General features: G+C 40.4%; 50 protein-coding genes (1 of these 50 running past the window's edge). 26 read left to right on the top strand and 24 right to left on the bottom strand.

The window, feature by feature from the left end:
* Window positions 1-278, top strand: partial view of a 30S ribosomal protein S12 methylthiotransferase accessory factor YcaO gene (gene ycaO, locus PSF31_RS17135; RefSeq protein ID WP_096864175.1) — the 3' portion only. 1477 nt of this gene lie to the left of the window's left edge; only the last 278 of its 1755 coding nucleotides appear in the window; its start codon lies off the left edge, out of view; the stop codon is at window positions 276-278.
* 67 nt (window positions 279-345) lie between these two features.
* Here ycaO and PSF31_RS17130 read toward each other — a convergent pair whose 3' ends face one another.
* The 3 genes from PSF31_RS17130 to PSF31_RS17120 are packed head-to-tail and all read right to left on the bottom strand — an operon-like array spanning window position 346 to window position 4224.
* Complete coding sequence (locus PSF31_RS17130; RefSeq protein ID WP_096864174.1) at window positions 346-1941, bottom strand: UxaA family hydrolase; 1596 nt, start codon at window positions 1939-1941, stop codon at window positions 346-348.
* Window positions 1942-1965: 24 nt separating this feature from the next.
* Window positions 1966-3279 (bottom strand): MFS transporter, encoded by a 1314-nt coding sequence (locus PSF31_RS17125; protein ID WP_004256294.1) that lies wholly within the window; start codon window positions 3277-3279, stop codon window positions 1966-1968.
* A 51-nt stretch (window positions 3280-3330) separates the two neighbouring features.
* Window positions 3331-4224: a dihydrodipicolinate synthase family protein gene (locus tag PSF31_RS17120; protein ID WP_096864173.1), complete on the bottom strand. Its 894-nt coding sequence runs from the start codon at window positions 4222-4224 to the stop codon at window positions 3331-3333.
* Window positions 4225-4569: 345 nt separating this feature from the next.
* On the opposite strand from PSF31_RS17120, the gene PSF31_RS17115 reads away from it, so the two are divergent.
* The 4 genes from PSF31_RS17115 (at window position 4570) to pflA (ending at window position 10095) form a co-directional block, all read left to right on the top strand.
* Window positions 4570-5343, top strand: a complete 774-nt coding sequence (locus PSF31_RS17115) for an IclR family transcriptional regulator (protein WP_164560966.1) — start codon at window positions 4570-4572, stop codon at window positions 5341-5343.
* Window positions 5344-5805: 462 nt separating this feature from the next.
* On the top strand, window positions 5806-6663 hold the full coding sequence (gene focA / locus PSF31_RS17110; protein WP_004256299.1) for a formate transporter FocA: 858 nt from the start codon (window positions 5806-5808) through the stop codon (window positions 6661-6663).
* Between the two features lie 70 nt (window positions 6664-6733).
* Window positions 6734-9016 (top strand): formate C-acetyltransferase, encoded by a 2283-nt coding sequence (gene pflB, locus PSF31_RS17105; RefSeq protein WP_096864172.1) that lies wholly within the window; start codon window positions 6734-6736, stop codon window positions 9014-9016.
* A gap of 281 nt (window positions 9017-9297) precedes the next feature.
* The gene (gene pflA / locus PSF31_RS17100; RefSeq protein ID WP_004256303.1) at window positions 9298-10095 is read left to right on the top strand and encodes a pyruvate formate lyase 1-activating protein; all 798 of its coding nucleotides are present in this window, start codon (window positions 9298-9300) and stop codon (window positions 10093-10095) included.
* A 47-nt stretch (window positions 10096-10142) separates the two neighbouring features.
* On the opposite strand, the gene PSF31_RS17095 is transcribed toward pflA, so the two are convergent.
* Window positions 10143-10565, bottom strand: a complete 423-nt coding sequence (locus PSF31_RS17095; protein ID WP_004256305.1) for a DUF2000 domain-containing protein — start codon at window positions 10563-10565, stop codon at window positions 10143-10145.
* 149 nt (window positions 10566-10714) lie between these two features.
* On the opposite strand from PSF31_RS17095, the gene PSF31_RS17090 reads away from it, so the two are divergent.
* The 3 genes from PSF31_RS17090 to PSF31_RS17080 all read left to right on the top strand — a co-directional run bounded on the left by PSF31_RS17090 (window position 10715) and on the right by PSF31_RS17080 (window position 13380).
* A complete protein-coding gene (locus PSF31_RS17090; RefSeq protein ID WP_004256307.1) occupies window positions 10715-11182 on the top strand; it encodes an Lrp/AsnC family transcriptional regulator in 468 nt (155 codons plus the stop codon).
* 346 nt (window positions 11183-11528) lie between these two features.
* Window positions 11529-12335, top strand: coding sequence for a BPSS1780 family membrane protein (locus tag PSF31_RS17085; RefSeq protein ID WP_004256309.1), 807 nt, complete (start codon window positions 11529-11531; stop codon window positions 12333-12335).
* Window positions 12336-12486: 151 nt separating this feature from the next.
* Window positions 12487-13380, top strand: a complete 894-nt coding sequence (locus PSF31_RS17080) for a LysR substrate-binding domain-containing protein (RefSeq protein ID WP_096864170.1) — start codon at window positions 12487-12489, stop codon at window positions 13378-13380.
* On the opposite strand, the gene PSF31_RS17075 is transcribed toward PSF31_RS17080, so the two are convergent.
* The 6 genes from PSF31_RS17075 to lrp form a co-directional block, all read right to left on the bottom strand.
* Window positions 13366-14094 carry a sulfite exporter TauE/SafE family protein gene (locus PSF31_RS17075; protein ID WP_096864169.1) on the bottom strand — a complete coding sequence of 243 codons (729 nt, stop codon included), beginning with the start codon at window positions 14092-14094 and terminating at the stop codon, window positions 13366-13368. The genes PSF31_RS17080 and PSF31_RS17075 overlap by 15 nt on opposite strands.
* Window positions 14095-14278: 184 nt before the next feature.
* On the bottom strand, window positions 14279-15571 hold the full coding sequence (gene serS / locus PSF31_RS17070) for a serine--tRNA ligase (RefSeq protein WP_004256329.1): 1293 nt from the start codon (window positions 15569-15571) through the stop codon (window positions 14279-14281).
* 108 nt (window positions 15572-15679) lie between these two features.
* Window positions 15680-17023 (bottom strand): replication-associated recombination protein A, encoded by a 1344-nt coding sequence (locus tag PSF31_RS17065; RefSeq protein WP_004256330.1) that lies wholly within the window; start codon window positions 17021-17023, stop codon window positions 15680-15682.
* An 84-nt stretch (window positions 17024-17107) separates the two neighbouring features.
* Window positions 17108-17728: an outer membrane lipoprotein chaperone LolA gene (gene lolA, locus PSF31_RS17060; RefSeq protein ID WP_096864168.1), complete on the bottom strand. Its 621-nt coding sequence runs from the start codon at window positions 17726-17728 to the stop codon at window positions 17108-17110.
* 88 nt (window positions 17729-17816) lie between these two features.
* Entirely contained in the window at window positions 17817-21428 is a 3612-nt protein-coding gene (locus PSF31_RS17055) for a DNA translocase FtsK 4TM domain-containing protein (RefSeq protein ID WP_219144501.1), read from the bottom strand.
* Between the two features lie 424 nt (window positions 21429-21852).
* A complete protein-coding gene (lrp, locus tag PSF31_RS17050; protein ID WP_004256338.1) occupies window positions 21853-22347 on the bottom strand; it encodes a leucine-responsive transcriptional regulator Lrp in 495 nt (164 codons plus the stop codon).
* A gap of 535 nt (window positions 22348-22882) precedes the next feature.
* On the opposite strand from lrp, the gene trxB reads away from it, so the two are divergent.
* The 6 genes from trxB to infA all read left to right on the top strand — a co-directional run bounded on the left by trxB (window position 22883) and on the right by infA (window position 30698).
* Entirely contained in the window at window positions 22883-23842 is a 960-nt protein-coding gene (gene trxB, locus PSF31_RS17045; protein WP_096864166.1) for a thioredoxin-disulfide reductase, read from the top strand.
* Between the two features lie 182 nt (window positions 23843-24024).
* On the top strand, window positions 24025-25704 hold the full coding sequence (locus tag PSF31_RS17040) for a DUF7057 domain-containing protein (RefSeq protein WP_096864165.1): 1680 nt from the start codon (window positions 24025-24027) through the stop codon (window positions 25702-25704).
* 413 nt (window positions 25705-26117) lie between these two features.
* Window positions 26118-27884 carry a heme ABC transporter permease/ATP-binding protein CydD gene (cydD, locus tag PSF31_RS17035; RefSeq protein ID WP_096864164.1) on the top strand — a complete coding sequence of 589 codons (1767 nt, stop codon included), beginning with the start codon at window positions 26118-26120 and terminating at the stop codon, window positions 27882-27884.
* A 2-nt stretch (window positions 27885-27886) separates the two neighbouring features.
* Entirely contained in the window at window positions 27887-29629 is a 1743-nt protein-coding gene (cydC, locus tag PSF31_RS17030; protein ID WP_004256352.1) for a heme ABC transporter ATP-binding protein/permease CydC, read from the top strand.
* Between the two features lie 7 nt (window positions 29630-29636).
* The gene (aat, locus tag PSF31_RS17025) at window positions 29637-30338 is read left to right on the top strand and encodes a leucyl/phenylalanyl-tRNA--protein transferase (protein WP_004256353.1); all 702 of its coding nucleotides are present in this window, start codon (window positions 29637-29639) and stop codon (window positions 30336-30338) included.
* Between the two features lie 141 nt (window positions 30339-30479).
* Window positions 30480-30698, top strand: a complete 219-nt coding sequence (gene infA, locus PSF31_RS17020) for a translation initiation factor IF-1 (protein WP_004244560.1) — start codon at window positions 30480-30482, stop codon at window positions 30696-30698.
* 60 nt (window positions 30699-30758) lie between these two features.
* Here the strand turns inward: infA and clpA are convergent, their stop codons facing one another.
* Together clpA and clpS are read right to left on the bottom strand one after the other, a co-directional pair.
* Entirely contained in the window at window positions 30759-33041 is a 2283-nt protein-coding gene (gene clpA / locus PSF31_RS17015) for an ATP-dependent Clp protease ATP-binding subunit ClpA (RefSeq protein ID WP_004256354.1), read from the bottom strand.
* 31 nt (window positions 33042-33072) lie between these two features.
* Window positions 33073-33393, bottom strand: a complete 321-nt coding sequence (clpS, locus tag PSF31_RS17010; protein ID WP_004256357.1) for an ATP-dependent Clp protease adapter ClpS — start codon at window positions 33391-33393, stop codon at window positions 33073-33075.
* 394 nt (window positions 33394-33787) lie between these two features.
* On the opposite strand from clpS, the gene cspD reads away from it, so the two are divergent.
* Window positions 33788-34033: a cold shock domain-containing protein CspD gene (gene cspD / locus PSF31_RS17005; protein WP_096864163.1), complete on the top strand. Its 246-nt coding sequence runs from the start codon at window positions 33788-33790 to the stop codon at window positions 34031-34033.
* A 73-nt stretch (window positions 34034-34106) separates the two neighbouring features.
* Here cspD and PSF31_RS17000 read toward each other — a convergent pair whose 3' ends face one another.
* The 5 genes from PSF31_RS17000 to PSF31_RS16980 form a co-directional block, all read right to left on the bottom strand.
* Window positions 34107-35057 carry a DUF1177 domain-containing protein gene (locus tag PSF31_RS17000; protein WP_094960668.1) on the bottom strand — a complete coding sequence of 317 codons (951 nt, stop codon included), beginning with the start codon at window positions 35055-35057 and terminating at the stop codon, window positions 34107-34109.
* Window positions 35058-35308: 251 nt separating this feature from the next.
* Window positions 35309-36061, bottom strand: a complete 753-nt coding sequence (locus PSF31_RS16995; RefSeq protein ID WP_004256362.1) for an IclR family transcriptional regulator — start codon at window positions 36059-36061, stop codon at window positions 35309-35311.
* The gene (locus tag PSF31_RS16990) at window positions 36058-36891 is read right to left on the bottom strand and encodes a nitrilase-related carbon-nitrogen hydrolase (protein WP_004256366.1); all 834 of its coding nucleotides are present in this window, start codon (window positions 36889-36891) and stop codon (window positions 36058-36060) included. The genes PSF31_RS16995 and PSF31_RS16990 overlap by 4 nt, the downstream gene beginning before the upstream one ends.
* A gap of 10 nt (window positions 36892-36901) precedes the next feature.
* Window positions 36902-38248 (bottom strand): purine-cytosine permease family protein, encoded by a 1347-nt coding sequence (locus PSF31_RS16985; RefSeq protein WP_004256368.1) that lies wholly within the window; start codon window positions 38246-38248, stop codon window positions 36902-36904.
* A gap of 436 nt (window positions 38249-38684) precedes the next feature.
* Window positions 38685-39380, bottom strand: coding sequence for a FadR/GntR family transcriptional regulator (locus PSF31_RS16980; RefSeq protein WP_036957917.1), 696 nt, complete (start codon window positions 39378-39380; stop codon window positions 38685-38687).
* 201 nt (window positions 39381-39581) lie between these two features.
* On the opposite strand from PSF31_RS16980, the gene PSF31_RS16975 reads away from it, so the two are divergent.
* The 3 genes from PSF31_RS16975 to PSF31_RS16965 all read left to right on the top strand — a co-directional run bounded on the left by PSF31_RS16975 (window position 39582) and on the right by PSF31_RS16965 (window position 42687).
* Complete coding sequence (locus PSF31_RS16975) at window positions 39582-40265, top strand: RraA family protein (RefSeq protein ID WP_094960666.1); 684 nt, start codon at window positions 39582-39584, stop codon at window positions 40263-40265.
* A gap of 65 nt (window positions 40266-40330) precedes the next feature.
* On the top strand, window positions 40331-41593 hold the full coding sequence (locus PSF31_RS16970; RefSeq protein ID WP_164560964.1) for an MFS transporter: 1263 nt from the start codon (window positions 40331-40333) through the stop codon (window positions 41591-41593).
* A gap of 29 nt (window positions 41594-41622) precedes the next feature.
* Window positions 41623-42687 (top strand): mannonate dehydratase, encoded by a 1065-nt coding sequence (locus tag PSF31_RS16965; RefSeq protein ID WP_004256393.1) that lies wholly within the window; start codon window positions 41623-41625, stop codon window positions 42685-42687.
* 63 nt (window positions 42688-42750) lie between these two features.
* Here PSF31_RS16965 and macB read toward each other — a convergent pair whose 3' ends face one another.
* The 3 genes from macB to PSF31_RS16950 form a co-directional block, all read right to left on the bottom strand.
* On the bottom strand, window positions 42751-44694 hold the full coding sequence (gene macB / locus PSF31_RS16960) for a macrolide ABC transporter ATP-binding protein/permease MacB (RefSeq protein WP_096864160.1): 1944 nt from the start codon (window positions 44692-44694) through the stop codon (window positions 42751-42753).
* 2 nt (window positions 44695-44696) lie between these two features.
* Window positions 44697-45803 carry a macrolide transporter subunit MacA gene (gene macA, locus PSF31_RS16955; RefSeq protein WP_094960663.1) on the bottom strand — a complete coding sequence of 369 codons (1107 nt, stop codon included), beginning with the start codon at window positions 45801-45803 and terminating at the stop codon, window positions 44697-44699.
* Between the two features lie 214 nt (window positions 45804-46017).
* A complete protein-coding gene (locus tag PSF31_RS16950) occupies window positions 46018-47682 on the bottom strand; it encodes a DUF2813 domain-containing protein (protein ID WP_094960662.1) in 1665 nt (554 codons plus the stop codon).
* Window positions 47683-48084: 402 nt separating this feature from the next.
* On the opposite strand from PSF31_RS16950, the gene PSF31_RS16945 reads away from it, so the two are divergent.
* From PSF31_RS16945 to artM, 6 genes are all read left to right on the top strand, one after another.
* Window positions 48085-48984, top strand: a complete 900-nt coding sequence (locus tag PSF31_RS16945) for a lysine exporter LysO family protein (protein WP_004256402.1) — start codon at window positions 48085-48087, stop codon at window positions 48982-48984.
* Window positions 48985-49035: 51 nt separating this feature from the next.
* A complete protein-coding gene (locus PSF31_RS16940) occupies window positions 49036-50517 on the top strand; it encodes a DUF2867 domain-containing protein (RefSeq protein ID WP_004256403.1) in 1482 nt (493 codons plus the stop codon).
* 98 nt (window positions 50518-50615) lie between these two features.
* Window positions 50616-51344: an arginine ABC transporter ATP-binding protein ArtP gene (gene artP / locus PSF31_RS16935; RefSeq protein ID WP_004256404.1), complete on the top strand. Its 729-nt coding sequence runs from the start codon at window positions 50616-50618 to the stop codon at window positions 51342-51344.
* 18 nt (window positions 51345-51362) lie between these two features.
* Window positions 51363-52106, top strand: coding sequence for an arginine ABC transporter substrate-binding protein (gene artJ / locus PSF31_RS16930; RefSeq protein ID WP_004256405.1), 744 nt, complete (start codon window positions 51363-51365; stop codon window positions 52104-52106).
* 12 nt (window positions 52107-52118) lie between these two features.
* Window positions 52119-52859, top strand: coding sequence for an arginine ABC transporter permease ArtQ (gene artQ, locus PSF31_RS16925; RefSeq protein WP_004256406.1), 741 nt, complete (start codon window positions 52119-52121; stop codon window positions 52857-52859).
* Complete coding sequence (gene artM / locus PSF31_RS16920) at window positions 52856-53524, top strand: arginine ABC transporter permease ArtM (RefSeq protein ID WP_096864159.1); 669 nt, start codon at window positions 52856-52858, stop codon at window positions 53522-53524. The genes artQ and artM overlap by 4 nt, the downstream gene beginning before the upstream one ends.
* Before the next feature lie 59 nt (window positions 53525-53583).
* On the opposite strand, the gene rlmC is transcribed toward artM, so the two are convergent.
* The 3 genes from rlmC to PSF31_RS16905 all read right to left on the bottom strand — a co-directional run bounded on the left by rlmC (window position 53584) and on the right by PSF31_RS16905 (window position 55708).
* Entirely contained in the window at window positions 53584-54717 is a 1134-nt protein-coding gene (gene rlmC, locus PSF31_RS16915) for a 23S rRNA (uracil(747)-C(5))-methyltransferase RlmC (protein WP_096864158.1), read from the bottom strand.
* A gap of 9 nt (window positions 54718-54726) precedes the next feature.
* On the bottom strand, window positions 54727-55242 hold the full coding sequence (locus PSF31_RS16910) for a YbjN domain-containing protein (RefSeq protein WP_096864157.1): 516 nt from the start codon (window positions 55240-55242) through the stop codon (window positions 54727-54729).
* Window positions 55243-55381: 139 nt separating this feature from the next.
* Window positions 55382-55708, bottom strand: a complete 327-nt coding sequence (locus tag PSF31_RS16905; RefSeq protein ID WP_004256421.1) for a YbjC family protein — start codon at window positions 55706-55708, stop codon at window positions 55382-55384.
* Window positions 55709-55868: 160 nt separating this feature from the next.
* On the opposite strand from PSF31_RS16905, the gene PSF31_RS16900 reads away from it, so the two are divergent.
* Window positions 55869-56132 (top strand): GrxA family glutaredoxin, encoded by a 264-nt coding sequence (locus tag PSF31_RS16900; RefSeq protein ID WP_004256424.1) that lies wholly within the window; start codon window positions 55869-55871, stop codon window positions 56130-56132.
* A 247-nt stretch (window positions 56133-56379) separates the two neighbouring features.
* Here the strand turns inward: PSF31_RS16900 and PSF31_RS16895 are convergent, their stop codons facing one another.
* The gene (locus PSF31_RS16895; protein ID WP_004256427.1) at window positions 56380-56808 is read right to left on the bottom strand and encodes a secondary thiamine-phosphate synthase enzyme YjbQ; all 429 of its coding nucleotides are present in this window, start codon (window positions 56806-56808) and stop codon (window positions 56380-56382) included.
* A 197-nt stretch (window positions 56809-57005) separates the two neighbouring features.
* On the opposite strand from PSF31_RS16895, the gene ybjG reads away from it, so the two are divergent.
* Window positions 57006-57614 (top strand): undecaprenyl-diphosphate phosphatase, encoded by a 609-nt coding sequence (gene ybjG, locus PSF31_RS16890; RefSeq protein WP_096864156.1) that lies wholly within the window; start codon window positions 57006-57008, stop codon window positions 57612-57614.
* The last annotated feature ends 57 nt before the right edge of the window (window positions 57615-57671 follow it).

Genomic DNA, 57671 nt, shown 5'->3' with positions numbered 1-57671 from the left:
GCTCAGTATTTACTGCCGAGCGCGCAAATTATTATCGTTGCTTGCAAACCCTGTTGTTGTTATCTCAAGAAGAAGAACGTGACCCTGCGCAATACTACAACGCCTTTGTGCGTATGTATGGTCAAGAGGCAGTAGATGCTGCATCAGCCGCTATCGCTGGGGAATCATGCTTCTATGGTTTGTGGTCGATTGACGAAGAACTGAAAGCACTTCCTGCGCACCAAGCCTTGCTGGCAGCTTATGAAAAGCTGCAAAAAGCAAAGCGTGATAATGCATAATGTGAATTGAATCGTTGACGGGGAGATTACCCCGTCAACATTTTCACAATTTATTGGTTTATATTAATTATAAATCCAATGAACGTTTCCATAATAAGAAATCAAACTGTTCTAATCGGTCCGCTTGAACCTGATAGTCACCGCTTGCCGTTTCAATCACCCGTTCAAATAACCCTTTACTAATTGTTGGTAGTGGAACCCCATCAATAATTGGCCCGCAATCATAATCAATTATGTCTGACAGACGCTCTGCAATGGCACTATTAGTCGATATTTTTAAAACTGGCACAATCGGGTTCCCTGTAGGAGTTCCAAGTCCTGTTGAAAAAATAACCACATTACACCCCGCAGCAACAAGGCCGGTAACCGCATCAACATCGTTACCCGGCGTGCAAACTAATGATAACCCGCTGTCAGGCATAGGCTCCGCATAATCACACACCGCACTAATCGGCGACGTTCCGCCTTTTTTAGCCGCCCCAGTCGATTTAATTGCATCTGTTATTAGTCCATCTGCAATATTACCGGGGCTCGGGTTATCGGCAATCGTAGTATTAAAGAAATTCGCTGTCTTTTCATAACGCTCCATCAAGTCCAAAAATTTTTTCTTATCCTCAAAAGACACGCACCGTTTCACCATATCCCCTTCTGCGCCACACAACTCAGGGAATTCAGCTAAACCTGATGCGCCCCCTAAGGTCACTAACCAATCAGAAACTAGCCCCATCGCAGGGTTACCCGAAATACCAGAAAAACCGTCAGAAGCGCCACATTTCACACCGAGTTTTAAATGAGACAACGGAACATCCACACGGGGCTGCGGTTTAACAGCCTTCATGCACTCATAAGTTTGCTTCAATGCTGTTTGCATCATTTCTTCTTCGCTACTCCACTCTTGCTGGCGAAAGTAAAGTGCAGGTTTAGCAAAATTAGGGTTACGAGCAACAAGTGACTCTTTAAACATTTTACGCTGTGCTTTTTCGCAGCCCAAACTAAACACCGTAATACCAATCACATTAGGGTGATCTGCATAGGCAGCAAGCACATCACACATTGTCTTACTGTCAGAAGTCGCCCCACCACAACCACTCGTGACCGTAATGCAACGCACGCCTTCTATATGTGGGAATAATTTAGGCTTTGCGGCTTCCCTTTGCTCGCCTGCGGTTAAATCTAACGCAAAGTTTTTCAAACTATTATTGGTATAACCTAATGCTTCATTTAAGGCATCAGTGAGCTTTGTTACATTGCGGTTTTCACAAAATACTAATGGAAAGATTAACCAATAGTTTGCAGTTCCCACTCGCCCATCTTCACGTATATAGCCTTTAAATGTACGTCCTTGATATACCGATACATCTGGCGCATTCCACTCATATGGCGCATCTTGCTCTAAAGAAACCGGAGCTGCATAGTGGCGAATATTATCGACTGTGATAACTTCACCTTTTGCGATTGGCTTTGTGGCTTTTCCTACTGCAGTACCATACATCGAAACACTGCCATCAACGGGTATCGCTTCCATGGCGAACTTGTGTTTTGCTTTCACATCGGTCACTAGGGTCACTTCTTCACTTCCCCAGTGGTAGATATCTCCTGCTTGCAGGTCTTTCAAAGCAACAATTAGGTTGTCGCTCTCATCAATTTTGAGAATTTTTTGCATGTCACACCTTCCTAAAAATTGTCATTAGTTAGATGACAATGCTTTGAGGTTGTTGTTATGAGTGTTTTTTTTAAGTAATGCGATTAAAACGGCACAACCGACGGTGATCACCGCTAATGTCACGATACCTGCGGTATTGCTATTCATCATTTTATCGACTTCCACGCGAATGATTGGTGCGAGGAATGAACAGAATGCCCCCATGGTGGTACAGAAACCAATTCCTGCTGCTAATGCAGGGCCACTTAATAACTGAGGTGGAAACGTCCAAAATACTGGTTGAACGGATAAAAAACCAACAGCGCTTAAACATAATGCTGCAATAGCAAAAACAGGGCTCGCAAATGCTGACAGTGCCAAACCTAATGCTGCGGCTAACATACACAGCACTGAGATTTCGATGCGACGAGTTGGATGGCGGTCAGCAAAACGAGGAATGTAATACACCCCGAATGCAGAACAAGCCCAAGGTATGGCAGCAACTAAGGATTGTTTAAAGCCTAAACTTTCCCCCATTAAGGACGCCACTTGGGAAGGCAGAAAGAACATCAAACCGTATACTGAAATTTGGATCGTGCCGTAAATCAGTGCAAGGTGCCAAACTTTGATATTTTTTAGTGCAGATAATACTGATGTGGTTTCAGTTTTTGCATTTTCTTTAGCTAATTGTTCAGTTAGGGCTTTTTTCTCTTCTTCGGTTAAAAAACGGGCTTTTTCAGGGCTATCATCCAAATAAAAGAAGGCAAAAATACCAATCACAACAGCGGGAAGGCCTTCAATGACAAACATCCAGAACCAGCCCGGCCGACCTAACCAACCATGCAATTCCAGTAACGCGCCAGATAATGGCGAGCCCAGAGTCAACGCCAAAGGTACGCCTAAAACAAAGATTCCAATTACAGACCCGCGTACATTATTGGGGAAATAAATGGAAGCTAATAATAGAATTCCTGGATAGAAACCCGCCTCTCCTAACCCAAGTAAGAAACGTAAAATAATAAATTGCGTCTCATTGGTGACAAAACCTGTCATTGCAGACAGAACGCCCCAGATAACTGTCGTAATACTTAGCCATTTTTGCGCCCCTATTTTGTTTAAAATTAAGTTAGCGGGAATACCAAATAACGCATATGCCGCAAAGAAAATACCTGCACCAAAAGCAAAAGCAGAATCGGATAAACCAATGTCGACTTGCATCGCATCTTTAGCAAAACCGACATTCACACGGTCAATAAATGCAACAAAATACAAAATAAACATCAGAGGTACTAAACGTTTCCACGATTTGGCTATCGCAGAATTTAAAACAGGATTGTTATAAGCTTTCGTTGTCGCCATGATATTTTTCCCTGTTGGTAAGATGTTCTATTGTGTTTGATTCAGGAAAGGTCAGAGCGGTAAATCAGCAAGGGTTAATAACTGCTGAAGTTGCTCAATCTGTATATTGTTCAAGCCAATAAATGGCGCTGTACAATAGTCTGAATTAACCACACCTTTTAGCTGCAATGCTTTTTTAAAGGTTGGGATAAATGGTGCATTGACACCATATATAGCCATCAATTGGTCTACTCGTTGTTGGTGTTTTGCCACTAATGCTAAATCACCCTGGATAAACGCCTGCATCCACGATGCAAAAAACTGTGGAACAATATTTGAAAGCCCACCAATGCAACCATTTCCCCCCGATAAAACCACATGAGCAAAGTTATTATCGTAACCTGCATATACCTCAAAATGAGGTAAGCGGGTTTTCACCGTTTCAATCACTTGGGCGGTATGAGTCGTGTCAGGAATGGTATCTTTCAACCCGATGATATTGGGATATTTATCCGCTAAACGTAGGCAAACATCTGGAGAGACAGAATAACCTGTTCGTTCAGGGAAGTTATAAATGAAAATGTTAGCAGATGTTTTGGCTGCTATCGTGCTGTAAAAACGGAAAACACCTTCATCATCCAGCGGAAAATAATATGGGCTAATGATCATCACCCCATCGATTCCTTTTTCATATGCATAGTTAGCCAATTCAACCGACTCTTGCACATCAAGGCGGCTTGCTCCTGCATAAACACGCATTTCCTCCTTTGGGTAACGACTACATAGGTCGATTAGTGTTTTTGAGCTCTGCATATTAAGCGCAAAAAATTCCCCCGTGCTTCCCATTGTGACAAAACCGGAGACTTTGCCTTTCAATGAATCATAAACACGTATGTTTTGTTCTATATCCACTCGACCTTTGTCATCAAAGATGGTCACTACTGGAGTGATATAACGACTTTCCATACCGGTAATCTCCTTACCTATTATTATTCATATATACAAACTGCATTCATAAATAAAAACAATAAACAAGAAATCATGAATTATGGATTGAGTCAAATTCATCCAATTTATATATAAATCTCACATAATCATTTGATTAAAAAGAATTTAAAGAAAAGAAATAGCAATTAGACTGGCTAAAAAATGATTTTTTTATTACTAAATTTTGAACAGAGTCACGTCTTTATTGCGACTTGAGCCATTAACAGGTATGACCAATTTGAGATTAAACGTATTCCTGAGATGATTTACATAGTGGTATTTTAAACCTAGAATAGCGACAAAATTAATCAGTGAGGTGGTTTAATGTCTACGGGGCACATGCCGACAATTCGGGTATTAGAAATACTGCAAGTTTTATCGGCTGAAAATACTGGGCTTTCTTTGACACAACTTTCTGATAAAACACAAATCTTAAAGGGGACTATTTATCCTATCTTAAAAACGTTGGTTGAACATCGATATATTAATTATGATGACAATAGCCAGCTGTATTATTTAGGTATCGCCTGCTCACTCCTTTCCCGCTCATTTTTCGAAAAATCCTATTGGCTAAAAATGGTTCATCGGGAAATGGTACATATTGTTGATGAATGCAATGAAGTGTGCCAAATGGGGATTTTAGACGGTGCCGATGTACTATACATTGATAAAGTCCAATCAGCCCAAAAGGTCCAATTAATCTCTAATATTGGTACTCGTTTGCCTGCTATTTACTCGGCACTTGGTAAGGCCATGATTTTTAACTACAGTGACCAACAAATTTCCGAGCTTTATCCTTCAGGTTTTACCCCGTTAACCCAATACAGTGTGCAAACTTTGGCTGAACTGCGCCTACAGCTTAACGCAGTTCGTGAAAATAATTATGCCATTGATAATAAAGAAATAAATGAAGAAACGACCTGCTATGCTGTTGCATTGCGTCAGCGAGATAAAATCATAGCTGCAATTAGTGTGTCTATCCCAACTTTCCGCATTGATGAATCCAAAGTGAACCAAGTCATCAAAACACTTTTAGCAAGTCGTGAACGTATTGAGCAAGAATTGAATACACTCGAAGATATTGAGTTTTATACCTAGCCATAACATTAAAAGCTGTTTGATTAGTTAACATATATCACTTTCATTTGTAGATTCATTTATACGAATCTTTTATTATTTACATTATTGTTAGATAAATATTGCAGAAATAAGGTTTGGTTAAGGAATATATATCGGAATCCCCCCGAATTAAATAGGGTATTATGCAAACATAAGTTAAATTATATGCCAAAAGGATCATATTCATCTTAAATAGTTAACATTTACGCGTATATTTTTACTTATTTTAATGCTCAAAACTGACTTTATAAAAATTTTTAATAAATTTTAAAAAATATTTATACCTTATATATCAACAAGATAGATTCAAATTTAACAATTTACTAACCATTTTCACCGCTCTCTCTAGAGAGTTCATGATCCATATCAAATTTATCAATTCACCCCTTTGTTACTATTATTGCGTGCTATAATTAATCAACTTTGTAAGAGAGTGTTGGTATGAAAGCTGACAACCCTTTTAATTTATTGCCACCTGCTGTAATGGCGCAAGTCGCAGATGATGCCTCTTTTTATAAGGCAAATAAACATCCTGCAATTACTTACTTGTCAGCATTCACTGCCGGTATTTTTATCTCTATCGCGTTTGTATTCTATATCACAGCAACAACCGGGGCAGCTGAAGCGCCTTATGGTTTCACTAAACTTATTGGCGGGATTTGTTTCTCCTTAGGTCTGATGTTAGTGGTTGTATGTGGCGCAGATCTTTTCACCTCCACCGTACTCACTATCGTCTCAAAAGCCACAGGAAGAATTACTTGGGGGCAAATGTTCCGTAACTGGTTTAATGTCTATATTGGTAACTTAATTGGTGCGTTATTCTTTGTTGCACTGATTTGGTTTGCAGGACAATACACCGCAGCCAATGGTCAATGGGGGTTAAATGTATTACAAACCACCAGCCATAAATTACACCATACCTTTATTGAAGCGGTTACATTAGGAATTTTAGCAAACTTAATGGTTTGCCTTGCGGTTTGGATGAGTTACTCCGGCCGTAGTTTAACTGATAAACTGGTCGTTCTAGTGTTACCTGTCGCGATGTTCGTAGCGAGCGGTTTTGAGCATAGTATCGCAAACATGTTCATGATCCCGTTAGGCATTATGATTAAAGAGTTCGCCCCCGCTGAATATTGGTCTCAAATAAATATGTCTCCTGACCAATTTTCACACCTAACGGTTGGTAACTTTATTACAGATAACTTAATTCCAGTCACTATCGGAAATATTATTGGCGGTGCGATTTTAGTCGGCCTCATTTATTGGTTTATGCATTTACGTAGTGGCCAAAAACATTAATAGCCACTGACACACACGAAAAGATTTATTAAGATCCCTAAAAGATCCATTGTTAAAAGGTAAAAGTATCATGTCCGAGTTAAATGAAAAATTCGCTTTAGCATGGCAAGGTTTTAACCAAGGTGACTGGCAGAATAACGTCAACGTACGTGACTTCATCCAGAAAAACTACACTCCATATGAAGGTGATGAATCTTTCTTAGCAGGCTCTACTCCAGCAACTGACACGTTGTGGGATAAAGTCATGGAAGGGATCAAAATCGAAAACCGCACTCATGCGCCAGTTGATTTTGACACTGATGTCGCTTCAACCATCACTTCTCATGATGCAGGTTACATTACTAAAGAATTAGAAAAAGTCGTTGGCTTGCAAACTGACGCACCTCTGAAACGTGGTCTTATCCCGTTCGGTGGTATCAAAATGGTTGAAGGCTCATGCAAAGCTTACGACCGTACTTTAGACCCAGAAATCAAAAAAATCTTCACTGAATACCGTAAAACTCACAACCAAGGTGTTTTCGACGTTTACACGCCAGACATCTTAAAATGCCGTAAATCAGGTATCTTGACTGGTCTACCTGATGCATATGGTCGTGGTCGTATCATCGGTGACTACCGTCGTGTTGCACTGTACGGTATTGATTTCCTGATGAAAGACAAATTTAACCAATTCACCTCTTTGCAAGAAAGATTAGAAAAAGGTGAAGACCTACAAATGACTATCCAACTGCGCGAAGAAATTGCTGAACAGCACCGTGCATTGGGTCAAATGAAAGAAATGGCTGCAAAATACGGTTACGATATTTCTGCACCAGCAACAAACGCACAAGAAGCAGTACAGTGGACTTACTTCGGTTACTTAGCCGCTGTTAAATCACAAAACGGTGCTGCAATGTCATTTGGTCGTGTTTCTACCTTCTTAGACGTGTATATCCAACGTGACTTAGAAGCAGGTAAAATCACCGAACAACAAGCGCAAGAATTGATTGACCACTTAGTCATGAAACTGCGTATGGTACGTTTCTTACGTACTCCTGAATACGATGAGCTGTTCTCTGGTGACCCAATCTGGGCAACTGAATCATTAGCAGGTATGGGCCTTGATGGCCGTACTCTGGTAACGAAAAGCACATTCCGTTTCCTGAACACACTGTATACCATGGGCCCATCTCCTGAGCCAAACATGACTATCCTGTGGTCAGAAAAACTGCCAATGAATTTCAAAAAATTCGCAGCTAAAGTGTCTATCGATACCTCATCAGTTCAGTATGAAAATGATGACCTGATGCGTCCAGACTTCAATAACGATGACTACGCAATTGCATGTTGCGTCAGCCCAATGATTGTTGGTAAACAAATGCAGTTCTTCGGTGCTCGCGCAAACTTAGCGAAAACCATGCTGTATACCATCAACGGTGGTGTTGATGAAAAACTGAAAATGCAAGTTGGTCCTAAACATGCACCAATCATGGACGAGATCTTAGATTTCGATACTGTGATGAACCAAATGGACCACTTCATGGATTGGTTAGCAACTCAGTACGTCACTGCACTGAACTGCATCCACTTCATGCACGATAAATACAGCTATGAAGCTTCGCTGATGGCGTTACATGACCGTGATGTTTATCGCACCATGGCTTGTGGTATTGCGGGTCTATCTGTTGCTGCTGACTCACTGTCTGCAATCAAATATGCGAAAGTTAAACCAATTCGTGATGAAGACGGTATCGCTATCGACTTCGAAATCGAAGGTGAATATCCACAATTTGGTAACAACGACTCTCGTGTAGATGATATCGCGTGTGACTTAGTTGAACGTTTCATGAAGAAAATTCAGAAACTGCCTACTTACCGTAACGCGGTACCAACTCAGTCAATCCTGACCATCACCTCTAACGTAGTGTATGGTAAGAAAACAGGTAATACACCAGATGGCCGTCGTGCAGGTGCACCATTCGGACCAGGTGCAAACCCAATGCACGGTCGTGACCAAAAAGGTGCGGTAGCTTCACTGACTTCTGTTGCTAAACTGCCATTTGCTTACGCGAAAGATGGTATTTCTTATACTTTCTCTATCGTACCAAATGCGTTAGGTAAAGATGATGATGTTCGTAAAACGAACTTAGCGGGTCTGATGGATGGTTACTTCCACCACGAAGCGTCTATCGAAGGCGGCCAGCATCTGAACGTTAACGTTATGAACCGTGAAATGCTGTTAGATGCAATGGAAAACCCAGAGAAGTACCCACAACTGACTATCCGTGTATCTGGTTATGCTGTACGTTTCAACTCACTGACTAAAGAACAACAGCAAGACGTTATTACTCGTACTTTCACCAGTACAATGTAATAATTAGCTCATTAAAATAAAGTAAATTAAAGACCCCGCTTTACGGGGTCTGAGGTTGTTGACAAAGCGGGATAAAAACGTGGTTTTTCCCGCTTTGTGTTATCAGCCGAAAATCAATAAATTGATTTTCCTAGTTTATTTTCAAAACCTATTAAACTTGCCGCCAAACATAATATGTTTGTCAGCAGTCTGAGCCCCCTCACGGGGGCTTTTTATCTATACCAGCAACGATATTTTTGCTCTAAAGTTTGCGGTATGAAGGATATTTTGGAGTGCCTGCTATGTCTATCGATGATACTAAAACCAAAACAATAGCGACGACTAATGTGACAGAAACCCCAACCACACTCGGCCGTATTCATTCGTTTGAATCATGCGGAACCGTTGATGGTCCTGGGATCCGTTTTATTGTATTTTTCCAAGGCTGCTTAATGCGCTGCTTGTATTGCCATAACCGCGATACTTGGGATACCCACGGTGGCAACATTGTTACCGTTGAAGAATTAATGAAAGAAGCCGTAACCTATCGCCACTTTATGAATGCGACTGGCGGAGGTGTTACCGCCTCAGGCGGAGAAGCTATCTTACAAGCTGAATTTGTACGTGACTGGTTCCGTGCCTGTAAAAAAGAAAATATTCATACTTGCCTTGATACCAATGGATTCGTGCGCCGCTACGACCCAGTGATTGATGAACTGATGGATGTCACTGACTTAGTGATGTTAGATTTAAAGCAAATCGATGATGAAATTCATCAAAAATTAGTGGGTGTTTCTAACCATCGTACTTTGGAATTTGCTCGTTACCTTGCCAAACGCAACCAGAAAACTTGGGTACGCTATGTTGTCGTGCCGGGTTGGAGTGATGATGACCATTCAGTACATTTACTGGGCGAGTTTACCAAAGATATGAGCAATATCGAAAAAATCGAATTACTGCCCTACCACGAACTCGGTAAACACAAATGGGAAACCATGGGTGAAGAATACAAACTAGATGGCGTTAGACCACCATCAAAAGAAGTGATGGAACGAGTTAAAAGTATTCTAGAAAGTTATGGTCACAAAGTAATGTACTAACCAATTTGAGGCTCTTTATAGAGCCTCTGCTTTATCTGCCATTATTCCTATCTAAACAAAGGTAAGTGGCCAATAAGCTGCGTCACCGCCTTTTTATTTCCTACCAACCCAATACCAGCTAACTGAATATTTTTATATTCGTGTTCTAATAATTTTTGCTGATACTCATCATAAGTCCGGCACGATTGTGCCAATAAGCTAAAAGGAATAATGTATATTTCATTTACCTTTAATGCAGCCACTTCAATCTCTTTAATATACTGCTCCGGTGATTTTAAAATCGGTAATGGCGCATAAATCACACCGGGATAATTGATATTATCCGCACTGTTCAAATCTTCCCCTACTATATTGTTAACTTTATTTCCTAAACTCACGCCAATCACACTAGCGGCATTCATTGCCAACCCGTTAGATAAATCCTGATTAACGACGATAGCGCAACGATGCTCAGCTGGATTAAATATCATTCCTGTCCCCTATGATTTTATGTGTATTCAATTTCCCAATAATTATGGCATTTAAAGAAAGAAATAGGCTTTCTAACTCAGTCATTACACGCTAAGATTTAGGTAAATTTATCCCATTTAAAGCATTTTTAAGGTAGAGATTTTCATTTATGGCAATAGATAAGACAGAAATAAAAATACTAAAATTACTACAAGATGACGCTCGAATAACTAACCAAGTGCTTGCCGAAAAAGTAGGCATGTCAGCCTCTCCCTGTTGGCGAAGGGTTAAAAAATTAGAAGAAGAAAATATTATTCAAGGATATCGCGCCATTCTCAATCGTAAAAAGATTGGCTTAGGTGTGATGGTTTTTGTTCGCGTCATTATTGATAGTGATAGCGAGGCTGAAGCACAAAAATTTGAACAAGAAGTGACTGAGCTAGAAAATGTCGTCGCTTGCTACAGTATTGGTGGTGATACTGACTTTTTATTACAGGTTGTATCCCATGATTTAGACTCCTATGCCGACTTTGCTATGACGGTTATTCGCCGGTTACCGGGTATCAAAGAAATGCAAAGTATGTTTGTACTTAAAGAAATTAAGCCGCTGGATGCTTACCCAATATCACTTATTTAGCTTTTAAATTAAATAAAATCTTACTTAATTATTATGAATCGTGATTATTTAATTGACGATTTAACCTTGTTGATAGAACCAAAAAATAGTTTTTTTCACTAAATATACTAAATATTCGTATTTTATTCAGTACATTAAGGAATAGATAACCTTCTTATTTTGATAGAAAATATTTTATACAAGAAAATTTTAATCAAAAATATCTTACCAGAATAGTCTGCTTTATAATAAGCTAACTTAGCTGCATACTACTGCCGATAAGTTACAAGAATGAGTATAAGCTCAAAAAACTTATTAATAATAATATATCGCTAATTCACTACGACTAACAGGTTCCTTTTTTATCATGAATAATGAAAACTTCAGTGCAGATAACAATCCTGCACCTACAATTAACGCACAAACTCAAGCCGATACATTCGTTTTTCACGCAGAACCTCGCGCAGTAGATGCAGGTGAAGGTGTTAACTGGATCAGCCAATCATGGTCTCTCGTTAAAGAAAAACTGGGAATGTGGATCCTAATTAACATCGTTCTGTTTGCGGTGATCTTTATCATTTCAATGATCCCATTCTTGAACTTACTGATTACTTTTATTACACCTATTTTTATCGGTGGTATTATTGCTATCAGTGAAAATCAACGTAAAACAGGCCAAGCAGAAATCGGCTTATTATTTGCAGGCTTCCAAAATAAATTTGGTACCCTATTTGCCGTTGGAGCCATCAACTTTGCTGCTAACTTAGTAGGAATGATCATCGCATTTATTATCGGTGGTTCTGCAATGTTCGGTTTACTGATGGAAAGCAACCAATACGGTTCGCCATCTGACGCGGCTATCCTTGCGTCTTCAGGTACATTCTTCTTTGCAATCATCATAATGGCCATTGCAGCATTAGTGGGTACAGCCTTAACTTGGTTTGCTCCTGCATTAGTGATGAACCATGACTTCACTGTTGGCGCTGCAATCTCAGCAAGCTTACAAGCTGTTAAGAAAAACCTCCTACCAGGTATCCTGTTCTTTATCGTTTTATCAATCTTAATGATAATTTCAGTTATCCCATTAGGTTTAGGTTTATTAGTTTCTATGCCAATTATGTATGTTTGCTATTACAGCAGCTATCGCAGCCTGTTTTTCTCACAAGTAAAATAAACCAAAATCTAATGATTTGACGACTTTGTTAAATCATTAAATCTAAAAAAAGGAAAGCAATTGCTTTCCTTTTTGCTATTCCGAAAAAATTCACATATATTCCTTTAAATGATAATTTCCCTCTTCTTTTCATAATTTGGAGTTGTTTTCCATGTATTTCGATACCACTGATTTAAAACTGTGTGTTAATGTCGCCAATGCAGGAAGCATCACCCAAGGAGCGAAACTAACTTATCTTACACTGCAATCTGCAAGTGAACGAATACGTGGGTTAGAAAATGAATTAAACATCGATATATTTATTCGTTCAGTGAAAGGGGTTTCATTATCGAATGCAGGTCATGCATTTATTGAGCATGCGAAAACAATTTTGCAGCAAATTGAATTAATGCAAGATGAACTGCGAAAATATAGTCGACACCTGCGTGGGCATATTAATATTCTTTGTAATACTTCAGCTCAAATGGAATTTTTACCCGCCCGTGTTAGCGCTTATTTACGACAACAACCCACTATGTCTGTATCTGTGAAAGAAATGCCAAGTGCTAATATCGTCACTGCCATCAAAAATAAAATTGCAGATATTGGTATTATCACAGATTCTACTGACCTCACTGGTCTGGATATTCGGCCATTCAGCTCAGATGAATTAGTCGTTTTTGCCCATAAAGATAGCCTTTGGGTAAGCCAAAAAAGCGTTCTATTTTCTGATATTATTGATGCTGAATTTATTGGTTTAATGGAAGATAACCCATTACAAAAGCATATTGATAATAACGCCAAACAGCAAGGCAAGCGGCTCAACTACCGGGTACGCATGCCAACACTAGATGCGGTAATGCAAGGGGTTAACGATGGAATTGGCATTGCTATTATTCCCAAACAAGCGGCACAGCGTAGTCAATTTTCTACTAGTAAAATACTGCAATTGACCGAAGATTGGGCATGCCGAAAATTAGTTATCTGCGCACGAGATTTCAGCCAATTACCTGATTATACCAACGAGTTTATTCATTTTTTAATTAACTGGTCATCTGAAAGCTAGTTTTGCCGTCATGTAAATACCTAATCCGATTAACCCAATAAAAAAGCAACGACGGAATAATTTCTCGCTAATAATCTTGCGTAAATATTGACCAAGGTACATTCCACCAATAGCAGGTATTAAGGCAAAGGCAGATAAACTCCAATTAATATCATATTGTTGATGGTCAATGGATAACTTGATGGCTAATGCAACTGTTGATGCGGTAAATGCTAACCCTAGAGCCTGAATAAGCTCATCTTTATTTAATTTTAAGGTTTGCAAATAAGGAACTGCTGGAATAACAAATACTCCTGTAGCTGCTGTAATTACACCTGTAATATAACCCACTGTTGGCGAAAGCCATGTTTCATGTTTCTCGAAAGATGGCGTTTTTTTAGCAATTAAGCCCCAAATTCCATAGATAATAAGCACGATACCCAGTGTAGGTAGTGTCCAACGAGATGCCGAGGTTAAAGAAGGTAAAAAACTGAATAATGTGCCAAGCATGACCCCAATAATAAAACCACTGAGCCGTTTGATTAGTGCCATAAATTGTGGGCCAATCAATAATTGCCATATATTAGTAATTAACGATGGAATAATTAATAAGCTCGCAGCTGCAGCAGGCTCCATTGATGTGCTTAATAACCCCATCGCGATTGTTGGTAGGCCTAGCCCGATCACCCCTTTTACAATACCTGCTAATAAGAAAACACCAATAATTACACCCATCAATATCACTCCGATAAATTTATTTTACCGTAGATTAATGTCATACATTGAATGCTGCTATTTGGAAAATATTGAGGGGGGATCAGGTTTAACCTGAGGATGCTTTTTCCAGAACACTTTAAATTTACACAAAAAAAACGCGACTGTCGTCAGTCGCGCTTTATGTTTGAAAGAGTAACGGAAATTAACCGATGAACTCTAGCCCTTTCATATATGGGCGCAATACTTCTGGAACTTCAATACGACCATCAGCTAATTGGTAGTTTTCTAAAATCGCCACCAATGTACGACCAACAGCTAAACCAGAACCATTCAGGGTATGAACAAGTTGTGTTTTCTTATCACTCTTACCGCGGAAACGCGCTTGCATACGACGCGCTTGGAAGTCCCACATGTTTGAACAAGATGAAATTTCACGATAAGTATTTTGCGCTGGTAACCACACTTCTAAGTCATAGGTTTTACGTGAACCAAAACCAATATCACCGGTGCACAAAATCACTTTACGATAAGGCAAGTTCAGTAATTGTAATACTTTTTCTGCATGACCAGTCAGCTCTTCCAATGCATCCATAGATTTTTCTGGATGAACGATTTGTACTAACTCAACTTTGTCGAACTGATGCATACGGATCAAACCGCGTGTATCACGGCCATAAGACCCTGCTTCAGAACGGAAACAAGGCGTATGTGCCGTCATTTTCAGAGGAAGTGAGTCTTCATCTAAAATTTCATCACGAACCAAGTTAGTCACTGGAACTTCTGCGGTTGGGATCAACGCATAAGTACTGCTGTCTGCTTCTTCTTCCAGTGGTTTAGTATGGAACAAATCTTCACCAAACTTTGGTAATTGGCCAGTTCCGTACAGTGTGTCATGGTTGACTAAATATGGAACATACAACTCTTGGTAACCATGTTGTTCAGTATGTAAGTCAAGCATAAATTGAGCCAAGGCACGATGCATGCGAGCAATTTGCCCTTTCATGACAACAAAACGTGCTCCTGTCAGTTTTACCGCAGCAGGGAAGTCTAAGCCACCAGATAACTCACCAAGGCTAACATGGTCTTTAACTTCGAAGTCATACTGGCGAGGTTCACCCCAACGAGCAACTTCAACGTTGTCAGAATCATCTTTACCATCAGGTACTTGGTCATCAGGGATGTTCGGGATACTCAAGGCAATATCACGGATCTCTTGTTGCAGCTTATCTAGCTCTGCTTTTGCAGAATCCAATTTTTCGCCTAATTGGTTAACTTCCAGACGTAATGGTTCGATATCTTCACCACGTGCCTTCGCCGCACCAATAGTTTTCGATCGCGAATTACGGTCTGCTTGCAGGGTTTCAGTTTCAACTTGTAAAACTTTGCGGCGTTCTTCTAATTCACGCAGCTTTTCCACATCAAGGGTAAAACCCCTGCGAGCCAGTTTTTCAGCAACCGCGTCTAGCTCCGTACGCAGTAAATTGGGATCGAGCATGCTTATCCTGTGATTATTGTTAGTAATTAATGATACTTTTTGAGGTGCATTCCAGCACAACAAATAAAGTAAAGTATTTCGCTATATAACCTTACCGCATTGCCTAGTTTAGCGATAGCGTTTTGTGGTGCTAATTTGATCCTGTTGGGCTAACCAGTCTAATTTTTCAGCAAACTTGCCTTCTTGGCCCCGTTTCGTAGGGTAGTAATAACGTGTTGTTTGCATAGGTTCAGGAAAATAATTTTCCCCCGCAGCATATGCGTTAGGTTCATCATGTGCATAACGATATTCTTTCCCTGCACCCATTTCTTTTAATAGTTTAGTTGGGGCATTTCGAAGATGTTCTGGCACATCGTAGTCTGGTTGCATTTGTGCATCTTTAATCGCTGCTTTATAGGCGGTATAAACCGCGTTACTTTTCGGCGCACAAGCTAAATAAACAATAGCTTGGGCAATTGCACGCTCGCCTTCGGCTGGCCCCACTCGCGTGAAGCAATCCCAAGCTGAAATGGCGACTTGCATCGCACGAGGATCCGCATTACCCACATCTTCTGATGCAATTGCAAGTAGCCGACGGGCAACATACAGAGGGTCACCACCCGCAGTAATAATCCTTGCAAACCAATACAGTGCAGCATCTGGTGCTGAGCCTCTAATCGACTTATGCAGAGCAGAGATTAAGTCGTAATAACGGTCGCCTTTGTTATCAAACCGTGCAGTACGTTCACCGCTAACTTCTTTTAACAGATCAGCGGTTAAAATACGCTGCCCTTGGCTATCAGCCTCTGCCATATCTGCCATCATTTCCAGGAGATTTAATGAACGCCTAGCATCCCCATTAACCAACTGAGCGACCATTTTGCGCGTGTTATCAGGCAGAACAATATTTTGCCCACCAAGGCCACGAGATGAATCTGCCAGTGCTTGTAACAAGACCTGTTCAATATCATTTTCTTCAAGGGATTTAAGCAAATACACCCTAGCACGTGATAACAACGCGGAATTTAATTCAAATGATGGGTTTTCAGTTGTTGCACCAATAAATGTAATCGTGCCATCTTCTATATGCGGTAAAAATGCATCTTGCTGGCTTTTATTAAAACGATGAACCTCATCGACAAATAAAATGGTTCTCCGCCCCGCGCTGCGATTTTGCCGGGCTTTTTCGATGGATTCTCGAATTTCCTTAATACCAGAAGTAACTGCTGAAATACGTTCAATATCGGCTTGTGCATAATTACCAATAATTTCGGCAAGGGTTGTTTTACCTGTTCCAGGGGGCCCCCATAAAATCATGGAGTGCAGATGACCCGCTTTAATCGCACGTGGCAACGGTTTCCCCTCAGCCAATAAATGCTTTTGGCCAATATACTGTTCAAGGGTTTCAGGCCGCATTCTTGCTGCTAAAGGTTGAAATTCATTCTGCGAAAAATCAAGAGACAGGTTACCCACTATATCCTCTTTTTTACTTCTTAAAATATCTTATATTAACCAGCAAGTATGAATACTGCTGGCTCATATTTTCTCTAATCAAGCTTATTTAGCATTTGAACGCTGGTCATCTAAAGTGACGCCTTTTGGTACTGTAAACTTGAATTTACTCGCATCAACGCGACCATTTTTTTGCTCTTTTAATTTATAAGCACTGGTTTGGCCATCTTGTTCAACCGCTGAAAACTGCTCAATCGTCCCTTCGGGAGAAACCGTAATGGAGAAACGTTTTAGAGTCCCATTAGTTTGTTTTGGTTTTAAATCAAACGTATTTCCCTGCTGAATGATTGAGTACTGTTTCCAATCTTTCGGGTCGTTACGTGTAATTAGTAGAAATGGCGTATCCTGCGTAGCATCCGCTAAATTAGTCACCGTCACTTGTTCTACGAACGGGTTATAAAACCACAAATCTTTACCATCTGACACCAATACGCTTTCATCAGGTGATGTCATGTTCCAATTAAATAAATTTGGGCGCTCAAGCCATAAATCCCCAACACCTTCTTGAACCAAATCCCCTTCAGGACTCGTCACCTTTTGCGAGAAGCTAGCTTGGAAGCTATTGACCTTATTCAAACGTTCTTGAAGGTCTTGGCTCGCGTCCGCCAATACTTGGCCAATATGTAAACTCAGGGCTAACGCACCCAATAACATCATTTTTTTCATCGATGAGAGACCTTAAAATTATTACCATAAGAGGTGTTACGTCTTTATACACCCCTTAAATTAAACCAGCAATTAGCACACTAAATTATTAATGTCCCATTGACGGAGGAGCAAGAACTTCACGGTTACCATTGTGCCCTTGCTCACTGACAATACCTTGGAGCTCCATTTGCTCAACAATCCTTGCAGCACGGTTATAACCTATCCTAAATTGGCGTTGAACCCCAGAAATGGAAACGCGTTGTTTCTCAACAACAAACTCAACTGCCTGGTCAAACAGTGGGTCAAGCTCTTCACCTCCGCTATCATAACCACCACCTTCGCTATCGTCACTACAGGTCGTGATGCTATCAATATATTGTGGTTTACCGCGAGCTTTCCAATCATTCACAACTGCATGAACCTCTTGGTCACGAACAAAAGCACCGTGTACACGCACAGGAATTGAAGAGTTTGGTGGTAAATACAGCATATCCCCCATGCCTAGTAAAGATTCCGCGCCGCCTTGGTCAAGGATCGTGCGCGAGTCAATTTTACTGGATACCGTAAATGCAATCCGCGTTGGAATATTTGCTTTGATTAGTCCAGTAATGATATCAACCGATGGCCGTTGAGTTGCCAATACTAAATGAATGCCCGCGGCACGTGCTTTTTGTGCCAACCGTGCAATTAACTCTTCCACTTTTTTACCTGCTGTCATCATTAAATCGGCAAATTCATCAACCATGACAACAATGTAAGGTTCTTTTTTCAGCATTGGGTGTTCTACATCCATGCTATCACCGGGTTTCCAATGTGGATCAGGAATTGGCCGCCCCATTTCTTCTGCTGCTTTAATGCGGTCGTTATAACCCGCTAGGTTACGTACCCCTAATGCAGACATGAGTTTATAACGGCGTTCCATTTCATTCACGCACCAGCGCAAGGCATTCGCCGCATCTTTCATGTCAGTAACCACTTCAGTCAATAGATGCGGAATACCTTCATAAATGGATAACTCCAGCATTTTCGGGTCAATCATGATAAAGCGAACATCTTCGGGTTTGGCTTTATACAAGATACTGAGGATCATTGCATTCACCCCAACCGACTTACCAGAGCCGGTTGTCCCCGCAACGAGTAAATGAGGCATTTTCGCTAAATCCGCAACAACAGGGTCACCTTCAATATCTTTACCCAGTACAATAGTGAGGGGAGATGGATTTTTGCGGAAATCATCGCAGTCTAAGACTTCACTTAGGTAAACGGTTTGCCGTTTCTCATTAGGGAGTTCGAGGCCTACATAAGGTTTACCCGGTATCACTTCTACAACACGTACGGCTACGGTTGATAACGAACGAGCAAGGTCACGTGACAATGTGGATATCCGTGCAGCTTTTACTCCCGGTGCGAGGTCAAGTTCAAACCGAGTAATGACAGGGCCTGGAGAAAAACCAACCACTTCAGCTTTAACGCGGTAATCATTAAGCCTTGCTTCAATCAACCTTGCTGTTTGTTCTAGTTTGAACATATCCACTGGCTCTTCTTGTGCTGGCGGACTTGCCAGCAAATCAAGAGACGGCATTGGCGTTGTTGGTTTTGGTAATGGTTGGTCATTACGCACTAAGAACGGGTGGAATAAGCTATCTTGCTGTGGCTGCTGTGGCTGCTGTGGCTGCTGTGGCTGCTGTGGCTGCTGTGGCTGCTGTGGCTGCTGTGGCTGCTGTGGCTGCTGTGGCTGCGCAAAAGCTTGTGTTACTGATGGTGAGCTAGCAAGCCCTTCAGCGATATTATTTTGTTGGGTACCTGCTGTAACAGAAGTTGCGCTAAATGACGGCATAAATAATGGGTCAGCTGGCTCGTTGTCAACCAAATCATCAACAGGGGTAAAACTATCCAGCACAGAGAACTCTTTTCTTAAATCAATTTTGGGCTCAAAGTCTTCTTGCTCTTGTGTAAACTGAGGTTGATAGCCATTATCCACGACTGGCACGGCCTCATCAGGCTCTGGAATTGTATGCGTATTATTGGATTGTTGTGAAGCTGACGCCCAACGGTGTTCAATTTCGGGCTGCGTAAATGCGCTGACTCTATTTTCAGTCATTGGCTCATTTTGTAATTGTTCATCATGAGAGTTTAGGCTATTAAGTGGTACCTCATAATCAGTTTCATCAACTTCACCATAACGTTCACGTTGCTGTTCTAAGAACTGCGCTCGTAGTAATTCGTCTTGTTGTGCCTCATCATCAGTTTCAGGTTGGTCAGACTCACTCGTAGACCACTGCTGATATATTTGTTCACGTTTAGAGGCCTCTTCTTCACGCCGCTGTAGTTCCGCATCACGTAACGATGGAATACGAATACCATATAACTCACGACGAGTCGGTAAACGAACAGGATTTGGCCGTGGAAGCTCTGGCTCCATATTTTGTTTAACCTGAGCATGGCGCTCCAGTGCAGCGACTGAAATACCCGCAGCCGCTAATGCAGCTGGATTAGAGACCCTTTCAGTGACTGACGATGGAATAAAACTTTCTGTTGTATTTGAAGAGCCAAGAGGGGGCACGGATGTCGCTTGAGCTTCAAATGCAGCTTGATTAACAGGTGTTTCTTGTTTATCCGAATATTCTTGGTAAGCGGTATTGTCTTGTTTTTGTGGTTCTGTTTGTTGATGATGCTGAACACTAAACATCGGTTCTTCTGGTGCAACATACGGTGACGCGTGAACTAACGGCTCATTAACGGTATCTGATGTTGAATCAAAACCTGCACCAAGCTTAGGCTGGTAATCTTCTGGTACTTCAAAATGATATGTGCTCGGCTCATCCACTGCAGAGAAAGCAGGTACCGAATCTTGCTCTGATACGTTTTGATTCACTGAAGGAATTGGGTTTTCTGTAGTAGCAACCGCTTCACCCGTATTTTTTTCCGTTGTTGGAGCGACATCAGTGACTAATTCAGCCACAGTGGGTGCGGAAAACAAAACATCATCCGCATCAATACTTTCTAGATTGTCATTGGCTCTGTGCTCAGCTTCTTGTGCGCGCTGTAAAGCGCCTTCAGTTTCTTCAACGTCGTAATCATAGTTATCTAAATCGTCTCCCCTCGCTCGATTTGTTAGCAAAGTAATCGGGAGAAGTACCGCTGCACCAATTTTTTCTGCGATTGTAAGCCATGACCACCCTGTAAACAGCGTAAAGCTTATCGCCCATAAAAACAGCAATGCTAACGTAGCGCCTAATGAATTAAACCACGGCATAATTGCATTGCTAAATACACTGCCAATCACACCACCAGAGGCGAAATTAGGTAAGTCGTCAAAATTGAGGGCAGCGAGACCACAAGAAGATAAAATAAGTGCTAAACCACCTATTAATCTTAACGATAAAGAGAAAAAATCAATATATCGGCGCTGACTTTCATATTGGAAAATCGCCCAGCAGCCTAGGAGTAATAGTGCAGGAATAGCAAATGCAAGAATACCAAAAGCAGAGAAAAGAATATCTGCACTCCATGAGCCTACACTACCCCCTAAATTCTTCACTGGGGCATTCCAAGTGGTCTGTGACCAGCTTGGATCTGAAGGGCTGAAGCTCAATAAAGCCACCATTAAGAAGAGTGCGCTCAAGCATATTGCGAGCAAAATAACCTCTAATAGCCGTCTTCCGCTACTTAGTTTTTTAAATTTGATATGTTTATCTTCTGTATATTCTTGGCTCATTATTATTTCTTTGCTAACTGATGTTCTTGACTAACCTAGGTTTATTCTACCATTAAACGCCTGACTCTGCCTGTTTTACAGCGACTAAGAGATATCAAGGCTTCACAAAAGCACTAAGGTGCAGTATTCCATCTAATGTATGATGATTCAATTTCTATTTCTCGTCAAAAATCCTAAATATTTATAGCTTTAGAATCAATAAATTGGAAATAAAACTTATCAGTTGCTAAGTAATTTACGTAAAACAAGGTAGAAAGGCATGGATAGCAGCCAGTTGAAGCTGTGAAACAGCAAAATATTACGTTTTTATAAAGCAACAAATGAGGCGAGAAAAACGGAACAACGCTGAGTAAACTCAGCGTTGAAACTGCAGTGCGGCAACAAAGCTGAAATGCTGTGCTGAAGCGAGGTTAAAAAGCACTAATTAGCGAGTTTTGATCACTAAGCGGTTGCTTTGTTTAACTTCTTCCATAACTACATAGGTGCGAGTGTCGTTTACGCCTGGTAAACGTAACAGAGTTTCACCTAACAGTTTACGATATGCGGACATATCTGGCACACGCGTTTTCAACAGGTAGTCAAAGTCACCAGAAACCAAGTGGCATTCCTGAATTTCTTCCAGTTTTTGAACTGCTGTATTGAATTGCTCAAATACATCCGCAGCACCACGGTTAAGTGTGATTTCAACAAACACGAGCAAAGATGCATCTAAGTAGTGTGGATTTAATAACGCAGTATAGCCAGAGATAAATCCTTGTCTCTCAAGGCGACGTACACGCTCTAAACAAGGTGTTGGAGATAAACCAACTCGTTTAGATAACTCTACGTTAGAAATTCGCCCGTCTTTTTGTAGTTCGTTTAATATATTCCTGTCGATACGGTCAAGGTCTTTGCCAGGACGCTTTTTATTGTCAATCATCTCTTTATCTCTCTTTCTCTAATTGTTATTTTCTACATCTAAAAATAAGCACCTTAGCCACCACCTTTTTTATTTAGGAATTCGTGTTCAGGAGCAAATTTTATTCATAATGCTGAAGTTAGTGTGAATGTAATTATCATCCACAATGTTTACTTGTATTTTAAATTTGTAAGTAGTGTAAAGTTAATTTTCCAGCAAGAACAAAAATGCGCCATTTCCATTGATCAGCTAGATAATTAACTCTTACACTGATGTTTTCGCAAATGCGCAGCCGATTGTCAAAGCAAATGAATAAAAATCAGTACAAGATTTCGCTTTTTTTTCCAGTAAAACGTTTCGCAGCCTTAATTCAAGATAATTCCTAAAAATTGTGATGCGTGACACAAGCAACTTTTTGTCATATTTTTTTACATTTTGTCGGTATTACCTATTGATGAAATAAGCCAAATGAAACTAAGTCGCACTTAAACCACTTTTGTTAACCTCTTATTTCTCCTACAATCTGATAAATGCTTTTTAGATTAAAGAGGAATTCATGAGCACAACAACACATCGCAAGTTAATCATTCTTGGTTCTGGCCCTGCGGGCTATACTGCGGCTGTCTATGCTGCACGTGCAAACTTAAACCCAGCATTGATTACTGGGGTGGAAAAAGGCGGTCAATTGACCACCACAACTGAAGTTGAAAACTGGCCTGGTGACCCAGAAGGTTTAACCGGTCCAGGGCTTATGGAACGCATGCATGAGCACGCATCAAAATTTGACACCGAAATCATATCTGACCATATCCAAAAAGTGGACTTAAAACAACGTCCTTTCCGTTTAATTGGCGATGAAAATGAATATACCTGCGATGCATTAATTATTGCAACAGGGGCTTCCGCTCGTTATATCGGCCTACCTTCAGAAGAAGCGTTCAAAGGCCGTGGCGTTTCAGCTTGTGCAACCTGTGACGGTTTCTTCTATCGTAACCAAAAAGTCGCTGTCGTTGGTGGCGGAAACACTGCGGTAGAAGAAGCATTGTACCTTTCTAATATTGCTTCAGAAGTTCATTTAATTCATCGTCGTGATAGTTTCCGTGCAGAAAAAATCCTGATTAATCGTTTAATGGATAAAGTTGAGAACGGTAATATTATTCTGCATACCGACCGCACATTAAATGAAGTATTAGGTGATGATATGGGCGTGACGGGTGTGCGCTTAGAATGTACTAGAACACACGCAACAGAAGATATCCCTGTTATGGGAGCATTTATTGCCATCGGCCACAGCCCAAATACAGCTATTTTTGAAGGCCAATTAGATTTAGACAACGGTTATATTAAAGTGCAATCTGGCACCCAAGGCAATGCAACTCAAACTTCTGTTGAAGGTGTGTTCGCGGCTGGTGATGTCATGGACCATATATACCGCCAAGCAATTACCTCTGCGGGCACAGGTTGTATGGCAGCCTTAGATGCAGAACGTTATCTTGATGGCTTAGCATCAAAATAATCAATAAGTAATTGTAATTTAGATAGGCTTCAATTTTTCCTCAATTGAAGCCTTTTTTATTACTTATACTCCCCATCCTAACTATTGGTTTTGCATATATTTTTAAGACCAAGTTTATATTGTACTTTTTTAATACTGCCTATACTGTTTTTACATAACATTAATTAATATAAGGTGTAGGTATGGGGCAACAATTAGAACGTGATGCCATTCGCGGTTATTCTTATTTTATTATTGTCATACTTGCCGTGATTCAAGGCATCGTCATCACAGCCACTACTGATTACTCTATCCGCCTAGAAAGCCAACTAAGCGCCACCACCCTATATCTGCCTATTTTGCTCGCCATTTTTGTTCCTTCAGCAATCAGTTACCTAATTACCAATGCAAAATCCGCTATTTTTTATCTGAACATTGCGGTCATTATTGGGTTAATTTTCTGGCTCAATTACTGGCATGCCCAAGACTTTCTAAATCCTTCAGATACAGACCCATTCTTCGCCTTTATCACCCTCACCGTCTTACTCTTTTTTATACTTCCTTGGATGCAATCGTGGCAAACCACAAGAACATGGAAAATTGATTACGGTTGCTTAATGGGGCTATATATTAAAAATACCTTTCTGGGTATTCTCGCTTCTATAATCGGTGGGTTGCTAACTTTAATCGTAAAAATAGCCAGTTTTTTATTTGGTATTGTTAACCTAACTTTTTTGAGTGAAGCTCTTGATAACGACGTTATCTATTGGGTGAGCTTTGCTCTTGGGTTCAACGTGAGTTTAGCTTTTTTACGCGTAGCACTGAATGTGCAATTCAGTAATTTTGTTAGCTTTATTGCGCGTTTTTTCTTACCTCTATTGAATATTGTTGCTGTTATTTTCTTAGGCGGTTTCGTTGTTTCATACTTTTCAGGTTTAACCTCTGCAGGCTTAGGCTCCGCAGTAATGCTGTGGTTTTTAATTTTAAACCTTATTTTTATCAATTTCGTGTATGGCGATGGCACAACCCAATATCAATTCCGTGCGGGTCTCAACGGTTTTGTCTTAATTAGCATTATTTTACTTAATGCATTTTCAGTGCTTTCGCTCTATGGCATTTTAGTACGAGTTAACCAGTATAGTTGGAGTGTTGAGCGCCTATACGCCTTTACTATTGCCCTATTCCTATTTGTATTGATTTTTGCTTATAGCATCGCAATTATCTATAAAAAATCAGCCTGGATGTCCTATTTAGGCCCTATCAATAAAGCGGGAATTTTGTCTCTAATTGCCATTATATTGGTCATTAACAGCCCTATTGCTGATTTTAAACGCATCACACTAAACAGTATTCTTGCCGGCGTTGAAAATGGCAAAATTAAAGTCAATAGCTCGCTTGCTTATGACTTAAAACAATTAGGTGAGAAAGGGCAACAAGCTTTTGAAAAACTCAATAACAACCCTGAATATCAAAAACTATTCCAAACCAGCCCTTATGAAGAAGAACAGCGCAGATCGCTAAAATCAGTATTAATTCAAGCTCAAAATAGCCCTGCAATACCGAAGAGTTGGTTCGACCTCGGGGAAAACCTTAGTAGTGCTTGGTATTGTACCTCACAATACGACCCATACCCGTGTGTAGGCTTTATGGCCGATGTTAACCAAAACAATCAAGATGATGTGGTTATGTGCTATTCCTATCCAAGTAGCTCTAGTATTGATTGTAATATATGGCAACAAACGGAACAAACCTGGGAGTTAATGGATACGCAAACTCGCTCATTTAATACCATGAAAGAAAAAGATCAGGCTTGGGATAATTTATTAAAAGGAAACTATGAATTAAAACCCAAAGAATGGTTAATGATAGACCCCACATTCTAATTGTAGTGAAAAATGCCGATGGCTTAACATTTCTTTGTTAAGCCACCTTTTTATTACGTAGAAATACAGTAATATCCCAATATCATTACATCTAAAAATTTACTGAAATATTAAATTTACCTTTATAAAACAATTTAATAACAAAGCACAACTCACTTTAAATAACCCACTTTTATTAGGTAACATATCGCGGTGAAGCTGTTATGATGTACTCTAATACTCGAATTTGTGGGTAAGATCAAAAACGCAGATTTTCTTATAATCACCAATTGCGTTACCAGATCAAAATTTATCGTTCTCATGCGGTTTAAAACAGGTCAACTGCAATATCACGCATGGTAAAAACAACGTTAGGGTGATGTTTCCTAACTATACTCAATGACATTAAAACTACACCTGCTAACTAAATCATTATGGATAAATCAAGACAGACTGAATTGGTACGTTGGTTAAAACAATACAGTGCCCCTGCCAAGCGCTGGTTGCGGATCTCTATGTTACTAGGCATTTTGAGTGGATTACTGATTATTGCTCAAGCTTGGTTCTTAGCTGTTATCTTACAAGCATTGATTATGGATAACGTTCCTCGAGAACAGTTATTAACCCCTTTTGTTCTTCTGCTTTGCGTTTTTATCTTACGCGCAATTGTCACTTATGTACGAGAACGCGTTGGCTTTCGTTGTGGCCAAGTGGTGCGCCAAGAAATACGTACCATGGTACTCGATAAACTTCAAGAACTCGGCCCTGTGTGGGTTAAAGGTAAGCCAGCGGGTAGCTGGGCTACAATTATTCTTGAACAAATTGAAGATATGCAAGACTACTATTCGCGCTATCTTCCTCAAATGTATTTAGCTGGGATCATCCCCATTATGATCCTGATTGCTATTTTCCCCTTTAACTGGGCTGCAGCACTTATTTTATTCGTCACTGCCCCGCTGATTCCTATCTTTATGGCATTAGTCGGATTAGGCGCTGCGGATGCTAACCGTCGTAACTTTATTGCCTTAGGTCGTTTAAGCGGGAGTTTTCTCGATAGACTACGAGGCCTTGATACCTTACGGTTATTTTTTCGTGAAAAAGCAGAGATTAAGCAAATTCGTGAATCAACAGAAGATTTTCGTTCCAGAACGATGGAAGTATTGAGGATGGCATTTCTGTCTTCTGGCGTACTTGAATTTTTTGCATCGATTTCTATTGCTGTTGTTGCTGTCTATTTTGGTTTTTCCTACCTGGGTGAAATGAACTTCGGTAGCTATGGTTTACCTGTCACGCTATTTGCGGGTTTTCTTGCCCTGATACTTTCGCCAGAGTTTTTCCAACCATTACGTGACCTTGGCACATACTACCACGCCAAAGCGCAAGCTGTTGGTGCCGCTGAAACACTCGAAACACTATTAAACAGTGAGGGCGAACAAAAAGCTCAACAAGGAACCCAAACACTGAGTGATGAGGCTATCTATATTCAGGCTAAACAATTAGAAATTTTATCCCATGATGGTGTGCGCCTTGCTGGGCCATTAGATTTCAATATTGAGCCACAACAACGTATTGCAATTGTTGGTCAAAGTGGTGCGGGAAAAAGCTCATTACTGAATTTATTGTTAGGCTTTTTGCCTTATCGCGGTTCCATCACCATAAATGGTGTTGAACTTCGTGAATTATGCCCTGATAAATGGCGTGAATTACTCGGTTGGGTTGGGCAAAACCCTCACCTTCCAGAGCAAACACTGGTTGAAAACATCTGTTTAGGCAAGCCAAATGCTACAGAAGCGGAAATTCAACAGGCGATTGATAATGCATATGTTTCGGAATTCTTAGCCCATTTGCCTGATGGCCTAAATACCAAGCTGGGTGACTATGCCGCTCGCCTTTCGGTCGGGCAAGCTCAGCGAGTTGCCGTTGCACGAACCCTGTTGAAACCCTCTCGTATGCTCCTTCTAGATGAGCCTGCTGCGAGCTTAGACTCCCACAGCGAACAACGTGTTATGCAAACACTTAACCAGCTATCAAGTCAGCAAACGACCCTTTTAGTCACCCATTTACTGGAAGAAACCCTTGATTATGACCAAATTTGGGTAATGGCTAACGGGCAAATCATTCAACAAGGTAATTACACACAGTTAAGCCAGTCAGAAGGCGCTTTTGCCCAGTTACTTGCCCATCGCAGTGAGGAGCTTTGATAATGAAAATTTTATTACCTTTCTTAGCCCTTTACCGCCGCCATTGGTTTTTAATTACATTAGGCATTATCTTGGCGATTGTGACCTTACTGGCAAGTATTGGCTTACTTACCCTTTCTGGTTGGTTTTTAGCCGGAACCGCCATTGCTGGTTTTCCGGGTCTTTACTATTTTAATTACATGTTACCCGCTGCGGGTGTCCGTGGTGCCGCTATTTTTCGTACCGCTGGCCGCTATGGAGAACGCCTAGTTAGCCACGATGCTACTTTTAAAGTACTTGCTCATTTACGGGTTTTTGCTTTTAGTAAAGTATTGCCCCTTTCGCCGGGTGGTATCAGTCGTTTTCGTCAAGGGGAGTTACTCAATCGTCTGGTCGCTGACGTAGAGACCCTAGATCACCTCTATTTGCGTGTTTTATCGCCGATCATTACTGCATTTTTTGTTACCTTTGTCCTTATTTTTGGTTTAAGTTATCTCGACCCTCGTCTTGCTTGGACACTGGGTGGCATCATGCTGTTCTTGCTATTTACAATGCCATTTATATTTTATCGTGCAGGAAAACCCATTGGCCGTGAGCTAACCGAATTACGTGGAAGTTATCGCACTATTTTAACCTCCGCACTGCAAGGACAAGCTGAGTTAACATTATTTGGCGCCACTGAACGCTTTCGCCAAAACTTGCTTAATATCGAAAATAAGTGGCAAGTGCGTCAACAACAGCAAGCAGCACTCACTGGATTATCTCAAGCCATTATTTTATTTGCCTCTGGTGTTACAGCAACACTGCTTCTTTGGATGGCTGCCGACCATGTAGGGGGCGATACAAAACCGGGAGCACTGATTGCTTTATTTGTATTCTGTGCGCTAGCGGCTTTCGAAGCATTAGGCCCTGTTGCTGTTGCCTTCCAACATATGGGTCAAGTGATTGCATCTGCTACTCGCGTTTCCCAATTAATGACCGCAAAACCAGAGGTAACTTTCCCAAGTGAAAGCCCTTCAATCGCAACATTGGAAAACCTGACTGTCGATAATATTTCATTTACCTATCCAGAACAGCCATTTGCCGTTCTTCAAAATGTGTCTTTAACATTAAATAAAGGCCAACACCTTGCTTTATTAGGTAAAACAGGTTGTGGTAAATCCACTCTTCTGCAGTTATTAACCCGTGCTTGGGATGTTGATAGCGGAACCATCTACTTAAATGGCACGCCTATTAACGAATTTAGCGAAAAATCGTTACGTAATATGATGTCTGTAGTACCACAACGGGTTCATGTCTTTAGTGATACATTGCGCAATAATCTGTTGCTCGCCAATGAACAAGCGACGGATACCGAATTAAGCGAAGTATTGCAGCAAGTTGGTCTAGGTAATTTATTAGAAAACGAATTAAAGCTTAATGCGTGGATGGGTGAAGGCGGCCGACAACTTTCTGGAGGGGAACAACGCCGCTTAGGTATTGCCCGTGCTTTATTACATAACACACCATTAATTCTAATGGATGAACCAACGGAAGGGCTTGATGCACAAACTGAACAGCAGATTTTAGCACTGTTAAAAGAAAAATGTGCCGATAAGACGTTAATTGTCATTACTCACCGTATGCAGGGCTTAGAGGAAATGGATAACATCTGTGTGATGGATAATGGTAAAATCATCGAACAAGGTACCCATCAAGCGCTGTTAGGTATGCAAGGCCAGTATTATCAGTTCCGCCAGCGCCACTGGGCACAACAACCGCTCTGAGGCGTATATGTACCAATTAGATGATGACTCCTATTTATTCCCTCCCGTGTCTGAAGCCATGCGGGAGCCCAATGGCTTATTAGCGATTGGCGGAGATCTTTCATCAAAAAGGCTGCAAGCTGCCTATTATGATGGTATCTTTCCTTGGTTTAATCCTGGAGAGATGCCTTTATGGTGGTCTCCGGACCCTAGAGCAGTACTCATGGTTGGTGAACTCCATATTAGCCGGTCAATGAAAAAAGTTTTAAAAAAGCAGACTTATCGCATTACTGTTAACCATGCATTCAAGCAAGTTATTGAAGCTTGTTCTGTACGCCAAGAAGGCACATGGATTTTACCCGAAGTTCAAGCTGGGTATTTAGCGCTACACCAAGCAGGTATGGCGCATTCCATTGAAGCTTGGTATGGCGATAAACTCGTTGGAGGCCTGTATGGCGTGAACATGGGGCACCTATTTTGTGGGGAATCTATGTTCAGTAGAATGAATGATGCATCCAAATTTGCTTTTATTACATTCTATTTTCATTTTTTGCGCTATAATGGGCAACTTTTTGATTGTCAGGTACTTAACCACCATACCGCCTCAATGGGCGCAAAAGAGATATCCCGTAGGGATTTTTTACATATTCTTTATCGGTGGCGTGACAAAGCGATTGACCCCGCCTGCTGGATACCGCAATCGATTGAAATACCGCCAATTTTCGATTAATGAATTTTGGTTTTACATTAATTTTATTCCTTCACTTAAAAATAAAGATCGCGTTAAAATGCGACACTTCTTTACTTAGTGCGGGTTTTTGGGCATTATCTTGCCCGTTAAAAATCACGGTTATTAAACTTAGAGGATTAGATGGCCAAAGAAGACAATATTGAAATGCAGGGCACAGTTTTAGATACCCTGCCAAACACAATGTTCCGTGTTGAACTGGAAAACGGTCACGTGGTGACTGCTCATATTTCTGGAAAAATGCGTAAAAACTATATCCGCATCCTGACAGGCGACAAGGTAACTGTAGAGTTAACACCTTATGACCTGAGCAAAGGCCGAATCATTTTCCGTAGCCGTTGATATTCTCTTCAGGCAAGGCCTGACAACCACAGGTGCATTGATACACCTGTGGTCTATTCGTCAGAATACCGCATCCTCCGGAGAGGCCTTGTGCACGCTACTGAAGCTGTATGTCAGTGTGTTACTTTTTTCATCAAGCCCGATACTTACAGAGCCACCATTGGTTAGTGAACCAAATAACAACTCGTTTGCTAATGGTTTTTTCAGGTTATCCTGAATGGTGCGAGCCATAGGTCGGGCACCCATCGCTTTATCATAACCTTTTTCACACAACCAGCGGCGAGCCGCGGCGCTAACTTCAATTGATACACCCTTTTCATCAAGCTGAACTTGTAATTCCACAATAAACTTATCAACGACTTGCGTAATAATTTCTGGAGTTAATGAGTTAAACCAAATGATACCATCAAGGCGGTTGCGAAATTCTGGTGAGAACGCCTTTTTGATTTCAGACATCGCATCAGTGCTATTATCTTGCTCAGCAAAACCAATAGAACGGCGCTGAGTTTCTTGCACCCCAGCGTTGGTTGTCATTACCACAACAACATTACGGAAATCCGCCTTACGACCGTTATTGTCTGTTAACGTTCCGTGGTCCATTACCTGTAAAAGAATATTAAACACATCTGGATGCGCTTTTTCGATTTCATCTAACAGCACCACTGAATGCGGATGTTTGATAACCGCATCGGTCAGTAAACCACCTTGGTCAAAGCCAACATAGCCAGGAGGCGCACCAATTAAGCGGCTAACCGTGTGACGCTCCATATATTCAGACATATCAAATCGCAGCAATTTGATATCCAACGCTTTCGCTAACTGGACAGTCACTTCAGTTTTACCCACCCCTGTTGGACCGGCAAATAAGAAAGAACCCACAGGTTTATTTTCTAACCCTAAACCTGCCCGATTCATTTTGATTGCCTCAGACAATGAATCTATCGCTTTGTCTTGTCCAAACACTAACATTTTCAAACGAGAGTCGAGTGTCTTGAGTTTATCTTTATCGCTTGAGGAAACCGTTTTTTCAGGGATACGGGCGATACGCGCCACAACTGTTTCAATTTCAGGCACACCAATGGTTTTTTTACGCTTACTTGGTGCAACCAGTCGCGTTCGCGCCCCGGCTTCATCAATCACGTCAATGGCTTTATCTGGCAAATGCCTGTCGGTGATATATTTAATGGATAAATCCACCGCCGCTTGGATCGCTTTTGCGGTATAACGAACATCATGATGAGCTTCATACTTAGGCTTCAACCCATTGATGATACGAATTGTTTCTTCGGGAGTTGGTTCTACAATATCAATTTTCTGGAAACGACGAGCCAACGCTCTATCTTTCTCAAAAATACTGCCAAATTCTTGGTATGTTGTTGAACCAATAACACGAATTCGACCACTTGATAGCAACGGTTTAATTAAGTTCGCTGCGTCAACTTGCCCACCAGACGCGGCTCCTGCACCGATGATAGTGTGAATTTCATCAATAAATAAAATGCTCTTCGGATCTTTTTCCAGCATTTTTAATAATGCTTTGAAACGTTTCTCAAAGTCACCACGGTATTTGGTTCCAGCCAATAATGAACCAATATCTAATGAAAAAATTGTGCAGCCTTTCATTACGTCAGGTACATCATCTTGCTCAATACGCCATGCTAGCCCTTCAGCAATCGCGGTTTTACCGACACCTGACTCACCGACTAATAGTGGATTATTTTTACGACGGCGGCACAATACTTGAATCGTACGCTCTAATTCAGCCTGACGTCCAACCAGAGGGTCGATATTCCCTTTCTTGGCCTGCTGGTTCAAGTTGGTCGTAAAGTTGTCCATATGGTCTTCTGGGACCGGCTGCTCTTCGTTTTGCACACTATTAGAGGAGATATCTTGTTCTGATGACGACTCTTCGCCTTTTATCGTGCCATGAGAAATATAATTAACTACATCTAAACGGCTTACATCATGCTTGCGTAATAAGTACGCAGCTTGGGACTCTTGCTCACTAAAAATCGCGACCAATACGTTTGCACCGCTGACTTCGTTACGCCCAGATGATTGCACATGAAAAACAGCGCGCTGTAATACACGCTGAAAACTCAACGTAGGCTGGGTGTCTCTGCTATCATTTTCGGGTAACAAAGGTGTAGTTTGCGCGATGAAGTGTTCAAGTTCTTGACGTAATGCAACAAGATCAACCTTACAAGCATCTAAAGCTTCGCGAGCAGAGATATTACTCAGTAACGCTAGCAATAGGTGCTCTACAGTCATAAACTCATGGCGACTGTCTTTCGCTTTCGTAAAAGCTACGTTTAAACTAAGCTCCAGTTCTTGATTGAGCATAAGCACCTCCCAAAATTGATATTAAGCCAAATTAGACTTTCTCTATAGTGCAAAGCAAAGGGTACTCATGTTCACGAGCAAAAGTATTGACTTGCGCCGCTTTAGTTTCAGCAACCTCTGCAGTAAAAATTCCACAAACTCCCTTTCCTTGAATATGGACATCTAACATTATCTGTGTAGCGCGTTCTTCATCAAAAGAAAAGTATTTTTGTAACACTTCGACAACAAAATCCATCGGGGTGTAATCGTCATTATTTAATAGCACCTTATACATCGATGGTGGCTGTAAGGTTTGTTCTATTTCATCTTTAAAAATGACGTCAGTTTTAAATGTGCCCAGAAAATCACTCATTACTTTCTTGCTCAGTGTTTAACTTCAATTTAAGCATAGTCTTTATTATCAACGATTTCTATCAATCATATTGATAACACCATAAAACTATACCATTTAGTTGCTATGCTGTTTTTTTGTCTATATTGCATCAAGCGACAGTGTATCATGGGAATCACCTTTGCTTCCATGGTTAGCAATCTGTGAGCCATATCAAATATTATAGAAAATGAGCGCTATTGATTAGCGAATTCTTAACACTTTCCAGCAATTCCTGAACCGTACCTCTTGACCTTAGAAGGTAATTTATTACAGTATATTTTACGTACAAATAACATCGTATTTATACTTATTTTATGTGTGATTTTTATACATCGTTCTAAATGCAAATACTGGTAAATTTGAAGGATAAAATATGGAGACGGGTATCGTTAAGTGGTTCAATAACGCAAAAGGCTTTGGTTTTATTTGCCCGGCTGATGGCGGAGAAGATATTTTTGCTCATTATTCCTGTATCCAAATGGACGGTTACAGGACACTAAAAGCAGGCCAGAAAGTTCAATTTAGTGTGACTATTGGCCCAAAAGGTAATCATGCAGACCTCATTGTTCCTATTGAAAATGAGGATGTTCCAGGCAACACAACAGAATCGAATTTATAGCTCACCAATAGAGCACAGTTAATTATTTTAATAACACTGACAACGCTAATAATTAACTGTGACTATTTATAAATTAATCATTTTTTGCTGCATTATTACCTGCTGTTTGCAGGTGTGACATATCACCATACAATGACGTCAATAAATCATATTGTTCAACATCATAAAACGCACATTGTTTTCCTGTGAATGCTTTAGCCACTTCTATCATAAATTTTACAGTAGCCGCAATATCAACCTCATGGCTAGCCCCTGTAGAGCAACCTGGTACTACCGTTTCTGAGCAAATAGCGACACCAACCACTGGTGCAGATGTTGATACCGCAGGTTGTAATATACTGTTGATATGATGTAGACCATTACCATATGGCGTAATGTCTTGAATTGATAATGGAAATGTCACCGCTTTTTGGCCACTACTCCACTCCATCAAACGAATTAAATCCTCTGATACAGGTAAAATATAACCATTTTTTACTGTTGGAGACAGTGCATACCCTTTATGATTGAGTAAACGATTTCCCTTCGTGGTATCTACGGACAAAATAGCATCCGCTTCAGGGATCGCCTCATGTTGATTCATCGTGGCATCTTCAAGGGGCGAGTCCATAAAATCAACAGGTGTATGCGGACGTGTTGGCGCATTTGGGCAAATATGGGTCGTGACCACGACATCACCGAGTAACTGGTCACCCTTTTCATGCATTTGTGCCAGTTTAAGCGCTGCTGCAAGTGCGGCAATCGCACCATCTGCATCAGACACAACACCTATTCGAGAAGGCCTAGCACCAATTCCACCTAAACGCCCGATGATTCCCAGTGTTGGCGCATCTTTATGCTGTGATTTACCTTGTGTTCCTGGAATAAGAATGCGAACAAAGTCACTTTGTCCTTTGTGATCCTTAACCGTTTTAGACATGACTTCAATGTGTGGGAAATCTTGGAACAATGCAACAATGTCTTCACCTTTAACACTAGCGCAATCGATTAGATCATATACGCAAAGAGTTTGTTTTAGACTCATTGTACTTCCTTTAATTTTAATTATTTTTTATGAGAGTAAAGAGCTACTTTGAGATTAACTCGCATAGAATAGCGAGTTAATCTCATTTCACTCTAGATGGAATCTCACGTAATAGAGGTTCCATTTTTCCTGATGAAGGCGTATTCACGCACTTAAAATGCTAACAATATTAAATATTTATAATTTACTATTTACTTCAACTACTTACTTCAACTACTTACTACTTTTTGCTTTTATAACATGAAATAATCTCATGACTTATTCATGCTTTTTTGCAACCAATACGGGTCACCCACCATACACCCAAGATAAGCGGCTTTATGACAAAGGCTCTTAGATAACTGCACCATAACCTCATCATTCATTTGTGCAGCAGGCAAACTTAAACACAAGGCATATAACGTATTTTGTGCAGGGTCGAACACCGTGCTGGATATGGAAGCGACTCCAGCAACGGATTCATCCATCGAAAATTCCCAGCCACGATCTGCCACTAAGTCCAAACGCTCAACTAATTTACCCCGTTCTTCTTTTGGTTCACGGTCGATAATTTTTGACCGCTCATTTAGCGGTAACCTTGCTAATAGTGCACGCCCCGTTGACGTTCCCAGTATGGGTAAGCGGGTACCCGGTTGAGTGATCACTTGCAGCATGCTATTACCAAAACGAGCATGAACAACACGAACCATATCATCATCAAGTGCTGACACATAACTGGTAAACCCACTATCTTTCGCAAGTTCATCAAGTGCTTCAAGCATCATATCGATTAGCGGGTTCATCCCCCTAGCCCGATGAGCTAACTCCATAATCAGCAAGCCAGGTCGATATATCGGTGCATTGTTTTTCTTTTCCAGCAATCCGAGTTCAGCCATTTGCTTTAAAAGACGGGAGGCCGAGCTTTTTGGCATACCTAATTCATTAACCAACGTTGTCACCGTCAGTTCGTTGCCTGAACGTAAGAACAGTTGGTAAACATCAACCACGCTAGATAAAATACTCATGACCCTAAACCTTGGGTTAATACACTGTAGCTTTGTGGCTTTCTGTCTCTCAGATAAGGCACTTTTAAACGTGTATGGGCTTGGTTTAAAAAATCAACCTCACCGATTAATAGCTCTTCGCCCTCACAGCTCGCTTCACAAAGTACTTGGCCGCGAGGACCTAAAACCTTGCTACCACCAAATAAATGCAGATCTTCTTCATGACCCCAACGGTTCACTGCAAGTAAGTGGGTTCCATTTTCTAGTGCTCGACAGGCGCTATTAATATCCCACACATCTCGGTCTTGAACACACCAAGCTGAAGGGGCTAATAACAATTCCGCGCCTTGTAATGTTAAAATTCGTGCGACTTCTGGAAAACCCATGTCATAGCAAATCATGATACCGATTTTACCGATCGGCGTTTCAAACACAGGGAAACTATCACCTCGTCCAAACCATTGTTTTTCTATGCCGAAAGCATGAACTTTACGAAAAACACCACTAATACCCTCACACCCCGGGTTCCAAACACCGACAGAGTTATAGATATCGCCTAAATATTCACCGCGCTCAACAAAACCGCTAACAATAGTGATATTTAAACGAGTAGCAAGTTCGCTAAATAGCGTATAAGTTTCACTTCCGATGGAATCGCTTAAATCCCACAACTTAGTGGTCAGTAAGTCACCACGATAACCCGTTGTCGCCAGCTCAGGGAAACAAATCAGTTTTGCCCCTGAATCTGCGGCTTGTTGGCACAACTGTGCCATGCGTTGTAAATTATTGGTTTTATTGCCAAGTTCTGAATCAAACTGAGCCAGAGCAACTTTAACTTTTGTACCTGACATTGTTTAATCCTTAATCTAAATGAGAGACTTTGCGAAAGTGTACCGTTTCAACACCTCTCGCTTTCGCCTGCCAGCGCATGCCTATCCAATAAGCAACTGCACCAGTAATCAAAGAGTTAAGCGCTGGGATACCGTAGTCTGCATGCAGCGGACCTAACTCTGATGTCCCCCAGCCAACCAGTACTGCGATCACCCACACCACAAGTGTTACTGGGTTATATGCTTCACAGCTCGGTGGTAATATGCCTTGCTCTCGAGTGATATCTAATTCTTTGCGATCACGTTTTAACAAGTAATAGTCAACAACCATAATCCCTGCGACAGGAGGAATGGCTATTCCTAAGTAAATTAAGAAACCGATAAAGTTATCTAAGATCCCTAACATTGAAGCGATTGTGCCAAAGATACCAATCACCCACGTTAAATAACGACGGTCAAAACGCTTATTAAATATGGCATTTAACAGTGTTGAAAAACCTAACGATGATGAATACAAATTGATATCATTCATTTTTATTGTTGAGAAGATAACAATCGATGCACCTAATAGGCCTGTCAGCGCCATCATTAAATCAAATACTTGGCTTGTACGTAATGACAGCGCCATTAGTACCGCTATCATATTGACCAGTAACTCACCAAAAAATGTGCCGATAAGCGTCATCCAAAACACATCTTTAGGCCCTTTCATGAAACGGCTGATATCGGGTGTTGTCACTGCTGCAATAATAAAACCACCAGCAACCATTGTGATGGCCGCAGGCATAGTCATTAATGGCCCGGCGGGTTCAGTGTCATTAATAAGCGTACCAATATCTTGACCTGATAATAAATTATATGTCGCCCAGCCTAACGCGAATAAAAATAGCGGCGTTGAGATATTGGCAGTAATAGATAAAAATCGATACCCATATACTGTTATAACCGTCACCGCAATACCTGTAATAAGTGACCAAGTCCCTGGTGTTAGCACATTAGTCGCTTTATACATTCCATCCGCAAAGAAACCATTTTGGACGCCAAACCAGCCCATTAAGGAGATAGCAATTGCGCCACCAATGAGTGCTGAGCCTAACTTACCAAAACCCGCCCACCGAGACAGTAGGCTGATTGACATTCCTTCGCGGCACGCAGCCGCTCCAAGCCCCCAGCTGACAACCTGTAAAATTACAGATCCAAGCATCGTTGCCCAAAACGCCTGCCAAAAAGTTAACCCATACCCAAGAGCCGCACCTAACATAACTTGTGAAACACAAGCTAGTGCGCCAATTCGTAGAATTAACACTTCATAGAACGGCCTACGAGCACTTTGGGGTACCCGAGCCAAAGAATAATCTTCACCTGCTTTATTCGCCATATCGCACCTGCTGTGTGGTTGTCTTTGCTTAGTTTTTTACTGGCTTTATTATAAGTTCCATTATATGGAACTAGGTTTCATTTATTCTACAAGGCAAATCATATCCATGATCGATACCAATTCGCAAGTAGAATTTATCTTTTCAGACAGTTTTTTATTATGAAATATTTTAAGAAACGAGGGAATATACAGACTGAAAAAAATATTATCGGGAAATGAAGGAGTTAAAAATGACGCATTTAATTAGCAGAATTTAATTGAGGAACTTGGTTCCGAAAAATGGGACTATCCCTAAATCAAATTATTTACAAGCAGATGATTCACATATTGATAATTGACCTTAAAGCTGAGTTACACAGAAAGTAGAGCGAAGGAATTTAGCTTATCCTTCGCCACTCAAAAATCTCACTAAGAAAAATTATTATGGGTGGCTGATCTAAAAACTATCCATGGTTAACTTAAAGTGAGTATCCATCTTTAACCCAGTTGCCACAAAGTCTTGTTTTTCAATTGACTCTAAAATATCAAAATGAATATCAATGATCTTTTTATGTTCATCATGGTTGTTTTGGTTTAATAAACCAGCTGAAATAGAACCACCTAATGCGCCTCTTAATGCTTTTAGCATCAATGCATATAACGGATTTTGTGACATTTCAGCTAATGTTAAGTGAAAATCAATATCACTTTCGATGAACAAATCCCAATCATTAGAACTCAACAAGGACTTCCTCATTTTATCTGCAATTTTTCTTAACTTGATATAATCATTTTTATTTCCATGCATTGCAGCCAACACTGCAGAATCAACTTCAATCGCACGTCGAAGGCCTAAGATTTGCTGATAATTAACCTGCTGAGTCACAATGGCATGGTTAAAAATAGTTTCTAACGGGTTTGAGTTAATTTTTTGTATTTTAGGTTTTTTGCCACTACTAATATCTAAAATACCTAATATAGAAAGGCTTTGAAAAGCCTCTCTAACTACCCCCCTGCTCACCCCTAAACGTTCAATAATCTCTTTTTCACTCGGTATTTCATCACCTGGATTTAGGTTTGATTGAGATATTAAAGATAGAACATAGCTTCTAACTTGTTCTGAAAGTGTTTGTTTTTCAATTAAAGGATGCAATCTAACCCCCAAAATTAGCAATATCCATTTGATTTAAAATCAAAAAAATAATCTTCCTGTGATTAAAACAATAATAAAACTAGAGTCGTATCACAAAACCTATATTAACCCTCTTTTAATATTAAGGCTAGACTGTTAGCCTGTATGACAGGTTGACAGCCAAACAGTAAGATTAAGACCTTAGATACATAGGAATATGAAATGAATAAAGATAATGATTTGTTTGACAAGATTAAAAAGGAATTACCCGTAGCTCTTCTAGGGGATATTTTAGATGAAATAGGATTACACCATCAGTTCTTACCTCCTATACTCAAACCTTTATCTGAGGATATGAAGATTGTAGGTCGAGCAATGCCTGTACTAGAAGCTGATTACATGTTACCGCCTGACGTTACATCTAATGGGCCATTAGGAAATAAAGATTTCGGTATTATGTTTGAAGCACTAGATAGCTTAAAGGAAGGTGAAGTTTATATCGCTTCAGGTTCCTCGCATAATTACGCCCTGTGGGGTGGATTAATGTCGACAAGAGCTAAAAAACTTAACGCTGCGGGCGCTATTATTTATGGCTATTCAAGAGATAAGAGAGAAATACTAGAACTTGATTTCCCTGTATTTTCATTAGGTAGTTATGCTCAAGATCAAAAAATAAGAGGTAAAGTATTAGATTATCGAGTTCCAATCAAAATCAATAATATTTTAATTGAACCAGGTGATTTAATTGTTGCCGATGAAGAAGGCGTATTAATTATTCCTAAAAATGTAGAGTCTTACGTTATTGAACATGCATTTGAAAAACAAAAAATGGAGAATAAAGTACAAAAAGAAATAGCAAATGGAATGGGTGCTGTAGAAGCATATAATAAATTTGGCGTCATGTGATAAACATAAAATAGATATGTCTATTAAATTGAATAATAAACATATCATTATATCAAAGGTGATTTATGTTTAAAAAAATAAGATGGAATTTAGTTTTATTTATTTCTCTTGGAGGAATGATAAACTATATGGATCGCTCTGCATTTGCTATTGCAGCTCCTGTTTTTTCTAAAGATTTAAACTTAACACCAAGTGAAATGGGTATACTTTTCAGTAGTTTTTCTATTGGATATGCTTTATTTAATTTCATTGGCGGATACGCATCAGATAAATATGGTCCCCAAAAGGTTTTTGCCGTAAGTATGGCTCTTTGGTCTATCTTTTGCGGCATGATTGGGGTAACTGTTGGTTTTATCTCTATGCTTATTATCCGAACTTTGTTTGGTGCAGCTGAAGGCCCCTTTGCAGCAACACTCAATAAAATGGTTAATAACTGGTTCCCTAAAAAAGAAGTTGCTACTGCTATAGGTATAGCAACTGCTGGTAATCCAATAGGTGGAGCTATTGCTGGCCCTATAATGGGAATATTAATAATTACAACTGGTTGGCGTGTTGCATTTTTTATACTTGCTGCAATAGGCTTTATATGGCTAATTGGGTGGTTAAAAATTGCCAAAGATAAACCGGAACAACATAAAAAAATATCAAAAGAAGAATTAGAATATATTTTATCTGACGATAATAATGTAGAATCAAAAACCACAAATACTATATCTAAACCATTATCTTTTTATATAAAGAGTCCGACTATATTAGCAACAACTCTTGCATTCTTCAGTTTGAATTATATTTTATTTTTCTTTTTATCATGGTTTCCAAGTTACTTATCTAATGTTCAAAATCTCAGTATAAAAGATATGAGTATAGTAAGTATTATACCTTGGCTATTAGGTGCTATTGGAATGGCTTTAGGGGGAATACTTTGTGACTTTGTTTTAAAGAAAACAAATAAACCATTATTCTCCAGAAAAATCGTGTTGGTTAGTTGTCTAGGAATATCGGCAATCCTTGTCTTTCTTGTCGGTAATGTTACTCGTGTTGAAAGTGCCGTAGCACTCATGGCATTCGGAATATTTTTCTTATATTTATCTGCTACAACCTATTGGGCAATTCTACAAGATACCGTTGCAAAAAATAATATTGGTGCGGTTGGTGGATTTGTACACGCAATGGCAAATGTTGCCGGAATTTTAGGCCCTATTATTACAGGCTATATCATTGAATGGTCTGGAATGTATAGCATCGCATTTTTTGTGGCAGGTGGAATCGGTATTGTTGGCGCAATCAGTGTCGCATTATATGTAAAACCACTAAATCTCACTAACTAAGAAATTTTCAAATTAAAAGGTTAATAATTATGAAACTAGGATTTGGTTTATATCGACATATGCTTAATGATGAACATTATGCTTTTGCAAAACAATGTGGAGCAACTCATATCGTTGTTCATATGGTCGACTACTTTAACAGTAATGAACGATTTTCACGTAGCGACCAGCCAATTGGCGATAATGATGGCTGGGGAACGGCTGTTGGTGATGTCTGGACAGTAGATGAACTAATAAAAATCCGTGACCGGATGCAAGAGTTTGGCTTAACATTTTATGCAATTGAAAATTTCGACCCTTGCCACTGGGATGACATTTTGTTTGACGGTCCTAAAAAATTAGAACAGCTTGAAGTCGTCAAAAACATTATTAGAAATGTAGGGAAAGCAGGTATTCCTGTCTTTGGATATAATTTCAGTCTGGCAGGAGTCGCAGGGCGAGTTATCGAAAACAAAGCACGAGGAGGTGCTCAAACTGTTGGTTTATCTGGCATCAATGAAGACATTCTAGAGCCAATGCCGGATAATATGGCATGGAATATGAAAATCAATAACCATAGTGCTGGTTATCGTCCTGAAACAACAACAGAGCAACTCTGGGAAAGGTTAACCTGGTTCTTAAACCATATTATCCCTGTCGCTGAAGAAGCAGGCGTTCGCCTAGCTGCTCATCCAGACGATCCTCCACTAGAGTTTGTCAGAGGCCAGCCAAGGCTCGTCAATCAACCTCACTTATATCAAAAATTACTAGATATAAAACCAAGTAAATCAAATGCGCTAGAGTTTTGTCTTGGAACCATTGCCGAAATGTCTGAGGGCAACGTTTACGAAGCAGTACAACAATATGCAAGTCAAGATGCGATGGCATACGTCCATTTTAGGAACGTTAAAGGTAAAGTGCCACACTATCATGAAACCTTCATTGATGAGGGCGATATTGATATGTTGAAGGTATTAACAATATTAAAAGAAAATAATTATACAGGTGTATTAATCCCTGACCATACGCCACAAATGTCATGTGATGCGCCATGGCACGCAGGTATGGCTTATGCGATGGGATATATGCAAGCATTACTTAAAGTACTGAAATAATATATAAATAATGCTCCATGCACTATTTTGATAAATGTGCATGGAGAGCTTTATACGAACAATTTATTCCCTCGCCAACGCATCAATTGGGTTCAAGCGAGCTGCATTTCGAGCAGGTAAAAAGCCAAAAATAATGCCAATGGCTGTTGAACAAACAAAGGCACTGACTAATGCCACCGGGTCAAAAGAAAAAGTCCAGCCTGGTAGTGCCATTTGAGCCAATAAACTAATCCCATACGATAGGCCAATCCCCATCAACCCGCCCATTAAACAGACTAGTACGGCTTCGATAAGAAATTGCTGCATCACATCGCTAGTCCTAGCCCCTACCGCCATGCGAATACCAATTTCTCGCGTCCTTTCGGTAACAGAAACCAGCATAATATTCATCACACCAATACCACCAACCACCAGCGAAATAACCGCGACTAACGTTAGAAACAGTTGCATAGTCTGGGTGGTTTTTTCCGCTGTTTTTACAAAAGTGTCAAGGTTATAGGTAAAAATATCCTTTTTACCATGGCGCAACGTGAGTAAGCGGGTCAGTTGCTGTTCTACCGTTTTCGCATCGTAACCGTCTTTCACCCTAACAACAAAGCTCTCATAGTATGGACGGTTCAGAATTTTACTATTTACTGTGGTATCCGGTAACCAAACCGATAGTGACTTACTCGAACCAAAAGTCGATTTTTTCTCTTCAAGCACACCGATAACCGTTACAGGCATATTCCCAATGAGCAAAGTTTCGCCAATAACATGTTCTTGCTTAGGGAAAAAGCGGCGCTTAGTATTAGCATCAATAACCACCACTTGTGCGCGCTTATCCACCATATCTTGCGTGAAACTCATACCTTCTGAAAATTTAGAGGCATAAACATTAAAATAATCCCGCCCAACACCAGTGAGCTGTGCCGAAGCGTCAACATTCCCTTTTCTTAAGCGTGTTGAGTGGTTGAGCTCGCCAGAAATCGCGTACACATAAGGCTGTTTTGCTAATGCATCAATATCTGAGGCTCTCAAGGACTGACGATTTTTTGCATCATCGTACCCAAAGTCTTCCCCTGGATAAATTGAAATGGTATTTGTCCCGATTGATTTTATATCATTAAGGACCATGCCTTGAGCGGCATCACCGATCACCATTATTGATACCACCGACGCAATGCCAATGATAATCCCAAGCATAGTCAGCAATGTACGCATCTTATTAACGACCATGGCACGCCAAGCCATTAATAAGGCCTCACTAAACCGCCCATACGCCTGAACTAAAGAGAATTTTCGTGGGGGAGCTTTTGGTAGTGAATTTGTTCGTTTCGTGGCTTTGCTACCCGAGTCATTCAAAATCTCGCCATCTTTAATTTCGATAATACGTTCCGCTTGTTGAGCAATTTCAGGGTCATGCGTGACAATAATTACGGTATGCCCTTGGGCACAGAGGTCTTTTAAAATATTCATGACCTCTTCCCCCGAATGGCTATCCAGTGCTCCTGTTGGCTCATCTGCGAGAATTATCTGCCCACCATTCATAAGAGCGCGAGCAATACTCACGCGCTGTTGTTGCCCACCAGACAACTGACTTGGACGATAATCAACTCGCTCCCCTAACCCTAGACGCTGTAATAGCTGGGCTGCTCGCTCACGACGTTGGTTTTTACCCGCCCCTGCATACACCGCAGGCACCTCAACATTTTGTTCCGCACTTAAATGACTCAGTAAATGGTAACGTTGAAAAATAAAGCCAAAATGCTCTCGGCGCAGTTCTGCCAATTGGTCGTTATCTAACGTTGCAACGCTTTGACCATCAATGCAATAATTCCCTTCAGTTGGTTTATCTAAGCACCCAATAATATTCATGAGCGTGGATTTACCTGAACCAGAAGCACCAATAATCGCCACCATCTCACCTGCATTAATTTGCAGTGAGACATTTTTTAAGACTGTAACTTGGTTTTCGCCTTCCCCGTAGCGGCGAGTGATCCCTTGAAGATCAATTAACGCAGACATAGTTAGTATTCCGTCTCGCTATGGCCAATGACCACTTTGTCACCTTCATTTAGGCCTTTGGTAATTTCCACATACACATCATTTCGACCACCAATTTCAACGTGTTTTTTCTCGACTTTATTGCCTTGAAGGATATCCACTTCATAGGTTTGTGGTGAAATTTCATTGCCTAATGCAGATAGCGGTAGTAACAGAACATTTTTACGTGACTCTAATTCAATAGTGACCTGAGCGGTCATTTGTAATTTCAATAAATGTTGCGGATTGGGTACCTCAAAGCGCGCATAATAGAAAATGGCATCATTGATTTTTTCAGGTGTTGGTAAAATATCTTTTAGTTGCCCTGAGAATTTTTTATCTGGAGCGCCTAAGACGGTAAACGAGGCATCTTGCCCAGGCTCCAAATAAATCACATCGGCTTCAGAAACTTCCGCTTTTACTAGCATCGTGTCTAAATCCGCAAGTGTTAAAATCGTTGGTGCTTCCTGAGCAGCAATAACCGTCTGCCCTTGTAATGTTTTAATAAAGGTGACAATACCATCCATTGGAGCCGTAATTTGAGTGTATTTCAAATTTGTTTTTGCCGAATCTAAAGTGGCTTGGTTACGCTTAATTTGCGCTTGATAAGTGGCAACTTGCGCTTTTTTCACTTCTACATCAGTTTTGGCTTTATCAAGCTCTTGTTGGGAAACGGCTTGCTGTTTCGCTAGGCTTAAATGACGTTGATAAGTCAGTTGAGCAAGGCGAAGTTCCGCTTGAACTAATGATAGATTCGCTTCAAGTTCACGAGTCATCGCTTCAGACTCAGTCACATCATTTTGGGCTTTTTTCGGGTCAATAACGGCTAATAAATCACCTTTTTTAACATAATCACCCTCTTTAACATACAGAGTTTGTAGTTGCCCACTCACTTGAGCCCCCACATCGACTTTACGTACAGCGTCAAGTTTTCCCGTTGCCAGCACTTGTTTATCTAAATCGCCTCGAGTGACATCTACGGTTTGAAAAACCTCTTCTTCCTCACGATTAAAAAGAAACCCAGCAGTGACTAGGGCAACAATAATGATTGCCAAATAAATCGGCCACTTTTTCTTAGGCTTTGCCTTCATGTTTATTCGCTTCCTATGAACAAAAAGAGGGCATTGCCCTCTAAGATCGCTGACAACTTGTAAAAGGAGGTGACTTTCCAATTTGTTGCCAGCTAAAAACTAATGATCAAATTATATATCACTTAAGTTATCAATTGATTCAACATGAGATAAACCTAAGAGTGGGATTTCTCAATAATCCATCAACAACCCGTAAAATTTATCGATATCACCATTAATTTGCTTTACCCCTTGCCAACCATGCCACACGAGAAAACATACTTTTCAACTGTAGAGGGATACTATCTGGACCTAACTCAGCCGCCCGATTAACAGTTGCTAACGCTAAATCTGGCTTCGATGTACGAGAGATCGCCTTAATAATCACTCGCCTTGTTGAAACTTTCGCATTATCTGGAATATCAGCAATTTCATGATAAAGTTTTCGAAACCCTTCACGATATAGGAAATGTTCCATATCTGGTGCGGGTAGCATCGTTAGCCTATCCCTATCTGAGGAATTAATTTTATTAGCATAATGCGTCGCTGTTGCCGCATATTTACGCCCTGCCTCATCACCATCAGTTAAAACATGCCATTCAATTCCCATTTTATTGGCAAACTTTAGCAGTGGTTTCAAACCACTTTGCGCAAATGCAATAACTTTTATTCCTTCTGTTTCAAAGTAATAGTTACACTGGCGCGAGAATTCATTCATCAGCCAAATTTCAGTTTCCCCTTCAACTAATAACCAACAGCGAGCGAACAAGGCTGACGGACGATTAAAGCGAATATGGAAAGAAATTTTACGTAATTCTTCAGCACTCAAATCATTTTCATTTAAACGATAAGCTGAAACCTTATTCGTATTACGAACCAAACGACATAAATCCTCCAAAGGCGCTAATGAAAGTAGCTCCCCTGAATTCGTCGTGGTGATCCTCTGTAGAGAAAATAAGCTAAATAAGCCCCATGCAATGGAGAGCATAATTGGGTGCAAACGCGTTTCAGGGTCTTCAACAATAATCAATGGCCGAGCGTATTTATCTAAATGAATATTGCCCTTTGATTGTAATAAAGAAGAAAACATCCCTAAAATGATTAACCGAATATTACGTTGATTTGGTTTGGCAATTAACCGGTTAATATTATCAAGCGCTTTCCAACCGCGTTTACGCGGTTCTATTTTAACCATTGAATTATCTGAACGAATAATATGGGAGCTTTGCCCAGAGAAGTAATGGCTAAGCAACTGTTGCATGGCATCAACCCCATCACAGAGATCTTCATCACTTAAGCGTTCAGGGTTGTTGACCAATGCGCTAGTGAGTTCCTTAATACGAGCATTAAATAAGTCACGTACCTCTTTTTGCCCTGAAACAATCGTTTCTGGATTAAGTGAGTGTAAAAAACGCGCATCACGAAGGCGAATAACAGGATACAACCGAATAATTTCTTTAATATATTTACCGACGTTGTCCAATGAAAGTTTATTACCACCTGCATTTAAAAAGCTTTTATCGACAACTATCGTGTCATCATCTTTAAGTTCTGCACTAACACGATAAAAAATATGTTTAAGGTCATCACCGTTATCTACCCAAACTGAGGCTAAGTTATGAAAACGATAGGATTGATGACGCCCTTTGCGGCGTTCACAAAATTTTAAGACTATCTGCAATGAACGGTAACGTGACTCATCATTCCCTGCGGGATAGTGAAAATCATGAAGACTGAACTGGTAATCTATATGTTCAGGAGAAAGAAGAAGGTCAAGAGCATCAAGTAAGCTCGACTTTCCCCATGAATTCTCGCCAACTAAAACTGTACTGTTATTCAGTTCTAATGAAAGGCGGTTAATCCCTCTAAATCCGTATATTTCCACACGTTCCAGGTACATATCACTCTCCTTGGAATATTTTTAGTTCACCCTAAATATTATTAGTTTTCATTACATATCGGGTGATTCCGTCAATTGGATATACTAAAGAACAATATTTAGAGCTTACCGATTAACCTTCTTTATTACTATAACTATGTATGTAAAATAAAAATTCTTCATAGCAAAATAGCAAACTATGTTGAGCATCTAATTGCAGTGTTATAAAATAGTAAAACTTTTATTTTTAGTGTTTTTGACCTATTTTTTATTAGTTCACCAATAAAAACATTTTATAACAAAAAGAACTTTTAGCACGGGGCGTTAAATCGGGTTTGTACTTCAATAACCTAAATAAATAAAATTGCATAACCCTTTGTTTATATTTAGCTAGTCGATGGGATAACCTCTAAGGATGCGGCCATGTATTCAGGACTCTTAATTATTCTTCTACCATTAACGCTTGGTTATCTTATTCCTATTAAAAACAAGCAAATTCTCCATCGAGTACACCAATCCTTGAATTCAATGGTGTATGTTATTTTATTTTTAATGGGAATTACTCTTGCACTTCTTGAAAATTTAAGTGTTCACTTATTTTCTATTTTAATTTATGCAGTTACCTTTTTTGGTTGCATATTTTCATTGAATGTAATCTCACTGTTATTGCTGGATAAATTTGATCCTTGGAAAATTCCGCAACATAAACAAGAAAAACCACCTTCACGAATCAAAATGGTGCTCGAATCCTTACAACTATGCGGAGTGTTACTACTCGGATTTGTCGTTGGCCTAACTCATTTTGATTTTCTGCACTATGCCGACAAAGGGAGCCAATTGGCGTTAATGCTACTGCTATTACTCGTCGGTATCCAACTACGTAACAGTGGCATGAGCATCAAGCAAATTTTAATCAACCGCCGCGGTACAACCATTGCGTTTGTCATGGCAGTCAGTGCATTAGCGGGTGGTGCGTTAGCCGCGTTCTTACTAGACCTTCCCGTGAAAATGGGGTTAGCGCTGGCTTCTGGCTTTGGCTGGTACTCATTAACAGGGATTGTCCTCACCGATGCTTATGGCCCAGTCATGGGGAGCGCCGCTTTTTTCAATGATTTAGCAAGGGAACTTGCTGCAATCATGCTTATCCCAATTATTATTAACCGTTACCGCTCAACCGCTCTTGGCATTTGTGGTTCAACATCAATGGATTTTACACTTCCTGTTTTACAACGCAGTGGTGGGGTTTCAATTGTCCCTGCTGCTATTGTTCACGGTTTCGTACTGAGTCTTATTACGCCAATTCTCATGGCCTTCTTTACATAGGTAAAATTTCAGTCACAATAGCTGTTAATTTGCGTGAATCAGGAAATTAACATGACAGATAAACAACGTGTTTTAGTGTTGGGCGCTAGTGGCTATATTGGTCAGAATCTGATCCCTAAACTCATTGAGCAAGGATATGACGTAACAGCAGGTGCACGTCGTGTTGATTGGATGTTATCTCAAGGCTGGCAAGATACCCAATGCATTTATGTGGATCTTCACGACCCTGAAACACTAAAAGGTGTCATGGAAGGCATCGATATTGTTTATTTCCTCGTTCATAGCATGGCCGACCAAGCCAATTTAGTCGAGCGTGAGCGTGCAGCCGCTCGCAACGTGCAACAAGCCCTTGAAGGCTCAAGCGTTAAACATGTTATCTATCTCAGTGCATTACAACATGGGCACACCTATTCACCACACCTAATTGCTCGACGTTTAACCGGTGATATTCTACGTGAAAGCCAAATCCCTGTTACCGAAATCCGCTCATCAATTATCGTTGGGTCTGGTTCTGCCGCATTCGAAATTATGCGTGATATGGTCTACAACTTAGCGATTTTAACGCCACCACGTTGGGTTCGTTCTAAATCGTCACCTATCGCTCTATCGAATATTTTGTATTATTTAACGCAACTGGCAAAAATACCAACAACTGAGAATCGGATTTTTGATGCAGGTGGCCCTGAGTTTATTAGCTACCAAGAGCTATTTAAGCGCTTTATTAAAGTCAGTGGTAAGCGGCGTTTACTTATTCCTATTCCTATTCCCATCAGTATGATCTCCGTACATTTCATCAGTTTGATCACCTCCGTACCCCCGTCAATCGCTAAGGAGTTAATCCAAGGCTTGCAGCACGACCTCCCCGCGGATGATAAAGCGTTACGAGAACTGATCCCTCAAACCTTAATTTCTTTTGATGATGCCGTTAGAACGACTTTAGCAGAAGAAGCCGATGCCGTTGATAACGCAGATTGGGGTTATGACCCAGAAGTCAGAAAACGCTGGCGTCCCGGCTATGGCTATTACCCAAAACAAGCGGGAGCAACCCTTGGAACAACAGCCAGTTCAGAATCGCTTTGGTATACAGTGCAACAAATCGGCGGAAAAAACGGCTATTTCTATGCCAATGGCCTGTGGAAAACTCGCGCCATCATGGACGATATGATGTTAAATAAAGTGAAGTACGGCCGCCCCGATCGTGAACAGCTCCAACTCGGTGATGAGATTGACGGCTGGCGCGTAATTAATCTTGAACCTAATAAACAACTTAGCTTGTTATTTGGTATGAAAGCCCCAGGACTTGGCCGCTTAACTTTTACTATTCATGATAGCGGGAACCGCCGTTCAATTGATGTTAGAGCATGGTGGCACCCAGCTGGCTTTTGCGGCCTACTCTATTGGTTTGCCATGATGCCCGCACATTTATTTATTTTTAAGGGGATGGCAAAACGCATCAGCGAACTGGCTTATGAGCGAGATAAACAACTCGCTAAAGAACAGCAAGCAGAGCAACTGACCGTTAAATCGGAATAATTTTAGCGTAAAAACCAAATTTTTATGCAGAAATTATTGCATAAATATGCTCATAGGATTAATATCGCGGGTAGTGAAATAAGATATTATTGGTACACATGAGCATTCAATTAAAAAACATCAACTGTTTCTATGGTTCCCATCAGGCACTCTTTGATATCAATCTAGAGTGTTCTGCTGGTGAGACTATGGTATTACTTGGGCCAAGCGGGGCTGGTAAAAGCTCATTGTTACGTGTCCTCAATTTATTAGAAATGCCACGTTCAGGCCACTTGAATATTGTGGGTCAGCAATTTGACTTTTCTTCAGCTCCAGATGCGAAAGCGATTCGTGAGCTGCGTCAAAATGTAGGGATGGTATTTCAACAATATAATCTGTGGCCTCATCTGAGCGTTATGGACAACTTAATTGAAGCACCTTGCCGCGTGTTAAAATTATCAAAGCAAGAAGCGCAAGCAAAAGCGTCCAAGTTATTAGAACGCTTACGGTTGTCGCAATTTGCTGATCGCTACCCCTTACATTTATCGGGTGGTCAGCAACAGCGTGTTGCGATTGCAAGAGCGCTAATGATGGAACCAAAAGTTTTATTATTTGATGAACCAACCGCTGCACTTGACCCAGAAATCACTGCTCAAGTTGTTGATATTATTCGTGAACTATCTGCAACTGGGATTACACAAGTCATCGTCACTCACGAAGTGGAAATTGCTCGCAAAACCGCTAGTCGTGTCGTGTATATGGAAAACGGCCATATAGTAGAACAAGGGGATGCAAGCCATTTCACTGCACCTCAAACAGAAGCATTTGCAAATTATCTGTCACATTAATAGATATAGGATTAAGCAATGAAAAAAATTATATTAGCTGCACTGCTGGGCGCTGTAACCCTATCTGCAACTGCTGCGGAAAAAGAAACCATCCGTTTTGCAACAGAAGCGACTTACGCACCTTTTGAAATGTTCGATAAGAATAACCAAATCGTTGGCTTTGACGTTGATTTAGCCAATGCAATGTGTGAAAAAATGAATGCAACTTGTACATTTACTCACCAATCTTTCGACAGCTTAATTCCTAGCTTAAAATTCCGTCGCTTTGAAGCATTAATGGCAGGTATCGATATTACCCCTGAGCGCCAACAGCAAGTAGATTTCACTGAGACTTACTACCCTAACTCAGCAGAATTTATTGCTGTAAAAGAAAAAATCAGTTCAGTAGACCAATTAAAAGATAAAAAAATTGGTGTTCAAAACGGAACCACTCACCAAAAATACATCATGGAACAACATAAAGGGATGACAACCGTTCCTTATGATAACTACCAATCTGCTATTTTAGACCTACAAAATGGCCGTATCGATGCCGTCTTCGGTGATACCGCAGTTGCTGACGAATGGTTAAAAGCTAAAGGTAACGAAAACTTAGCTGCTGTTGGTGAAAAAGTGACTGACCCACAATATTTCGGTATTGGTTTAGGTATTGCTGTTCGTAAAGGGAATAAAGAGCTGTTGGATAAAATGAATAAAGCCTTAGCTGAAGTTAAAGCAGACGGCACTTATGATGCTATCCACAAAAAATGGTTTCAACAGTAATTGATATAATTAATGAGCAACTTTCTATTTTTAACAAGTGCCGCCGGTATCACCGTCGGCCTTGCTGTTTCTGCACTGGTTTTGGGGCTGATCCTCGCCATGTTATTTACTGCGTGGGAGTCCGTTCGTTTTAAACCTATTGCCTTTTTAGGGACCTGCTGGGTTACCTTGATCCGCGGTCTACCTGAATTATTGGTCGTATTATTTGTCTACTTCGGTACATTACAACTGATCAATTTGTTTGGTGATGGGTTCGATATAAACCTTGGTTTTTGGCAAACCACTATTCAAATCGACCCCAGCATTTTTTTTGCTAATAGTGGCGAATTTGACTATACCCCATTTGTTTGTGGTGTTATTGCCCTTGCCTTGTTGTACGCCTCTTATGCATCACAAACATTAAGAGGAGCTTTAAAAGCAGTACCTTATGGCCAGTGGGAAGCAGGTTTTGCATTAGGTTTAAACAAACGCACTATTTTCTTTCGGTTCATTATGCCGCAAATGTGGCGCCATGCGCTTCCAGGCTTAGGCAACCAATGGCTTGTATTATTAAAAGATACCGCGTTAGTTTCACTCATCAGTGTTAATGATTTGATGCTACAAACAAAAACAATCGTCAATAGAACTCACGAACCATTCACATGGTACGCCATTGTGGGTTTGATTTACCTTGCCATTACGTTAGTCAGTCAAGTTATCTTAAAACGTATTGAATTGCGTACTACTCGCTTTGAGCGAGGTGAATCAAAATGATGGATTTAATTTTAGATATTCTTCCAGGGCTACCAACCAGCTTATCACTAACGTTTAGCGCACTCATTGTGGCTTTTATCTTAGCGATATTATTTACTTTAGTTCTCTCGCTGAAAACCCCTGTGGTTTCTCAAGCCGTTAAAATCTATATCACGCTTTTCACTGGTACGCCGTTATTGGTACAATTTTTCTTAATTTATAACGGCCCAAGCCAATTTAAATCATTGCAAGATTATCCCATGTTGTGGGAGATTATTTCCACACCTTGGGTCTGTGCAATGGTTGCATTGGCCTTAAACAGTGCGGCTTATTCCACTTTGTTATTCCACGGCGCAGTTAAAGCCATTCCATCAGGTCAATGGCAGTCTTGCCAAGCCCTTGGCATGAGTAAAATGCAAACCATGCGTATTATTTTGCCTTATGCCTTTAAGCGTTCGTTATCGTCCTATTCCAATGAAGTCGTCCTGATTTTCAAGAGTACGTCACTTGCCAGTACGATTACAATGTTAGATGTCATGGGCTATAGCCAACTGATCTTTGGTCAAAGCTGGAATGTCATGGCGTTTGTTGCTGCGGGGATTATTTATTTAGTGGTCAATGCAATTTTAACAGTGCTAATGCGTTTAATTGAACGCAAAGCGTTGGAATTTGAGCATAGAGGCTAGTTTTATCTCACTTTAATAGAAAGCTTGGTATTAAAACCAAGCTTTTTTTATATTATCTATCAATTAATTAACCGTTTTAATAAAGTCAATACCTCATAATGCGCCGTATGAGGAAATAAATCAAACAACTGTACCTTACAGACTTGATAGCCAGCCAACAGTTGTAAATCTTGCGCCATGGTTTGTGCATTACAGCTAGAATACAAAATATATTCAGGCTGCACATGGGAAAGGAAATCGCATAACTCTTTACCAATTCCTCGGCGTGGCGGATTGACTAAAATAAGCTGAGGGATATCCTGATTCGCCGTGGCAAAACGCGTTGAATCAAGTGCTTTAAACTCAACATGCTTTAATCCAAGTTCATCCGCGGATTGCTGTGCGCTGGCAATCGCTGGCGCACTAATTTCTATCCCTGTTAAGCGAGTGTCTTTTTCAGCACAGTGCAACCCAAAGCCGCCCACCCCACAAAACAGATCCCACAAGCTATGAATATCTAACGCTTTAACCCATTCCCTTGCTGTTTGATACAGTTTGGCTGCAACAACGGGGTTAGTTTGGAAAAAGCTTTGTGGGCGAATAAACAACGGGACTTGGTTGAATTCTTCACGTAGTGTTTGCTCTTTCGTCAGAAAGATTTCCTGCTCACCTTCAAGTATTGCCATATGGACAGGCTGCATATTGGCCGTGATCACCGTTAGTTGTGGCAGTTGCTCTTGCAACCAAGGTAAGGCTTTTTTTAGTTGCTCTAATTTTTTGTCTGAACGTAAGACAAAACGCAGCATAAATTGCCCTGTATGTCTGCTTTGTGTCAGTAATATATATTTTAGCTCACCGCGTTTGCGCTCAATGTTATAAGGCGTCAGACCCGCCCTCGCAATAAAAGGAATTAAAGACGCGAATACGTCAGAAAACTCAGCTGGGTATAAAGGACAGTCAGTCAGGTCAACGCCCTGTCCATCATGGCCGATAATACCTAAAATTGGCTTCTCAACACTACCACTAACGACCATTTTGGCTTTATTGCGAAAAGCCGTTTGCGGCCCTGTCACTGGAGGCTGAAATAAAGAAGTATCAATAGCAGGCAAAAGAGCCTGTAGTTGGCTCTGCTTTTCAGTAATTTGCTGTTCAGGCGTTAATGTTAGCCATTGGCATGAATGGCATTGCCCTGTGGCATATTTTTCACAATGCATAGCAAAAACTTAGTGGAGAATAACTGAAGGTTTGTCATCAAGAGAAAGCTCAGAGCCTTCTTCAGAGCTATCATCATCTTCACTAAAGTCATCTTGATTTGCATACAACAAATTATTGCTAAAGATTTCAAAGACAATAGCTGAAATTTGCTCTTCCGCTTGCTGTAAAAAATGGCAGAATTGGCGATATGTCATTCCTGCTTCTAATGAAAATGATTGGCTAACAATCAATTTAGGCAAGTTTTCATTGTTTATTTCAAGGAAAACTTTTGCGGTTAATGAGCTGGCATTAATTTGGCTGATATTCGCCACTAACGTCACAATCGCTGTCGGTTTGAGCTCAGCTAATGCAGACAACACCAAAACATTATTTAAAATATCGAGCTTTGCATCAAAAATACCGTCTATATTTTGCATATGAGGTAAATGTAATGCAGAGCAGGAATCACACTCGAAATAAGAGGTTTTGAGTTGGTCTAACCATTCACGTAACTTAGTGATGTCAGGGTAACAAATAGAATCCATGGATAGTAACCTTCTTCAACTCAAAATAGTCGTGCAATATCGATTTGTTAGGGTTCTGGCACATTTTCCCCCTAACTAAAAAACGAATAATTCTCACACATTGTAGAGCGAAACACCAGTAAAACCACGCTCAATCTACTTATTCATCTGGTTTATTATCTGTAGAGTCTGGCTTTTTAGATACATTCTTTTCTGGTTGTTTATTATCAATGCCCAAAAAACTCAGGCCATGAATTGCTCGCCAGACAATATTGACCATTGCGGGCACCAAACAGCCAATGCCGACCATAATCATGCTCACGATCGCCCCTGGCTGCATTAAAGGCTCCGGCAATGTGATATAGTCATTTGTTGCTAACAAAACAATAATAAGCAGAATGATCCCCACACCTTCTAACACGATAATGGGCTTTGGCATGTCCGCTAGTGAACGCATTGTCCCTTTAGACTGAGGTTTATTGCTCATTCTTTTTCTCCTCTCATTATTGTGTCACTTTCTCAAACTGAGAATTATATGTCATACCTATAGGTATAACAGGAAAATTCGACTTTTATTTCATAACTTATGTAGGCATAGTATTGAGCATTGCAATTAGAATCTGAGCTCAAGATAAAAAGGAGATACTATGTATACTGTTATTTTTGGTCGTCCTGGCTGCCCATACTGTGTTCGTGCAAAAGAACTCGCTGAAAAACTGAAAAATGAACGTGAAGATTTTGACTACCGCTACGTTGATATTCAAGCTGAAGGTATTTCTAAAGAAGATTTATCTAAAACTGTTGGCAAACCTGTTGAAACCGTTCCACAAATTTTTATTGATGAGCAACACATTGGTGGATGTACAGATTTCGAAGCTTACGCAAAAGAAAATTTGAATCTATACAAATAATTAGCCCCTTCCGTTTTTCATCTCAACAAGCAAAGTTGTTCACTTATTTATAGGTGTTAACACTTTGCTTGTTCTTTTTGTGCTATTTAAGCCAAATTTAATAAAAATATTGTACTTTTTTTCATCTAGGTGAGAACTTTCTTTTTTAGACGGGGTCTTAATTAGTGCCACTGCTTTTCTTTGATGTCCCCATATTGAGGAGCCCGATAGCCAACTATTTGTTTTCATGCTATCGGGTTTTTTGTTTCTAACGGCTGGGTTCGCCTTGCAATGTAATGATTAACCTACGCTTTCCACCATAATTTCGGTGCTCACATAAATAAATCCCCTGCCACGTCCCCATGTTTAAACACCCTTTAGTAATTGGAATAGTCAAACTTGTACCCAATAAACTACTTTTTAAGTGCGCAGGCATGTCATCACTTCCTTCATAATCATGCTTATAATAAGGTTCATTTTCAGGAACGGCTTGATTGAAAAAGCTCTCGAAATCTTCCCTGACAGTGTAATCTGCATTTTCATTGATTGTTAAAGATGCTGATGTATGTTGAATAAAAATATTCGCTAAACCAACCTTGATTAAGCTAAGTTCAGGAAGTTGCTTGAGAATTTCTTCTGTCACTAAATGAAACCCTCTCGCTTTTGCGCTAAGTTGTATCTCTTTTTGCCACCACATCACTTTTTCTCCCTTGACTTATCTAAACTCATTACTGCACTAAATAATTATTGAGTAAATGTTAAACCGCAAGTAAATTTGTCGCATATAGCTTTCAATAATAAGACAAAGGGACTTTACCTGCTCATTAAGAAACTTTAATCTCCCCCTTTTATATCTATTCTGTCTCACTAACCATCTGACCGAGGTACTGAACTGTGCTGGAACAACTTAACCTTGATCTATTCAATTTGATCAATGCGACTCCAGAAACCGCTAGTGGAACCATTGCTGTAGCGAATGTGATTGCGAAACGCTTAATTCTATTATTTCCACTATTTACTGTTGCTTGTTGGTTTTGGGGCGCCCAGCCAAATATGACTCGCCAACGTGCCTTTGCTTGTAAAGCAGCCATTGCTATCGTCATTGGCTTAACCATTTCATGGCTAGTGGGCTATTTCACGCCGCATGACCGCCCATTTGTCATGGGAATTGGCACTAATTTCTCCGAGCATGAAGCCACGCCTTCATTCCCAAGTAACCATGGCACGATTGTCTTTACATTCGCTTTTGCATTTCTTTTCTGGCTAAGAACTTGGGTTGGCCTCGTGATGATGATCCCCGCTGTCGTTATTGCTTGGTCACGTATTTACCTCGGTGTTCATTGGCCTTTAGATATGGCAGGTGCCTTTATACTGGCGATTGTCGCATGCGGTTTGGCCCAGATCCTCTGGTCTGTTGGTGCGTATAAAATTCAATTACCTATCACTCGGCTATATAGTTTTATTTTTGCCTCTCTTATTCGTAAAGGTTGGTTTCAACCATAACAACGTATATTCAAATACTGGCATTAATTAATGCCAGTATGAGGTTGTTGACAAAGC

It is taken from the genome of Providencia sp. PROV156 (assembly GCF_028480905.1).
GTDB classification, from domain to species: domain Bacteria; phylum Pseudomonadota; class Gammaproteobacteria; order Enterobacterales; family Enterobacteriaceae; genus Providencia; species Providencia hangzhouensis.
The sequence above is the reverse complement of the archived record's forward strand: the minus strand, read 5'-3'. Positions and strand labels throughout refer to the sequence as shown.

Excerpts from the sequence above, each read along its gene's own strand:
- PSF31_RS17130 (WP_096864174.1), bottom strand. The coding sequence starts at position 1,941 with ATGCAAAAAATTCTCAAAATTGATGAGAGCGACAACCTAATTGTTGCT.
- PSF31_RS17125 (WP_004256294.1), bottom strand. The coding sequence starts at position 3,279 with ATGGCGACAACGAAAGCTTATAACAATCCTGTTTTAAATTCTGCGATA.
- PSF31_RS17120 (WP_096864173.1), bottom strand. The coding sequence starts at position 4,224 with ATGGAAAGTCGTTATATCACTCCAGTAGTGACCATCTTTGATGACAAA.
- PSF31_RS17115 (WP_164560966.1), top strand. The coding sequence starts at position 4,570 with ATGTCTACGGGGCACATGCCGACAATTCGGGTATTAGAAATACTGCAA.
- focA (WP_004256299.1), top strand. The coding sequence starts at position 5,806 with ATGAAAGCTGACAACCCTTTTAATTTATTGCCACCTGCTGTAATGGCG.
- pflB (WP_096864172.1), top strand. The coding sequence starts at position 6,734 with ATGTCCGAGTTAAATGAAAAATTCGCTTTAGCATGGCAAGGTTTTAAC.
- pflA (WP_004256303.1), top strand. The coding sequence starts at position 9,298 with ATGTCTATCGATGATACTAAAACCAAAACAATAGCGACGACTAATGTG.
- PSF31_RS17095 (WP_004256305.1), bottom strand. The coding sequence starts at position 10,565 with ATGATATTTAATCCAGCTGAGCATCGTTGCGCTATCGTCGTTAATCAG.
- PSF31_RS17090 (WP_004256307.1), top strand. The coding sequence starts at position 10,715 with ATGGCAATAGATAAGACAGAAATAAAAATACTAAAATTACTACAAGAT.
- PSF31_RS17085 (WP_004256309.1), top strand. The coding sequence starts at position 11,529 with ATGAATAATGAAAACTTCAGTGCAGATAACAATCCTGCACCTACAATT.
- PSF31_RS17080 (WP_096864170.1), top strand. The coding sequence starts at position 12,487 with ATGTATTTCGATACCACTGATTTAAAACTGTGTGTTAATGTCGCCAAT.
- PSF31_RS17075 (WP_096864169.1), bottom strand. The coding sequence starts at position 14,094 with ATGGGTGTAATTATTGGTGTTTTCTTATTAGCAGGTATTGTAAAAGGG.
- serS (WP_004256329.1), bottom strand. The coding sequence starts at position 15,571 with ATGCTCGATCCCAATTTACTGCGTACGGAGCTAGACGCGGTTGCTGAA.
- lolA (WP_096864168.1), bottom strand. The coding sequence starts at position 17,728 with ATGAAAAAAATGATGTTATTGGGTGCGTTAGCCCTGAGTTTACATATT.
- PSF31_RS17055 (WP_219144501.1), bottom strand. The coding sequence starts at position 21,428 with ATGAGCCAAGAATATACAGAAGATAAACATATCAAATTTAAAAAACTA.
- lrp (WP_004256338.1), bottom strand. The coding sequence starts at position 22,347 with ATGATTGACAATAAAAAGCGTCCTGGCAAAGACCTTGACCGTATCGAC.
- trxB (WP_096864166.1), top strand. The coding sequence starts at position 22,883 with ATGAGCACAACAACACATCGCAAGTTAATCATTCTTGGTTCTGGCCCT.
- PSF31_RS17040 (WP_096864165.1), top strand. The coding sequence starts at position 24,025 with ATGGGGCAACAATTAGAACGTGATGCCATTCGCGGTTATTCTTATTTT.
- cydD (WP_096864164.1), top strand. The coding sequence starts at position 26,118 with ATGGATAAATCAAGACAGACTGAATTGGTACGTTGGTTAAAACAATAC.
- cydC (WP_004256352.1), top strand. The coding sequence starts at position 27,887 with ATGAAAATTTTATTACCTTTCTTAGCCCTTTACCGCCGCCATTGGTTT.
- aat (WP_004256353.1), top strand. The coding sequence starts at position 29,637 with ATGTACCAATTAGATGATGACTCCTATTTATTCCCTCCCGTGTCTGAA.
- infA (WP_004244560.1), top strand. The coding sequence starts at position 30,480 with ATGGCCAAAGAAGACAATATTGAAATGCAGGGCACAGTTTTAGATACC.
- clpA (WP_004256354.1), bottom strand. The coding sequence starts at position 33,041 with ATGCTCAATCAAGAACTGGAGCTTAGTTTAAACGTAGCTTTTACGAAA.
- clpS (WP_004256357.1), bottom strand. The coding sequence starts at position 33,393 with ATGAGTGATTTTCTGGGCACATTTAAAACTGACGTCATTTTTAAAGAT.
- cspD (WP_096864163.1), top strand. The coding sequence starts at position 33,788 with ATGGAGACGGGTATCGTTAAGTGGTTCAATAACGCAAAAGGCTTTGGT.
- PSF31_RS17000 (WP_094960668.1), bottom strand. The coding sequence starts at position 35,057 with ATGAGTCTAAAACAAACTCTTTGCGTATATGATCTAATCGATTGCGCT.
- PSF31_RS16995 (WP_004256362.1), bottom strand. The coding sequence starts at position 36,061 with ATGAGTATTTTATCTAGCGTGGTTGATGTTTACCAACTGTTCTTACGT.
- PSF31_RS16990 (WP_004256366.1), bottom strand. The coding sequence starts at position 36,891 with ATGTCAGGTACAAAAGTTAAAGTTGCTCTGGCTCAGTTTGATTCAGAA.
- PSF31_RS16985 (WP_004256368.1), bottom strand. The coding sequence starts at position 38,248 with ATGGCGAATAAAGCAGGTGAAGATTATTCTTTGGCTCGGGTACCCCAA.
- PSF31_RS16975 (WP_094960666.1), top strand. The coding sequence starts at position 39,582 with ATGAATAAAGATAATGATTTGTTTGACAAGATTAAAAAGGAATTACCC.
- PSF31_RS16970 (WP_164560964.1), top strand. The coding sequence starts at position 40,331 with ATGTTTAAAAAAATAAGATGGAATTTAGTTTTATTTATTTCTCTTGGA.
- PSF31_RS16965 (WP_004256393.1), top strand. The coding sequence starts at position 41,623 with ATGAAACTAGGATTTGGTTTATATCGACATATGCTTAATGATGAACAT.
- macB (WP_096864160.1), bottom strand. The coding sequence starts at position 44,694 with ATGTCTGCGTTAATTGATCTTCAAGGGATCACTCGCCGCTACGGGGAA.
- macA (WP_094960663.1), bottom strand. The coding sequence starts at position 45,803 with ATGAAGGCAAAGCCTAAGAAAAAGTGGCCGATTTATTTGGCAATCATT.
- PSF31_RS16950 (WP_094960662.1), bottom strand. The coding sequence starts at position 47,682 with ATGTACCTGGAACGTGTGGAAATATACGGATTTAGAGGGATTAACCGC.
- PSF31_RS16945 (WP_004256402.1), top strand. The coding sequence starts at position 48,085 with ATGTATTCAGGACTCTTAATTATTCTTCTACCATTAACGCTTGGTTAT.
- PSF31_RS16940 (WP_004256403.1), top strand. The coding sequence starts at position 49,036 with ATGACAGATAAACAACGTGTTTTAGTGTTGGGCGCTAGTGGCTATATT.
- artP (WP_004256404.1), top strand. The coding sequence starts at position 50,616 with ATGAGCATTCAATTAAAAAACATCAACTGTTTCTATGGTTCCCATCAG.
- artJ (WP_004256405.1), top strand. The coding sequence starts at position 51,363 with ATGAAAAAAATTATATTAGCTGCACTGCTGGGCGCTGTAACCCTATCT.
- artQ (WP_004256406.1), top strand. The coding sequence starts at position 52,119 with ATGAGCAACTTTCTATTTTTAACAAGTGCCGCCGGTATCACCGTCGGC.
- artM (WP_096864159.1), top strand. The coding sequence starts at position 52,856 with ATGATGGATTTAATTTTAGATATTCTTCCAGGGCTACCAACCAGCTTA.
- rlmC (WP_096864158.1), bottom strand. The coding sequence starts at position 54,717 with ATGCATTGTGAAAAATATGCCACAGGGCAATGCCATTCATGCCAATGG.
- PSF31_RS16910 (WP_096864157.1), bottom strand. The coding sequence starts at position 55,242 with ATGGATTCTATTTGTTACCCTGACATCACTAAGTTACGTGAATGGTTA.
- PSF31_RS16905 (WP_004256421.1), bottom strand. The coding sequence starts at position 55,708 with ATGAGCAATAAACCTCAGTCTAAAGGGACAATGCGTTCACTAGCGGAC.
- PSF31_RS16900 (WP_004256424.1), top strand. The coding sequence starts at position 55,869 with ATGTATACTGTTATTTTTGGTCGTCCTGGCTGCCCATACTGTGTTCGT.
- PSF31_RS16895 (WP_004256427.1), bottom strand. The coding sequence starts at position 56,808 with ATGTGGTGGCAAAAAGAGATACAACTTAGCGCAAAAGCGAGAGGGTTT.